The organism is Rathayibacter sp. CAU 1779 (genome assembly GCF_054551755.1).
On record NZ_JBTOLK010000004.1, the window covers coordinates 173,015 to 230,685 of the forward strand.

Consider the following 57,671-nt stretch of genomic DNA (forward strand, 5'->3'; position numbering starts at 1 on the left):
CACGAGCACGAGGAATGTGGTCGGCCGCAGCGACGGCAGGGTGATGGACCAGAACGTGCGCCACTTGCCTGCGCCGTCCACCTCCGCTGCTTCGTAGTACTCGTTGGGGATGGCCTGCAGCCCGGCGAGGAAGAGCACCATGTAGTACCCCATGTCGCGCCACACGCCGGTGATGATCACCGCAGGCAGCGCCCATCCGGTGCTGGAGGTCCATCCGGGCGGGTTCGCGATGCCGATGAAGTGCAGGAACTGGTTGATCGGACCGCTCGTCGGATCGAACAGCATGTTCCACACGATCGCGATCGCCACCAGCGACGTGATGTACGGAAAGAAGATCGCGACCCGGAAGAACGCGATCCCGCGCAGCTTCTGGTTCAGCAGCAGCGCCAGACCGAGCGAGAACGCCAGGGTCAGGGGCACGTGGCCGACCGCGTACAGCAGCGTGTTGGCCAAAGCCACGTGGAAGTTGTCGTCGCCGAAGAGGCGCACGAAGTTGTGGATGCCGGCCCACGTCGGCGGGTTGTACGCATCCCAGTTCATGAACGCCAGCACGAAGGCGGCGATCACGGGCACGAGCGTGAACAGCGCGAAACCCAGGAAGTTCGGCAGGATGAAACTCCAGCCGATCAGGATGCTGCGCCTGCGCATCCTGCGGCCCGCGGCTCTGCGGGCAGGCGGCGCACCGGACGGCGAGGTCTGCACCGTCGCGTTCGTGCGTTCAGTGATGGTCGTCATGATGTGTCGTCCGGCTCAGCGGAACAGCTCCGTTCTCTGGGGGGAACCTCGGGTGCGGCCGGCGCGGACATCTCGCCGCCCCGACCGCACCCTACGGGCACTGACTACTGGTTCAACACCTCGGACTTCACGCGGCTCGCCATCTCGGCCAGGCCGTCGTCGACCGACTTGCTGCCGGTCATGATCAGCTGATGCTCCTGGTTGAGGATGGTGCCGATGGCGGCGGTGTTCGCCGCGACCGGTGCGTCGAGCTTGATCGTGTCGGGGTTGAACGCCTTCTTCGAGGTGGCGTCCTGCGGCATGCCGTCGAGGGCGAAGTACGCCTTCGTGATGTCGGCGCTGTGGTACGCGGGCACGATGCCGATGGATGCCACGGCCTTGGCTCCCTCAGGGCTCACCGCGAACTGGAGGAACTTCTTCGCCGCTGCCTGGTTCTTGGAGTTCTTGTTGATGCCGAACCCGGTCGGACCGCCGTCGGTCGTGATCTTGCCGTTCGCCTTGATCTGCGGGAGCGGCGCGATGCCCCAGTCGACGTTGGTCGTGCCTGCAGCCTTGTCAGCCAGCAGCGGTGCGATCAGCCACGTGCCCATGGGCACCATCGCGGCCTGACCCTTCTCGAACACGTCCTTGTAGGCCACCTGCTGGCTGTTCGCCGTCGCCCAGTTCATGGTCGTGCCCGCGTTCTGCATGCCGAGCGTCAGGTTGTACTGGTCCTTCATCCAGTCGTAGCTCGGCGTGTTCGGGTTGTTGCCCGTCTGCGCGGCCGCGATGCCCTGCACCATGGAGTTCCAGGTGTGGATGTAGGCGCCGTAGACCTTCGAGCTGCCGTCGCCCTTGGTGAGCTTGGCGGCATCGGCCGCGAACTCCTTCCAGGTGAGGTTCGTCGGGTCGGACAGGCCGGCATCCTTGAACATCGTCTTGTTGTAGTAGAGGACGTTGAAGTCCTGCCGGTACGGGATCGCGTAGGTCGTGCCCTTGAAGTCGTAGTTCGCCAGGGCGGGGATCTTGTCCGCCGGAAGCGACTTCGCGATGTCGGAGACGTCGACGAACTGCTGCTTCTGCGCGTATCCGGAGTAGTCGGTGAGGTTCTTCACGGTGATGATGTCTGTGGTGTCGCCACCGGCCAGCATCGTGGTGATCTTGTCCTCGTAGTTCGCGGCGAGGATGTCGACCGGCTGGATCGTGATGTTCGGGTTCGCCTTGTGGAAGGCGTCGAACAGTGCCTTGAACTCCGGCGTCTGGGCATAGTTCCAGACGGAGACGCGCAGCGTGGTCTTGCCGCCCGGAGTCGAGCTGGCAGAGGTGTCGGACGCGGTTCCCGCGCATCCGGACAGCGCGAGCGCGGCGGCTGCGATGACCGCGCCTGCCGCGATCAGTGAGCGTTTCATGAGGACATAACTCCTTTGTTATCGGGTTGCTTCTTGGTGGTGCAGGTCTGTTGTTGTCAGGGTTGCCTTTTTGGTGGTGCTGGTCTGTTCTGTTCTGGCGCAGCGGGGCGTCACGCGCTCAGCTGCAGTTCCTCGCTCGTGATCTCGTCGAGCAGCGGATCGCCGGCGACGTAGCGCTCGAGCTCATCGAGCGCGGCGTCGGTGAGACGGTGCACCTCGGATCCCAGGGATCCGGCAAGGTGCGGCGTGACCATCACGTTGGGCAGGCCGAAGAGCACGGATTCCGCGCCCAACGGCTCCGGATCGGTCACGTCGAGCATCGCGTTGATGCGTCCTGTGGCGCATTCCGCCTCGAGGGCGGCCGTGTCGACGAGACTTCCGCGTGCCGTGTTGATGAGCGTCGCGTGGTCGCGCAGGGCGGCCAGCTGGGATGCGCCGATCATACGTGCCGTCGACGGAAGCGCCGGCGCGTGCAGCGACAGCACGTCGACCAGCGGGAGGAGTTCATCGAGTGCGACGAGTTCGCCGCCCGCCGCGCGCACCTCGAGCGGATCGGCGTACGGATCCGACACCAGCACGGTGACATCGTCGAGCTGTTGCACGAGTTCGACGACCCGCCGTCCGACGCGACTGAATCCGACGACGCCGATCGTGAGTCCGAGGTTGGAGAGCTCGCCGTATCCGGCGATCTTGGCGGCGCTGTCCCGGCGGGCGATCGGATCCGCCGCGATGAACGGAGCCTTCTTGCCCGCCATGATGATGGCCGCGAGCGTGAACTCGGCGACGGGGATGGCGTTGGTGTCTGCAGCGTTCGAAGCCCGGATGCCCCGGCGCCAGAACTCCTCAGACACCTGCGGCCGAATGGTGCCTGCACAGTGCAGCATCGCGCGCAGGCCCGGCATGCGGTTCAGGCGTGTCGCGTCCAGACGGGGAGCTCCCCACCCGGTGAGCAGCACCTCGACGCGCTCGAGCCGATCGGCGAGCCCCGGGGCGTCCAGGTCATCGGTGAACACCGGCTCAGGCACATCGGCGAGGCTGCGGAGTCGCTCGAGACGCTCGTGATCGAACTGCATCTCGAAGGTGTCGCGAGACATCACCACGAGGGCCTGGGGTTTGCCCGCTTCGGGCGTGGTCGGTGCGGTCATGCTGTGGGAGCTCCAGCGGATTCGTTCGGGAGTCGGAGAGCGTCGGAGTCGCCGTTGCGCCGTCGCAGAAGACAGTAGATACTCAAACCCGATCGAGATCAAACAGAACGATCAGATTCGAACACGAAGACACACGAAAGTTCAAATGGCCCGTCCGCATGGGCCACTCACCGGGGAGGTCGGCGACGGTGCCGCAACTGGGAACGCACGATGCACGAGCGGCCACCGCGGCAGCGCCCGAGACGAACGAGAGCGCCGACCGCGGCCGGTCAGCCGATGCCCCCGACTCACGCGTCAACGCCCACGCAACGCCGCCGGAGGGGCTCCGCGTCGAGCGCTCCGAGTTCCGCGGTCCGCTCTACGACGAGTGGGGCGAGCGGATGCGCGAACCCGCCCTGCTCGCTACCCTCGCCGGTGCGCGTGGCCGGGTCGGCATCCCGTCGAGCTCCGATCGTCACGCCTGGTCGCGCGTGGATCCCGCGACGGTCGCGGCGATCACCGACGTCGCCGAGCAGGAGGCGGGCCGTCCCTGGCCGAACGCGCTGGCATCCTCGTTCGCACGCTTCGTGCGCGACGGCGATCGTGACGAATTCCAGAACGCGGTGTTCGCCAGACAGCATCGGATCACCCGCGCCGTCGTGATGGCGGCCGTCACCGACGAGCAGCGCTGGATCGACGAGGCCGCGGACGGCGCCGTGCTGTTCTGCGAGCAGAGCACCTGGAGCTGGCCGGCCCACGACGACGCACACGCCCGCCGCGGATTCGTCATCTCCGACGCGTCCTCGCCATACGTCGACCTGCAGGCGGGCGACATCGTGGCGCAGCTCGCGCTCGCCGACCACGTGCTCGGGGAGCGATGGGACGCCACGTGGCCGGGGCTGCGGGAGCGCATCCGTCACGAGGCGGAGCTGCGGGTGTTCACCCCGTTCGAGTCACGAGACGACTTCTGGTGGCTCGGATACTGGCGCGAAGTGAACAACTGGAACCCGTGGATCCTGGGTAATGTCGTGCTCGCCGCCGTTCTGCTGCTCGACGACGACGAGCGCCTCGCCCGCATCATCGCGCGAGCCATCGAGAGCCTCGATCGCTATGTCGCGGAGCTGCCGGCCGACGGCGCGATCGACGAAGGCGTCTCGTACTGGTGGAACGGCGCCGTGCGCATGCTCGAATGCCTCGACCTCGTCGAGCGCATCACCGGCGGCGGATCCTCCAGGAGCGCCTTGGCCGCATCCGAGGTGCCTGTCGTGGCGCAGACCCTGCACTATCCGCTGCGCATGCAGCTCGCAGACGGCTGGTACGTGAACGTCGCAGACGGGCGACCGGTCACCAGTGGCAACGAGCCGTGGCACGTGCCGTTCCGATGGGGACGCCGGCTCGGCGACGCGCGGATCCTGGCGTGGGCTTCCAGTGCCCGTCGGTCGGGATCCCCTGTGGGGACCGCCGAGGGTGGGCTGCCCCGTCTGCTGCACGCGATCACGGACGCCGAGTGGTGCGCGGCGGAGCCCGAGCGTCCACCGCTGCCGGCAGGAGTCTGGCTGCCGTCCGTGCAGCTTGCCGTGCTCCGTGCACGGAGCGGTTCGGCGAACGGACTGGCACTGGCCGCGAAGGGCGGCACCAACGACGAGAACCACAACCACAAGGACGTCGGATCCTTCATCGTGGCCGCGGGCGGGCATCCGCTCGTCATCGACGCCGGCAAGCCCGTCTACACGGCGCAGACCTTCAGCCCCGAGCGCTACGAGATCCGCGTGATGCAGAGCGGATGGCACAACGCCCCTGCTCCCTTCCGCCTCGAACAGGGCGCCGGCCCGCGGTTCGCCGCTGCCGTCGTCGCGGCACCCTTCGGTCCGGCCGACGAGGTGCGCGAGCTGGACGCCGTCGACCTGCCGGCGGAGTTCGCCCTCGAGCTGGCGGGCGCGTACCCGCTCCCCGAACCGCACGGATGGCGCCGCACGTTCCGTCTCGTCGCGCCGACGCGCGTCGAGATCGTCGACGAGTGGCAGCTCGGCTCCGCTCCGACACCGGATGCGGCCGAGCCGACGATCGACTCCGCAGCCGCGCACGAGGTGCACCTTCTGCTCGCCGGCGACGTGCGCCAGGACGAAGAAGGGATCATCGTCGAGCAGGACGGACACTCCGTCGCGATCACCACGCGGGAGCGGATCGCACCGACGCTTCAGGTGTGGGAGCTGGACGACGGCGAGCTCCGTGCCGTCTGGGGTGATCGATTGACCAGGGCCACCTTCACCGTCGCAGGTCTCCACGGACGCCTGATCACGGTCATCGACGAGCTCGCCGAAGCCGAGACCGAGCAACTCCGATGAGCGGCACGGGCGGCTCCCTGTTCTCGCTGCAGCGGCGGGAACGGATCATGGACGAGGTGCGCGGGCACGGATCCGTCACCGTGAGCGAGATGGCCACCCGGCTGGCCGTCAGTGAGCTGACGATCCGTCGGGACATCAACGCGCTCGCGCAACAGGGCCTGGTCACCCGCGTGCACGGCGGGGCCACGTTGCGCAGCTCGATAGAGCCGGGGCTCACTCCGGGGCTCGCAGGACACGATCCGTCGCTGACGAAGTACACGATCGGCATGGTCGTGCCGTCGCTCGACTATTACTGGCCGGCCATCGTAAACGGGGCGAGGGCGCAGGCGACGCAGCTGCGGGCACGCTTCCTGCTGCGGGCATCCACGTACGACGTGCGCGACAACCGCAAACAGGTGGAGGCGCTGGTCAACACCCCCGGCATGCACGGCCTGATCGTCGCGCCTGCGACCTCCGGTCAGGAGGGCATCGAGATGCTGCGCTGGCTGGACTCGCTGCCGGTGCCGGTGGTGCTGGCCGAGCGGCGCATCCGTTCGGCAGCTGCCGTTCAACGCCTCGAGTCCGTCGCGACGGATCACGCGGCAGGCGCGGCCCAGGCCGTCCGTCACCTGCGAGCCGTCGGTCACGAGCGCATCGGACTGCTCGCTCACTGGCACAATCCGACCTCGCGCTTCGTGCGCCACGGCTGGCGCAAGGCACTGAAGTCGCTCGGTCTGCCGACGGATGTCGCCGACGTCGACACGACGAACTTCGACGACCTCGACCGCGAACGCGCCATGGACGACGTGCTGAAGATCTGCAAGGACACCGGAACGACGGCGCTCATCGTGCTGTCGGATCCGCCTGCACTCGCGCTGGAGCAGCACGCGCGTGACCGCGGCATCCGTGTGCCCGACGATCTCGCGCTCGTCGCGTACGACGACGAGGTCGCCCGGTTCGGTGATCCCGCGATCTCCGCCGTGCGTCCGCCGAAGCAGTTCGTCGGACGCGAGGCCGTCAACCTGCTGATCGCCAGACTGGATGCCGGCCCCACCCGTCCCGCGCACCGGGTCATGCTCACTCCGGAGCTCCACGTGCGGGACTCCTCCCAGCATGCGGATCCCCAGCCCGCCGCCTCCGCCGCCACCCGCCTACTTTCCGAGGAAGAGTCATGACCTCCCCGATTGCCGCACCCACGCTGACCCTGCCCGACGAAGACCGCACGCTGTCGCCCTACACCGGATGGACGCGGGAGCACTGGGCCGCCGTCGCCGACCACCTGCTGCTGTCCCTGCGTCCGTTCTTCTCGTCGACCCGCAGCCGGGTCGTCCTCGAGGGGCGCACGAGCGCGAACGGAGCCGACAGCGACGGATTCGAGGGCTTCGCCCGCTCCCTCCTTCTCTACGCGTTCCGCTCGGCGGGCGAAAGCGGACGAGATCCTCTCGGCTTCACCCCGTGGTACCGCGACGGCCTCCTCGCTGGAACGGACCCCGCGAACCTCCAGCGGTGGCCGCTGCCCGGCGAGAGGGACCAGGCCAAGGTGGAGGCGGCATCCATCGCGCTCGCCCTGCAGCTGACCCGACCGTGGATCTGGGACACCTACACCGCGGACGAGAAGCAGCAGATCATCGACTGGCTCGCCCAGTCCCCCGTCGGCTGGTACCCGGACAACAACTGGCTCTGGTTCCGTCTCACCGTCGAGACGTTCCTCGCTTCCGTCGGCGGACCGTACGACCTCGAGCGCGTGAGAGGCGACCTGGCGACGATCGAGTCCTACTACCGGGCAGACGGATGGTACGCCGACGGTTCCCTGCGCGCCTTCGACTACTACTGCGGCTGGGCCATGCACGTCTACCCCCTGCTCTGGACGGCTGCTGAGGGATCCGCCGAGCTCGGCGCGCGGACACTGGACCCGGTGTTCCGCGGCCGGCTGAGCGAATTCCTCGACGACTACGTCCACCTGATCGGGGCGGACGGCGTGCCCGTGATCCAGGGCCGCAGCCTCATCTACCGGTTCGCGACTGCCGCACCCCTCTGGATGGGCGCCGTCACCGGAGCGACGACGCTGGGGCCGGGTCTCATCCGACGTGCGGCATCCGGCGTGCTCAAGGCGTTCGTCGAACGCGGGTCCATCACGCCCGACGGCCTGCTCTCGCTCGGGTTCTTCGGCGAGTGGCCCGACATGGCGCAGAACTACTCGGGACCGGGATCACCGTACTGGGCATCCAAGGGGATGCTCGGCCTCCTGCTCCCGGCGGACCATCCCGTCTGGCAGGCGGTCGAGGAGCCGCTGCCCGTCGAGGTGGCGGACACCAGGACGGTCATCCGGCCGGCCGGCTGGATCCTCAGCGGAACCCGCGACGACGGCATCGTGCGGCTGTTCAACCACGGCGCAGACCGCGCGGCGAAGGGCGACGGCGCGGGCGACTCGCCGCTGTACGCCCGCTTCGCGTACTCGACCGCGACGATCCCGCCGCTGATCGGCGCGACGATCGACGACCCTGCAGACAACTCGGCCGGAGTCCTGGACAGTGAAGGGCGCTCCAGCCATCGGACGGGCTTCGAGAAGGGGATCATCGGCGACGACGGGATCGCGGCATACGCCACCTCGGTGACGCACGCGCACTGGGTCGACTCCAGCGGCGACACGTCGCCCGACCACGGATCCGGCCGGCAGGGTGTGATCGTCCCGGGTCCGGACCTGCAGACGGTGTCGATCGTGCGAGGACCGTGGGAGGTGCGTGCGGTGCGGGTCGCTCCGCACGATGCGGATGCGGGTGCAGATGCGGATGGCAGCGGAAACGACACCGACACGGCGCACGCGTCCGCTGCCGCACCGGCCACCGCGTCCGCGCCTGTCGCCATCCGGATCAGTGGATGGCCGTTGTCCTCCGCAACTTCGCCCACAGCCCAGCTGCGTGACCTGCACGCGCGCGTCGAGGCGGACGGCCTCGTGGCCGAGCTCGTGGCGCTGACTGCCGGCGGACATCCGTCCGTGCACGAGGAGTCGGGAACATCGCCACTCGGCGAGCACGTCTCGGTGCCCCGCCTCGCGTTCGACGACGTCGCGCCGGGAGAGACCGTCATCGCGGCATCCCGCCTGGGACGCGCCGGATCCGAGCCGCCGTCGGCGCGCGTCGTGTCCGGCGGTGCCGGAGCGGAGCTCGAGGTGACCTGGCCGGACGGAGCCCAGACCACGGTCGCCTTCCCCGCGGCCGCATGAGCGCCCAACCCGACGGCGCCCCACCCGACGGCGCCCCACACGACGCCCCGGCACGACGGTAACCCGCACGACGGCGACCCAGCACGACGACGACCCGGCGCGACGACGACGACCCGGCGCGACGACGACCCAGCGCGACGGCGACGCACCCGGATGTTGCCCAACCACCCTCGAATTCGCGCGAGTAGAGGGGTGGTTCGCCAACAACAGGGTGGTTCGCCAAGAACAGGGTGGTTCGCCAACAACAGGGTGGCTCGGCAACAATGGGGTGGCTCAGCAACAACTGGGGCTCGTCGGCGGCCGGGCGGCCGCGCCGCCGCCGGCGCTCAGACGGTGGGCGTGCTGTCGTGGAGCGTTACCACGCCGCGGATCGGCGCCGCGTCCGCGTCACCCTCGGTGAGCGCGAGCTCCAGGGACTGCTCGCCGAGGTCGCGAAGCGGCAGCGACACCGTCGTCAGCGAGGGCACCACGTCCTGCAGCATCTCGATGTCGTCGTAGCCGGCCACGGCGATCTCCGTACCCGGTGCGATCCCGCGCTCCCGCATCGCCGTCATGGCGCCGACGGCCATCACGTCGGTGACGGCGAAGACGCACTGCGGACGGATGCCGGCATCCAGCAGCGCGAGCATGTCGCTGTATCCGCCCTTCCGGGAGAACCCGCCGTGCACGATCGACGACTCCTGCGGACGGATGCCGTGGCCGGCCAGCCCGCGCAGGAATCCGCTCGCGCGATCCGCGGCTGTCGTGAGGCCCGCCGGACCGGCGAGCACGGCGAAGTCGCGGTATCCGCGGTCCACGAGGGCGTCGGCGAGCTCCGCCGCGCCCTCGGCGTTCAGCACCGGCACCGCCCGGAAGTCGTTCGCCCGCGCACCGATCAGTGCGACGCTGCCGCCTTGGTTCTCCACGGCGCTCAGCTCGGCGGCGATCGCGGCCTCCGTCTCCTCATCGACGTAACGGCTTCCGACGACGATCACGGCTGTCGGACGCTGACCGCGCAGCGCGGCGATCGTCTCGACGACGTGCTTCGGCTCGGTGCCGGCCGAGGACATCGTCACGACGAGCCGGTGCCTGGCAGCGGCATCGACCACGCCCGCCGTGATCGCCGAGAAGTAGGGGTCGGCGATGTCGCCGAGCACCAGGGCGACGGTACGACTCGTGCCGCGCGCCACTGCCTGCGCCTGCACGTTCGTCGAGTAGCGCAGCTCGAGCGCGGATGCCTCCACCTTCGCCTTCAGCTCCGGGTTCACCGTGCGCGTGCTGCCGTTCAGAGCCCTGGATGCTGTCGCGAGCGAGACGCCCGCATGGCGCGCAACGTCGGCGAGCGTGGGAACGGCGGACGTCGCGCCCGGTTCCCCACCCGGTGTGGTGTCGATCCCTGTTGCCACTGCTGCTCCTTCGCACACCGACCTGCCCGGCCGTCTCCACGATTGTCTCGCATGCGGTCGGCAACCTCCCGCCACAGCCGACCGCCAAGACGGCGTTCGGTGATGTGCCCTACGAGCCACTTCCCGCGTCGTTGTTCCGACCTCCGGCCGAGCACGAGGGAGCGTCGCGGCGAAGGCCGGTTGGGATCTGCTGGTAACCGACCGCCGGGACGGCGGTCGGCGCTGACGTCGCGGCGGAGGCCGGAAATGGCCTCCGCTATCAGCTCCAGCGCGCTACTTGATGCCGGTGGTGGCGATGCCTCTGATGAGGAAGCGCTGACCGATGAGGAAGGCGAGGAACACGGGTATCAGCGACACGACCGACATGGCGAACAGGGCTCCCCAGTTTCCGCCGGTCTGGTTGTCGATGAACTGTCCGAGTGCCACCTGCACCGTCCACGTGTGCGGCTGGGTCAGGTAGACGATCGGGCCGAAGAACTCGTTCCACATCCAGATGAACGTGAAGATCGTCGTGGTCGCCAGTGCAGGCGTCATGAGCGGCAGGATGACGCGGAAGAAGATCCGCGGATGCCCGCAGCCGTCGATGCGCGCCGCCTCGTCCAGTTCGCGCGGGATCCCGCGGATGAACTGCACCATCAGGAAGATGAAGAACGAGTCCGTGCCGAGGATCTTCGGCAGGATCAGCGGCCAGAACGTGTTCAGCATGTGCACGTACGAGAACATGATGTACTGCGGCACCAGGGTCACCTGGAACGGCAGCATGATGGTCAGCAGCATGATCGTGAATGCCACCCGCTTGAACCGGAACTCCAGCCGGGCGAACGCGTAGGCGGCGAGCGAGCAGGCCAGCAGGTTGCCCAGGATCGCGCCGATCACGATGATGATCGAGTTGCCGAGGTAGAGGCTGAAGGGATCCGACAGCGCGTTCCAGCCGGCGGTGTAGTTGCTCCACTGGAAGCTGTTCGGGACGATGCTCGGATCGGTGAAGATCGCGTTGTTCGGCCGCAACGAGCTGACCACCATCCACAACAGCGGATAGAGCATCACGAACGCCAGCAGGATCATGATGACGTGCTTGACGATGCTCCAGGCGGAGCGCTTCACGCCACGGGATGCGGATCGGCCGCTCTTGCGCTGCTTCTCCGGCACGACGAGTGCTCGGGTTGCGGTCTCAGTTGTCATAGAACACCCAATACTTCGAGGTGGCGAACGTCACGGCCGTGATGATCGCGATGATGATGAACAGCAGCCAGGCCATCGCCGACGCGTAGCCCATGTTGAATTGGTTGAAGCCCTGCTGGTACAGGTACAGCGTGTAGAACATGGTCGAGTCCGACGGCCCGCCCGTTCCTCCCGACACCACGAACGCCTGCGTGAACGACTGGAACGCCCCGATCAGCTGCAGAATGATGTTGAAGAAGATGATCGGCGACAGCATCGGCAACGTGATCCGGAAGAACCGAGTCCAGAACCCCGCACCGTCGATTGACGCCGCCTCGTAGTACATGTCGGGAATCTGGCGCAGGCCGGCGAGGAAGATGATCATCGGCGCACCGAACGTCCACACGTTCAGGATGATGATCGTGCCGAGCGCGAACTGCGGGTCGGAGATCCATCCGGGCATGTTGTGCAGTCCGAACAGTCCCAGCACCTGGTTCACCAGACCGGTCTGGCTGAAGATCTGACGCCATAGGATCGCGACCGCCACCGAGCTGCCCAGCAGCGACGGCAGGTAGAACACGGAGCGGTAGAACGGCAGCGCGCGCATGCCCTTGTCCAGCACCATCGCCGCCGCCAGTGCGATCACCAGCTGGATCGGCACCGAGATGAACACGTACTCGAAGGTCACCCGCAGAGAGTTCAACAGGCGCGTGTCCTGGAACATGCGCACGTAGTTGTCGAATCCGATGAGGTGCGGCGCCTGAATCAGGTTGTAGTTCGTGAACGACAACCACAGCGACGCGATCATCGGTCCGGCGGTGATGAGGATCAGGCCCAGGAGCCACGGCAGCAAGAAGAAGAAAGCCGCCTTGTTGTCGCGTTTGCCGGTCGTCTTGGACGACCTCACAGAACGCAACTCTTCGAAGACGCTCACGCGAGCCCCCTTGTAATCGACGCTGAATACATGGTGCGGATCCGCCGGCGGCCCGCACTGGCTGACAGTACAAGGCCCCTGGCGACGTCGCCGCGGAAAGCGCTTCCCGCCCAATGTCCGAGCAACGGTACCTGCCGGTACCCGCACTCGTCAAGCGAACTCAGAAAGCGATTTCTGACACAGACTAACATCCGCTGCCACCCCCTCGGACCACGTCGCGGAGCACGATCTCGCAACGGAAGTGCTGTGACGCCGTCATCTCCCCACGGAACCAGAGGAGGAGGCTGCGATCCGGGACTCCTGAAACCGCGATCGGGCGCAGGTTGTCGACGTCCGAGCCCTGCGTGATCGCCTCCCACGTCCAGCTCGCACCCGAGTCCGTGGTGCGTCCCGCATAGATCTCGTGGTGGTCGGTGCGCTCATCCGTTCGCGGGTCGAACGGCGTCGACACGTAGACGACGTCGAGATCGTCGGGATCGATGACGGCGAGTCCCGTGTAGTCCTGCTCGTGCGGCAGCAGCCCGGCACCCGCCTTGGCCAGCGGATGCCGCACCCAGTCCCCGTCCGCATCCAGACGCGCGTAGACGAAGCGGTGATCCGACACCTGGCGCATCCTGGCGAACTCCTCCTCGGGGCCGGGGGCGTCGTCACCGCGTGCCGTGATGGTGGCGGCGATCGTGCCTGCGGCATCCCGGCGGATGTCGGATGTCCAGGCGTGCGTGAGCCTCACGCCGCCGATCCGCTCCCCCGCACCCAGCACCGTTGTCAGCTCGACCTGCGAAGGGGCATCGGTCTGCGGATCGAACGGGTGCTCGTCGACCACGGTTCCGTCGCTCCGGCGCAGTGCGCCCCCGGCGAAGTATCCGTGATAGATCGAGTTGTCGTAGTCGCGCGGATGATGATCCGTCGTGACCAGATCGATCCGTCCCTCGGATGCCGCGTATCGCGTGTACCCGTTGACGTAGCCGACCTTGGGTCGGGTGAAGACTTTGCCGGCATACGTCCACGTGTCGCCGTCGTCGTCGGAGACGAGTGCGCACGGATCGTCGTTCACGGCTCTGCTGAAGCAGTACAGCCGTCCGTCGAGCTCGTGCAGATTGGTGTAGGTGACGCCTCGTCCGCCGGTGAACGGCGCCCAGTCGAACGTGCGCTCAGGCCCCCAGCTGGTCGGATCTCCGGGTTCGCTGACCCGCCAGCGCATCAGGTCGTCGGTCTTGTGCTTCGTGTAGGCGGCGAGCCATCGTCCGTCCGCACGACGCCACAGCGCCGGAACGTCGTGGTCGTCGATCTCGAGCGCCTCGTGCAGCATGACGATCGTCGCCGCGCGCGATGCGAGATCGACCACCGTGAGCTCGACGTTGCCCGCCCTGCGCTTTCCTCCCGGTCCTTCGGCGGCGGCGATCGATCCGACGACCAGGGTTCCGGTCTCCGGATCGACGAGCGCTCGCTCGCCCTGGAACCAGCACCAGGCTCCGTTGTCGTTGATGACGTACTCAGTCATGGATTCCTTTCACGCGTCCGGACGGCGTCAGCGAACGTCCGTCGGGTCGCAGGCGGCGATGCTCGGCCCGAGCGAGGAGTCGCGCTCGGGCCGAGAGTGTACGTGCGTCGACGCGACCGGACTACGAGTTGGCGTCCAGCAGGCTCTGGACCTCGGACTTGAACGCGGCGGCGGCATCGGCGGGAGTGGCACGACCGAAGATCACGTCCTGCGTGTGGCGCTGCGCAACCTGGGCGACCGTGCTGGTCCCCTTCGGCGGAACCGGCGGCACCCAGGAGATCTCGCTCTTGACGTTCTGCATGTAGGCGATGGCGAGCTGGTCGGTCTTCGCGAGCAGCGGCGTGATCGTCTCAAGCACCTTCGCGTTCGTCGGAATGCCTCGATCGATCAACTGCAGCTTCGCAGCCGACGTGTCGTTGAGGAAGACGTTGATCAGGCCCCCGGCCTGCGCCGGATACTTGGTCTGCGCCGACATCGACCAGTACATCGACGGCTTGAGATAGAGACCGTTCTTCTTCGCCGAACCGGACGAGCTCGGCGGACGCAGCAGCACCAGATCACCGCCGTTCGCCTGGGCGAGGGCCGTCAGCTGCGAGTTCCAGTGCCATCCCATGGCGGACTTGTTCGTGCCGAAGAGCTCCTGCTGCACCGACGAGGCGATGTCGTTGGTGTACTGGTCGGCGGTGGGGCCACCGCCGGAAGCGAAGAGCTTCTTGACCATCGTGAACCAGTTCGCGACGCCGTCTGCCGTGAAGGCGAGCTTGCCCTTGTCGGTGTAGAGCTGCTGGCCGTGCTGGTGCAGCCAGATCTGCAGATCCTGATCGGCGCCGTACCAGGACGTGCCCGTGAACTCGCCGCCTGATGCCTTCGCGAGCTTCGTGCTCAGGGCGATGTAGTCATCCCACGTCCAGGTCTTGTCGTCGGGGAGATCGAGACCGGCCTTCTCGAACAGCGTCTTGTTCGCGAACACGCTGTAGACGGTGTTGCCTGCCGGGATGCCGAACAGTTTGCCGCCCTGCGTGCCCGCCGCCAGCGACGACTTCAGCGGTTCCGTGTCGATGCTTCCCACGTTGCTCATGTCGAGCAGGGCGCCGCGACCGCCGTACTCGGAGATGTACGCCTGGTCCATCTGGATGATGTCCGGTGCGGTCTGCGCAGCCACCTGCGTCGACAGCTTGGTCCAGTAGGTCGCCCACTCGCCGGGAGCCTGGTTGACCGTGACCTTCGGATGCGCCTTCGTGAACTTCGTCACGATCGCGTCGGTGTACTGCGTGCGAAGCGGATTGGTCCACCACGCGAGCGTCAAGGTCGCCTTCTTGAAGGCGTCACCTGCCGCCGCCGTCGTCGCACCTCCACCGGTCGGAGCGGACGTCCCGCATCCCGCGAGCAGGAACGTCGTGCCGATACCGGTCAGTGCGAGCGCACCGAACTGGCGTCGGGAAATCTGTTGCTGTGACATGTGGCCTCCTTGCCAGGCTGTGATCGAGCGGATCCGGCTGCGCAGGACACTGTCCAGGCAGTCACGAAAAGTGAACGCTCACTTTCTTGAGTGCAGATTGCACTATATCCGCCTAGAATGCAACTGGGTCGAACAGGCCCGAGCCGATCGCGATTTTCAGCGGCGAGGCGGGGCCCAGGGCGTGTCTGACAGTTCGGGGTCGCCGAGTGCACCGCAGCCAGCCCCGAATTGTCAGACATGCCCTAGTGCGATGGCTTCGGATACCGTGACGAACGCAGGCGATGGCCGGCGGCGAGATGACGAACGCTGCCGAAGAAATCACCGGACGAGGGATGACATGGCCAACAAAGCGACGAGAGCGACGGCTCCCCGACGCAAGCGCGTGACGATCATGGAGGTCGCCGGCCGTGCCGGCGTCTCGCATCAGACGGTCTCCCGCTATCTGCAGTTCAACGGCGGCCTCAAGCCGGCAACCGTCGAGAAGATCGAGGCGGCGATCCGCGAGCTGGACTACAAGCCCGACCTGATCGCACGGTCGATGCGCACGCGTCGAACGAACCGCATCGCGATCGTGCTTCCAGAGCTGACGTACTTCCTGCCAACGCCGTTCCTCGGCGCAACAGCCGTGGCGCACGAGGCCGGATACGAGGTCGATGTCGTGAGCCTTGAGGGCGACGAGACCCGTCGCCGCGATCGGGTGCGCACCCTCCTCGAGAGCGAGCGGGTGGAGGGCGTGCTCTCGCTGACCCCACTCGGAGACACACAGGACCTTCAGTCGGATCAGTCGACCCCGATCCTGGTCGTCGGCCAGTACGACGACAAGATGCGCTCGACGGGCTCGTTCGCGGACGGCGCCTTCGCCGGTGAGGTCGTCAAGCACCTGGCCGACCACGGCCACCGTCGATTCCTGCACGTGGCAGGTGACCAGCGGTGGGCATCCGCTCGCAATCGGCTGCTGGTGTACCAGGCGGCGATCGAACGCCTCGGGCTCGAGTCGTACGGCGTCGTCGGAGGCGCCTGGACCGTCCAGTCGGGCTACGACGCGGCAAGGGATCTGCCTGCGAACTCTGGCGTGACCGCCATCTTCGCCGCGAAGGACACCATCGCGTTCGGGGTGATCAGAGGGCTGCAGGATCGCGGCATCCGCGTTCCGGACGACATCAGCGTCGTGGGATGGGACAACGACGAGTTCGCGCGATTCTCCGCGCCCACGCTGTCGACCGTCGAGGACAACCTCGAGCTCATCGGCCGGCAGAGCATGCAGCAGCTCATCGCCCGGATCGAGGGCACGGAGCCCCCTGAGGCGCGTCAGGAGATCATCGGAAGGCTGATCCCGCGGGGATCCAGTGGACCCGCACCGGCCTCCAACTGACCGACGTCACGACCGAGTCGGCCTGCGCCGCAGTACCCCATCGGATGCGGCACCGGGGAGTTGACAGCAATAGTGAACGTTCACTAGTGTCCTGACCATCCGCTCACGGTCGAGCGGTTCTGCGAACTCGGCTTCGAGTTCGAGCAGCGGCCCATCCCGAGTTCTCCGGGGTGCGCACCTCGGCGAGGCGTCGCTCCGACGCCTGATTCGTCGACCCCAGCGCGCCCGCGAAGCCCGTCGCATCCGCTGCCGAAGACCTGCAGGAGCGAAAGGAACACCGATGTCCCTCTTCTCGACAGCACGACGAACACGAGGCCTCGCCGTCGTCGCACTGACTGCTGCCGTCGTCACGACGGTGACCGGTCTCACGGCGACCCCCGCGGTAGCCGCCTCCACCGCCACGACCGGCTTCACCGGTTACACCGACAAGGCACAGCTGCAGGCGACCGGCCGTGGCGTCGTGCAGAGCGGCGAGCTCCCGGTCTCGGACGCCACGGTGCCCGCGGGCAGCGGAACGACCTACTACGTCGATGCGCAGAGCGGAGACGATTCGCAGGGCGGCACCACTGAAGCGACCGCATGGAAGTCATTCGCAAAGGTGAACGCGACGGTCTTCCAGCCCGGCGACCGCATCCTCCTCAAGGCGGGGAGCACGTGGGCGGCCTCAGGCGACCAGGTGGCGAAGGAGGCATTCGACTACACCACTTGGAGCAACGGCGTGGCCACGGATGTCACGGAATCGGCACCAACGGCGCTGGTCGCCCCGCAGGGATCCGGCACCGCAGCCGCTCCGATCGTCATCTCCAGTTACGGCAGCGGCAACGCGCCCAAGCTCGAGGGCCGCGGCGTCGTCAACGATGTGCTGCAGCTGACGAACCAGCAGCACTGGGACATCTCCAACCTCGACATCAGCAACGTGACAGACGGATTCGACCCGTCCGTCTGGCAGCCTGGCGCGAACCAGGGACTCCTGCCCGGCGAAGAGAACCCGAAGACCGGCGACCTGCGCGGCATCCACGTGCAGGGCGAGAACGCCGGAACGCTCAGCGGATTCGTCATCCACGACGTCTTCGTGCACGACGTCAGCGGCGTCACGTGGTCGATCGGCAACGCGGGCCTCGACAGGTCGAAGCGCACGGGCGGCATCCTCTTCGAGGGGCTCAAGGGCGACGGCACGACGGTCTCCCAGTTCGACGACGTCGTTGTGAGCGACAGCTACGTCGCGAACACATCGTTCGCGAACGTCATCTTCAAGCAGTTCTCCGGCATGGGCACCGACAGATATCAGGACCGCGCTCCGGGCTGGGGAGACCGTGCTGTCGCGAAGGCGAGCAACACCGGCGTGGTCACCGAGGATCCGAACTGGCGCCCGAACACCGACATCCGCATCTCCGACAACTACCTGACCAACCGGGACACCCAATACGGATGGGACTCGCTCTACCTGACGAGTGTGCAGGGCGCCACCGTCGACGGCAACCTCATCGACGGCGCCGGCGTCTCCGGCATCGAGATGTACTACTCGGACAACATCGTCGTGCAGAACAACGAGGTCGCGGCCATCCTCAACCGCGCGAACGCCGCCGACTCCAATGCCCTCGACGGCGACCGTGGAACGTCGAACATCCTGATGCAGGACAACTATCTCCACGACTCCGGAGAGGGCGTGCTGCTGTGCGGCTTCGGATTCGGCACGTCGATCGTGCGCTACAACGTGATCCAGGATGTCGCGCGCAACTACGTGAACCCGCACGGCGACTCCGGTGTGAACGTCATCTACGACAACCTGATGTACAACACGCGTGCGCCGTCCTCGAACAACTCCGTCGGATTCTTCAACTCGTCGGGCACCAACAGCAGCATCCTGACGGACAAGAACCGGCACTACCTCTACGACAACGTGTTCGTGAACACGCTCTCCTCGGTGAGCGGCGCCACGCTGCAGGCTTCCTTCCCCGGCGTTTCATTCGCGAACAACGCCTATTACGGACCCGACGTCAGCGCTCCAGCGCAGGATGCTCATCCGATCACGACCGACCCCGGCGTCGGCGATCCCGCGACGGCCATCGCGAACATCACGCCCGGTTCGGCGTCGTCACCCCTCATCGCAGCCGGCACGCCCGTTGACCTGAGCGAGCTCGCCCCCGGCATCGCGGTGACGGGAGCCTCGGCAACGAGCGCGCTCCCGATCTCATCCGACTTCTTCGGAAACGCGCTGACCTCGCCGCCGACCATCGGACCGTCCTCCTACCAGCCGGCTGCCGGCAAGGGGGTGATCGTCGGGATCGTCCGCGACCAGGACGGCGCGGCTGTGCCGGGCGCGCAGGTGCACTACGGAAGCACGTCGCTCACCACCGGTACGGACGGCCGCTACGCCATCGAGGTTCCGGCGGGCGATTACTCGTTCACTGCGACCGCGGCGGGATACGCCGACGGCTCCCCCGTTGCGGTCACCCTCGGCGCCGGGCAGACCCTCGCTCAGGATCTCGCGCTCGGCCAGACGACCTCCACGGTCGGAACCGTGACCGGCACCGTCACCTCCGGAGGGAAACCACTCGCCGGCGCGGACATGACGCTGGCTCAGGGCACGAAGACGGTCGCAACGACGACCACCGACGCGAACGGCGCCTACACGATGTCTGACGTGCCGATGGGCTCCGGCTACACGCTTCAGGCTGCGAAGTCCGGATACGAGACCGCGTCGCGCTCCGACGTCGAGGTGAAGCCGGCGCGCAGCGTGACGGTCGACCTCGTCGTCTCCGCCGAGGCCGGTGCCACCCACTACGCGATCAACGAGACGTTCGACGACGACCCGACCGGCGACTTCACCCAGACATCCGACGGGGTGCTGGTCGCGAACACCGCCCCGGCAGTCGGATCCGTCAGCGTCGTCGACAACCCCGACCAGCCGGGCGACAGGTATCTGAGCGTCGACAAGACCAGCTCGAGCTCCGGCGTGCTCGCCGTGCACAACACGTCGGCCCTCGGACTCACCGGAACGGTCACCGTCGAGGCGCGGATACAACGCACGAGCACCAACACATCGGCGAACCAGGTGGCGATGTACTCCTACGCCGCGTCGGACTGGAACGCCGCGAATCCGGCATCGTCCACGAACCCGGCGGCGACGTTCGGCTTCTCCAAGGGCCAGATCATGACGCACAACGTCACGGGATCTTCCAGCGTGAAGAACGTCGTGAGCTACACGGTCGGACAGTGGTACACCGTGCGCAACGTTGTCGACCTCGACACCGGGACGTTCGACTTCTACGTCGACGACATGAGCACGCCCGTGCTCACCAACCAGCCGCTGCGCACCACGGTGGGCGCTCTCGACTACTTCGACTTCTTCGTGAACGGATCGAACGTCGGCGACATGCTCGTGGACTACTTCAGGGTCAACACGGGGGCTCCCGTCGACTACGACGACACAGCGCTCGGCACGATCACGGCCCACGCTGCCAGCGGCGACGTGGCCCTGACGCCTGCCCAGGACGGCACGACCTTCACCGGCGGGACCGATCCGTACGACACCTCCGCGACGATCGCCGTGACGCCGGAGAGCCCGTTCGCGAAGGTCACCGTCGACGGCAGGCCGGCATCCGCCGGCGCGCCGGTCGAGGTCGCCCTCGGCGACGGATCGGACAGCGACGCGTTCGTGACGACGAACGTGCCGGTCGTGGTCACCGCCGAGGACGGCACGCAGAAGACCTACGTCGTCTCGCTCTCCCGGACGAATCCGAACCAGCTCGCGCGTCTGCGCGACCTCTCGATAGACGGGCTCACCCTCGATCCGGTGTTCGCCGGCGAGCGTCAGGGATCGGGCAATCCGTACACCGTGACGCAGACGCTCGACGCGACCGTCGCGTCCGTCCACCTCACCTGGCGACTGGGCTGGGCGGGCCAGCAGGTCCAGGTGAACGGCACGACACTTGCCGCAGGAGCGACGGATGCGACAGTCCCGGTGCAGCCAGGGCCGAACACGATCGACGTGGCAGTGGATTCGTATCCCGGCGACTCCGGCACGTATGTGCTCCAACTCACTCGCGAGACGGCGGACTTCGGCACGCTCGACGCGGCCATCGCCGACGTGGACGCCCTGGATTCGAGCCGATACAGCGCCGACAGTTGGACACCCCTCATGGTCGCCAGGAACGCGGGCGCCGAGGTGGCGAAGAACGTCCTCGCCTCGCAGGAGCAGGTGGATGCGGCATCCTCAGCCATCGCCTCGGCGAAGGCAGCGCTCGTGCCTGCGGTGCAGACACTGTCGGTGACGCCGGCGGAGGAGGCGTTCGCGACCGGAACGGCTGTCGCGGGCAGCGCCGTGCTGCACGGCACGCGGGCCGACGGCTCGACGGTCGTGCTGACCGATGACGACGTGACCGTCTCCGGATGGGACTCGTCGACCGCCGGATCCGTCACCGTCACGTTCACCGTGCGTCCCGGCCTCGCACCGACCGGTTCGGCTCCCGTGACGGCGACCGCCGCCTTCGTGTTCGCTCCCGCCTGGTCGTCGGCAAGTGCGTACACGACGGGCACGGCAGTCGAGTACCAGGACACGCTCTGGTCGGCGTCGTGGTGGACTCAGGGGCAGACGCCCGGCGACCCGACCGGGCCGTGGCAGCAGCTCCGAACGGCGCCCGACGGCACCTCCATCTGGACGCCGAGCCGGATCTTCGACACGGGCGACGTCGTGGTGTACCACGGGCAGCGGTACAAGGCCGACTACTGGACGCGCGACCAGACGCCGGGAGACACGAACGGGCCCTGGGAGCAGCTCGCCACGACGAGCGACGGGACGACGCTGTGGACCGCATCCCGGATCTTCCACGCCGGCGACGTCGTGAGCTACGACGGATCCCTGTACACGGCGAAGTGGTGGACGAGGAACGAGGTGCCCACCGCGGCCGACGGGCCGTGGCAGCTCCTCGGCTGATCGCCCGCATAACGTTCGTGCCACGACGCATAACGTTCGCGACACGGAGTTCATGCACCCGCAGCGAGTCCGTCTAGACTGAGCAGCCAGAAAGCGATTTCTGAAAGTGTCGTCGAGCGCTTGACTCCGCCCGAACGGGGTCTGGATAATGAGCGAAACGATGCTGGAAAGCGTTTCCCCGCGTGACCACAGCATGGCAAGGAGGCCACATGTCACAGCAGCAGATTTCCCGACGCCAGTTCGGTGCCCTCGCACTGACCGGGATCGGTACCACGCTCCTGCTCGCCGGATGCGGTACGTCCGCGACTCCGGCGGGAGCCGGAGCATCCTCGACGGCCAAGGCCGGCGACGCGTTCAAGAAGGCCACGCTCAACTTCGAGTGGTGGTCCAACCCCGTCCGCACGGAGTACACGAACAAGCTCCTCACGAACTACACGAGCGCCCACTCGAAGATCACCATCAACCCGGCCCCTGGTGAGTGGGCGACGTACTGGACCAAGCTCTCCACGCAGGTCGCGGGTCAGACCGAGCCCGACGTCATCCAGATGGACCAGGCGTACATCGCCGAGTACGGCGGACGCGGCGCCCTGCTCGACATGTCGACCGTCTCGAGCATCGACACGGCGCCGCTCAAGGCCTCGCTGCCGGCCGGAACGCTCGACGGCAAGCTGTACGGCATCCCCACCGGCAACAACGCCTATGGTGTCGCCGCCAACAAGACCCTCTTCGAGAAGGCGGGCGTCAAGGTCCCCGACGACAAGACCTGGACCTGGGACGACTTCCTCGACATCTGCGACAAGCTCAAGAAGGGCTCCGGCGGCGACTTCACCGGAAGCAACTGGAACAGCGGCGACCAGGATCTGCAGCTCTGGCTGCACCAGCACGGCCAGCAGCTCTACACCGACAAGGGCAAGCTCGGCTTCACGGCCGCCAACGTGGCCAGCTGGTTCACGCTGATCAAGAAGCTGTTCGACGCAGGCGACGGCCCCACGCCCGACCAGTTCACGAACGACGTCGCCGCTTCGCTGAACCAGACCCTGTTCGGCACGAGCAAGGTTGCGATGGGCTGGATGTGGAGCAACCAGGTCACGGCCTACCAGCAGTCCAACGGCGGCGACCTCGTACTGCTGCGTCCGCCGAGCATCGCAGGATCAGCGGCGAAGAACGGCCTGTACTTCAAGCCGTCGATGTTCTGGTCGATCGGATCGCAGACGAAGTACCCGGCGCAGGCCGGCGGCGTGATCAACTACTTCCTGAACAGCACGGAGGCCGGCAAGCTGCAGCTCGCAGAGCGCGGCATCCCCGCCAACGAAAAGGTGCTCGCCGTCGTCAAGCCACTGCTGTCTGACACCGATCAGCTCGCCGTGACCTACCTCGAGAACATCAAGTCCGAGATCAAGTGGGTGCCGCCGGTGCCGCCGAAGGGCACCAGCACCGCGGCATCCGTCGCGCAGCGGCACACGCAGGACGTCATCTTCGGACGCGCCACGCCCGCCGATGCGGCAACCGCGTTCCGGTCGGAACTGCAGAGCCTGATCGACGCCGCGTCGTGACCTCAGCGGACGGACCCGCGGACTCAGGCGGCCAGGCATCGCCGCACCGCAGCCTCGGGTCCGTCCCCTCGATGTCCGCCATTCCCGGCTACGAGGAGTGGCCGATCCACGCATCCGCCGCGGCGCCCTTCGCCGCGGCGGATCCGCGTTCCCAGGAGCTCGCTGACGTGCTCGGGCTGCGCGAAACGCCGGCCGTCGCCGGGGTCCACCGGGGCGCATCCGTCGAGGTGTCCGGTCTGAGCATCACCCCGCTCCGCTGGCGGATGCCGTACGGACCGGCGACCCAGGCATGGGAGCTGCGACCGAAAGGGGCGCGGGGGCCGCTGCCCGGCATCCTCGCGCTGCATCCGCACGGCGGGCGACGCTCAACGGGTGCCGCGCAGCTCGTCGACCTCATCGGTGACAGGCCGGAAGCGCTGGCGAACCGGCTGGCGCGGGCGGACGCGATCGTGCTCGCGCACGACACGTTCTCGTGGGCCAGCAGGCGCTTCGATCTCACGCGGCTGCCGCCGAAGCTCGCGCGCACCCGTGACGCCCTCCTCGCACTCTGGGCTGCAGAGGATCACGTTCCGACTCCGGACGAGGAGTTCGACGCGGTCTCCAGCGCCCATGAGGAGCTGATCGCGAAGGCTGCAGGCGTGCTCGGACAGACGTTCGCGGGCATGGTCGTCGCCGACGACCTCGTCGCGCTCGACGTGCTCGCCGGCCTCGACGGCGTGGATTCCGCGCGACTCGCGACCGTCGGCTTCTCCGGCGGCGGAGGACGCGCCCAGCTCGTCGGCGCGCTGGATCCACGAGTGGGTGCGACGGTGATCGCCGGCATGATGGCGACATTCGGATCGCTGATGCCCGACTACATCGAGACGCACTCCTGGCTGCTGCACAGCCCCGGCCTGCCGCAGGTCGCGGACTGGCCGGACATCGCCAGGATCGGACGCCCGCGCGAGCTCTTCGTGCTCTACGGCGAGCGCGATCCCCTCTTTCCGCCCGCCGGCATGCGTGCGGCGCACGAGGCGCTGCGGAACCTGCCCGGCTACCGCGGGCGCTTCTTCGACGCGGGCCACGAGCTGACCCCGGCGATGGTGCATGCCATCGTCGATTTCCTGAGGTCGTGGCGCGGGCATCCGGCGCCGAAGCGCTCTGGCGTCGATCGACGCGACGCAGAGGGACACGGCGCTCACTGATGCGGCGCCGATAGACCAGCCGGCCACCGTCCACGACCCTCGATAGCACCACAGTCGACACCGCAGCCCGCCGTCATCCGGAGGACCCATCGCATGACCCCTCAGCCATCCGCACACGCGGGCGAGCCTTCCGCCCGTTCCGTGATCGAGTCCTTCCGCACTCCGCCTGCGGACAGCCGTCCGATGATGCGGTGGTGGTGGTTCGGTCCGGATGTCGACCGCGGCGAGCTGGCGCGCGAGCTGCGCGCCATGCGGGATGCGGGCATCGGCGGGGTCGAGGTGGCGTTCGTGTACCCGCTGTCGCGCGCGGAGCATCCGTTCCTCTCCCCCGGATTCCTGGATGATGTCGCCTTCGCGGCACGTACCGCGCGGGAGCTCGGTCTGCGCTTCGACCTCACGCTCGGCAGCGGCTGGTCGTACGGCGGTGGGCACATCGGATCCGACACCGCGGCTCGCACACTGCGCTGGGACGTGCGGGACATCGGGATCGACGCGCTCGACCTCTCGGCGGAATCCGCGCATCCCGACGACCTCCTGGTCGCCGTGTTCATCGCCGAGGGCACGGTGCACGACCGTCCTGTGACCTTCGAGCAGGTTCCGGTGCTCGACGGGCGGGTGCATATCGGATCCGGACGGGGACCGCGACAGCTCGCGATCGCCTGGTCGTCTCCGACCGGGCAGCAGGTGAAGCGTGCGGCATCCGGTGCGGAGGGTCCCGTGCTCGACCACTACAGCGCGGAGGCCACGGCCGCGCACCTGGCCGCCGTGGCGGATCCGCTCCTGGATGCCGTGCCCGCCGACCTGCTGGGATCCGTGTTCTGCGACAGCCTGGAGGTCTACCACGCGAACTGGACGCCGCGACTGCCAGCCGAGTTCGTCGCGCGGCGCGGCCGCGACCTGATCCCGGACCTGTGGCGACTGCGCTTCGATGCCCCCGGTTCCGCCGAGTTCCGCGCCGAGTACTACACGACGCTCGGCGAACTGTACGAGGAGAACTTCCTCGACGTGGTGCGCGGATGGGCGAAGCAGCGTGGCGTTCCGTTCCGTGTGCAGAGCTACGGAACCCCGCCCGCACGGCTGGGAAGCTACGGCCATGCCGACCTGGTCGAGGGCGAAGGCTGGGGATGGCGCGGCATTCCGCAGACCCGATGGGCGTCATCCGCCGCCCATCATCTCGGTCGATCTGTGGTCTCGTCCGAGACGTGGACGTGGGTGCATTCGCCGTCGTTCCGCGGGACGCCTCTCGACCTCAAGGGTGAGGCGCACGAGCACTTCCTGCTCGGCATCAATCAGCTGATCGGGCACGGCTGGCCGTACAGCGCTCCGGATGCGCCAGGCCTCGGCTGGTTCTTCTATGCCTCCGGCGCCCTCGACGATCGCAACGCGTGGTGGCCCGCGATGCCGCGGCTCACCGAGTACCTCGCCCGATTGAGCGCGTTGCTCCGTCAGGGGTCACCGGTGCGCGACGTTCTGCTGTACCTGCCGACATCCGACGTGTATCCGCGCCTGGGCCCGGAGAAGGGCGGCAACCTCGACCTGTGGCGCACGCTCCGCGCGCACATCGGCGACGAGATCCCTGCCGCGATCCGCGACGCCGGGCTCGACTTCGACCTCGTCGACGACGACGCGCTCGACGTCCTGTCGAGCGGCAGCGCGTCCACCGGCGCTGCGTCGATCGACGAGAACACCGCCATCGTGCTGCCGTTCGCCGAGGCGATCCCCGAGCGCACGCGCCGCGCGCTCCGTGCCGCGGAGAGGGCCGGCGCACTCGTCGTCTCCGTCGGGGCGCCTCGCTCCGAGGCACGTCCCCATCAGGCAGCCACCGGGCGGGGATCCGACACTGCGGATGTCGTTTCGCCGGACGAGCTCACCACCGTGCTCCGCCTCGGTCGCTCTCCAGATCTCGTGCTCGATCCGCCCACGCCGCAGGTCGGTTTCGTGCACAGGGAGATCGGGGACGGACACGCGTACCTGCTCGTGAACACCGGCCCGGAATCCGTGTCGTTCGTCGCCCATCCGCGCGAGCTGAGGGACGGATGGCAACTGTGGCGTGCGGAAGACGGGCGCGTGACGGATGCCGGCGTGCCGAGTGCCCCGCCGCACGTGCGTCTCGAGGCGTACCAGGCCGTGGTGATCGCGACCGACGGCATCCGCGACGAGGGCCCGCGTCACAGCCATGAGGATGTCCTGAGAGATGCTCGCGAGGCCGCGCACGACCCCGCGCACGATACGGCGTCGCCCAGTGCTGAATCGACCCTCTCGACGGGATGGCGCGTGAGCTACCACGACCGCGCCGACGCAAGCCCGGTCGAGCTTCCCCACGACTGGCGGGCGGAGCGTCCTGGCTACGCAGGCTCGGCGACGTACGAACTCGAGTTCGACGCGGACAGCCTGTGGCCCGACGGAGTGCCGTCCGGGGTGGATCTCCACCTCGGCGATGCCGTGCCCGAGGCGCCCGGTGACGGACGTGCGCTCCCCGGCGCGTCGTATCACACGCGCGTGAAGCCGCCGGTCTGCGACGTGGCGCAGGTGGAGCTCAACGGCACGGCCTGCGGGACCGTCTTCGCTCCGCCGTACGCGGTGGACGTGACGGATGCGCTCGTGCCCGGCCGGAACATCCTCCGCGTCACCGTGTCGAACAGCACAGCAGCCGCGCTGACGGATCCCGACGTGCGGGCGAGCGTCGACGACCTGGTCGCGCGGTCGCGTGAGCTCTACGGCATGCGGTTCGTGATGCAGGATCTGGATGCCGCGGGTGAGGGCCTGCGGTCGGGCCTGGTGTCGGTGCCGCGGCTGCGGTGGACGACCGAGCGCTGACATCGGCCGGCGAACTCGCACGAGCTGCGGCCCGGTCCGGGGCGTCAGGCGTCAGCCGCGCACCCGCCGCGCAAGACCCTTCACGTACTCCGCCTGCCCGAGGTGCTTCACGTCGTCGTCGATGATGCTGACGAGCCTCACGCCGAGCGTGACGGGCGGGTTCCAGCGGTTGTCGACGATGCGCTCCAGGTCGGCGTCGCTCGTCGCCGCGATCTGCGCGAGCGTGACCCGCTCGGTCGCGTCGTAATAGCCCGTCAGCAGCTCGGTCGAGACATCGACGGCGGCCACTTCGGTCGAGGACTGACCGTAGCCCGTCGCTCGACGAGAGAACGGCAGACCGAACCGGTCGGCCCAGCCTTCGGACGTCCACACCTGCTCGAGCGAATACGCGTCGGCGATCTGCGCATCCTGGACGCGGGCGAGGTGCCAGACGAGCCACGCGATCGAGTTCGCTTCGCCGTCGGGCCGGAACGTCAGGGCGGCGTGATCCGTGTCGGCGAGGAGGCGGTGTACGCCCTCTCCGATACGTCCGACGGCGTCCGACAAAAGTTCTCTGGTGTCCATGTGTTGTCCGTGCCCGCTTCCCGCTCGTGCTTGCCGTTCGCTTCCCGCGCCCACGTTACGCGGGCGGGTCCGCGGACGAAGCGGATGCCAGGTGCACGTTTCCCCTTTCGGCTCGCGTTGCGGGCCAGGGCGCGTCCGCTGGTGTCAGCTATCCGTGCTGACAGCGGTCAGACGACGGCGTACGCGCGCACCGGGAACGTCCCGAATCCTTCGACCGCAGGCGGCGCAGCGGTGAACAGCGCCCCGCGCGCCGGCAGAGCACCGAGGTTCGTCAGGTGCTCCACGACATGGATCCCGGCGGCGAGCAATCCGGAGTGCGCCGGCCGTTCTCCACCTGATTCCGTGTCGTCGATGTTGAGGGAGTCGATGCCGACGAGAGCCGCACCCTGCTCGACGAGGTAGGCAACGGCATCCGTCGTCAGGAACGGTGCGCCCTTCGCATACTCCGGCGTGCCGAAGTGGCGGTCCCAGCCGGTGTGCACCAGCACGGCGGCGCCGCGCACGTCGCGGTCGAAGAACACGGAGGCCGGCACGCCGCGCTCGCGTGCATCCTCGAGGTGCACCACCTCGGCGCGAAGGTCGACGAGCGTCGCGAGGTCGAGCGAGGCGAGGTCTCCCCCGTCTGCGTAGCGGTGGAACGGGCTGTCGAGATACGTGCCGGTGTTGCCGATCATGGTGATCACGTCCATGGCGAACTCGGTGCCGGGGGCGTAGACGCTGCGTGAGTCCTCCCGGGTGAGGTGCGGCGTGATCGTCGGTGCCGGCAGCCCGGGGTAGGTGATGAGCCCCTCGCGGATGCGATGGCTCAGATCGACAACGCGACGTGCGTGGTTCGCGGACTGCGTGGCATCCGCCGTCTCCGTCTCGGACATGCCGCGGCTCCCCCGATGCTGCTCCTCCACGATGACGAGGTCGCGCAGCTCGACGCGGCCCACGAGGGCCAGACCGAGATGCTGCACGAAGAGGCGGCCGACGGCATCCGCGCCGAGGTCCGTGGTATGCGGATCGGCTCCGGGCAGATCGAGCCTGAAGCCTTCGGCGGACAGCGAGCCGCCGTTGACGAACTCGACGGTGGCGTCGAAGTGAGCGCGATATTCGGGCATGGCTGATTCTCTCAGCGGCAGACGCCCGCGGCACGAACGTGCCGAGGACCCGTCACGCGCAGCAATCGCGCCATGTGCGCACTGTTGCGCCGGCGAGAGTGGCGCAACAGTGCGCACACGGCGCTGCGTTCCGAACCTCAGCCGACCCGATCGAGCGCCTGCTCGACGTCGTCCAGAAGGTCGTCGACGTCCTCGATGCCGACTGACAGGCGCACGATGTTCGCCGGCACCTCGAGCGCGGTCCCGCGCACGGAGGCGTGGGTCATCTCGCTCGGGTATCCGATGAGGGATTCGACGCCGCCGAGCGACTCGGCCAGCTGGAAGACGCGGGTGGACTCGACGAAGGCGCGCGCGGCATCCGCTCCGGCTCGCAACGCGACAGACAGCATGCCGCCGAACCGCGACATCTGCCGGGCCGCGAGCTCGTGACCCGGGTGCGACGGCAGACCGGGGTAGTAGACGGTCTCGATCGCCGGATGCTCTGCCATCCGCTCCGCGATCGCCTGCGCGTTCTCGGAGTGGCGCTGCACCCGCACGTCGAGCGTCTTGATGCCGCGAACGGTGAGCCACGCCTCCATGGGCGCGGCGATGGCGCCCGCCGCGAACTGCTGGAAAGCGACCTTCTCCCCCAGGTCGTGCAGCTCGGCAGTGGCCTCGCGCAGCACGACGGCCCCGCCGATCACGTCGGAGTGGCCGCCCAGGTACTTCGTCGTGGAGTGCACGACGACGTCGGCGCCGAGCGACAACGGCTGCTGCAACGCAGGCGACGCGAACGTGTTGTCCACGACGACGACGGCACCGACGGCGTGGCCGAGCTCGGCGAGCGCCGCGATGTCGCTGATCTTCATCAGCGGGTTGCTCGGAGTCTCGATCCACAGCATCTTCGTGCCGTCGATGCCGAGTGACTCGCGCACGGCATCGAGGTCGGTGAGGTCGACGGCGGTGTGCCGGATTCCCCACTCGCCGTGGATCCTATTGATCAGGCGGTGTGTGCCGCCGTAGACGTCGTTGCCGAGCACGACGTGATCGCCCGGCCGCAGCGCGGAACGCAGCAGGGCATCCTCCGCCGCAAGACCGGACGCGAAGGCGAGCCCGCGGTCGCCGCCCTCGAGCGCGGCCAGAACCGTCTCGAGCGACGAGCGGGTCGGGTTGCCGCTTCTCCCGTATTCGTAGCCGCCGCGGAGTCCGCCGACGCCGTCCTGCACGAACGTGGACGACTGGTAGATCGGTGGGACGACCGCACCGGTCGTGGGGTCGAACTCCTGGCCCGCGTGGATGGCCCGGGTGGCGAATCCTGCTGGGGTGTCGTGGTTGTCTGTCATGGGGTCTCGTTTCGTCGTCTTGGGTGGCTGCCGCGTTCACAATTCAGGAACAACGGGAACGACATCGCCGGCCTGCCGCGGGGATCCGCACCACGGGTGACGTCGAGCTGCCGACCGTGCCTGTCGTTCCTGAATTGTGAACGGCGAACGGATGTGACATCGTCCGTTCGCCTCAGCGGCTGAGGAAGGCGAGCAGGTCGGCGCGCGTGATCACGGAGAGCGGTTTGCCGCCATCCGTCACCAACAGGGCGTCCGAGTCGCCGAGGGCGGAGCGAGCGGCGAACACCGTCTCGTTCACGCCGATGAGCGGCAGCGGGGACGCCACGACGGATCCGACGCTGTCGGCCATCTTCGCGGTCCCTGCGAACACCTGATCGAGCAGCGTGCGCTCGTCGAGCGAGCCGACGACCTCCCCGATCACGACGGGCGGTTCTGCGCTGAGGATCGGCAGCTGGCTCACGCCGAACTCGTTCATGATCGCGATGGCGTCGTGCACCGTGTCGGACGGATGCGCGTGCACCAGATCCGGGAGATCCCCCGATTTCGTGGCGATCACGTCGCGCACCGTCGCCTCACCGGAGACGTCGCTGAAGCCGTACGAGCGCATCCACGCGTCGTTGAAGATCTTGCCGAGGTAGCCGCGGCCGCCATCCGGAAGGAGTACGACGACCACGTCATCCGGTCCGAGATCACGCGCCGCATGAAGCGCCGCGACGACGGCCATGCCGCTCGAGCCACCGACGAGGAGGCCCTCCTCGCGAGCCAGTCGGCGGGTCATGGCGAAAGAATCGGCATCCGACACGGCGATGATCTCGTCGGGCACGTTCGGGTCGTACGCAGCGGGCCAGAAGTCCTCGCCGACGCCCTCGACCAGGTACGGGCGCCCGGTGCCACCTGAGTAGACGGAACCCTCGGGGTCGGCCCCCACGATCCGCACCCGTCCGTCTGACACCTCCTTGAGGAAGCGTCCGGTTCCGGTGATCGTTCCGCCCGTGCCGACGCCGGCCACGAAGTGTGTGACCTTGCCGTCGGTGTCGCGCCAGATCTCGGGGCCGGTGGTCTCGTAGTGGCTGAGCGGGCCGTTCGGATTCGCGTACTGGTTCGGCTTGTAGGCGCCCGGTATCTCGCGCACCAGCCGATCGGAGACGCTGTAGTACGAGTCGGGGTCGTCGGGAGCGACAGCGGTCGGCGTCACGTGGATCTCAGCGCCGTACGCGGTGAGCACGTTGCGTTTGTCCTCGCCCACCTTGTCGGGCAGCACGAAGATGCAGCGGTATCCGCGCTGCTGGGCGACGAGCGCCAGTCCGACGCCGGTGTTGCCACTGGTGGGTTCCACGATCGTGCCGCCCGGCTTCAGCAGGCCGTCGCGCTCCGCGGCGTCGACGATCCGCTCCGCGATGCGGTCCTTGCTGGATCCGCCCGGGTTCAGGTACTCCACCTTCACCAGCACCGTGGCGGCGATGCCGTCGGTGACATGGTTCAGGCGAACGAGGGGCGTGTTGCCGATGAGGTCGGTGATGGATGCCGCGAACTTCATGGTCGTCCTGCTGTCTCTGTGTTGTCTTCGCTGGGGTCGGTCGTCGGTCGGATGCCGCGCGCACGTCCTCAGGCCGGCGCGGCCTCAGCGACAACAACAGTTCAGGAACACGGCCTCCACCCTACGGCACGCGGAGCGGATCTCCGCACCCGTACGTTGCGCACACCCGACGGTACGCTCGCGCGGCATTCCGCGACCGGCCCCGGCGTGTCGGCCCTCCGACGCGGCGTGTCGGCGCGGATATCCGCAGGAACGCACATGAGAGGGACGAGAGGAGCGTCGCGGCGGGAGGCCAGCAATGGCCTCCGCCCCAAGCTCCAGCGCAGCGCGCCCATAAACTGATCCGCATGTCGGTGTCCTCCCTCACGAACGCCGCCCAGGACTACCTCAAGGTGATCTGGACGGCGAACGAATGGGAGTCGACGCCCGTCACGGTGACGGCGCTCGCCGCGCGGTTCGGGGTGAGGGCCGCGACCGTTTCGGACGGCATCCGTCGCCTCACGGAGCAAGGGCTCGTCGTGCACGAGCCGTACGGCGCGGTCGAACTCACCGACACCGGGCGTGCGCACGCGCTGGCGATGGTGCGACGCCATCGGCTCATCGAGACGTTCCTCGTCGAGACGCTCGGGTATCCCTGGGACGAGGTGCACGACGAGGCGGAAGTGCTGGAGCACGCGGTCTCCGACACGCTCATCGACCGGATCGACGCGGCGCTCGGACATCCGGTGCGCGATCCACACGGGGATCCGATCCCGACGGCCGACGGCGACCCGCGAAAGCCGCACGCCGTGCGGCTCACCGACGCGGCAGCCGGCGAGAGCCTCACTGTCGTGCGCATCTCGGACGCGGATCCGGCTGTACTGCGGTATCTCGCCGAACTCGGCATCCGTCTGGATGCCGGCGCCTCCGTGCTCGAGACGCGCCCGTTTGCCGGCGACCTGGTCGTCTCGATCGACGACGGAGACCCGATCACCGTGGGTTCCGTGGCCGCGAACGCGATCTGGGTGGCGCAGCGAGTGAGCTGAGACCGACCGACCGGCCAGCGCCACGCGTCGGGGCCCCACGCGGAGCACTGACCGAGTGTGCAGAGAACGCGCTCGGTCTTGCAAACGAAGCGCGTTCTCTGCACGCTCGGTTGGGGTACCGACTCGGCGGATGTCAACTCGGCGGGCTACCGACTCGTGGGGATGTTCCGCTCGGGCAGCTCCTCATCGCCCGACGGACGCGAGGTCCGAGCCGTCGTGCTCAGCGAGCCGAGGCGACCTGTGCCTGTTCCGGCTCGTCCTCGGCGTCCTTCGCCTCGCGCGGCACCAGCGGTATCGCCGCCACGGGCGCCACCGCGACCAGAGCGAACGCCAGCGGATATCCGACCAGCGTGATCAGTCCGCCCACAGCCGGCCCCACGATCGAGGCAGCCAGGAACTGGCCCGTGTTCTGCGCGCCGAGTGCCCGTCCCGACCAGAACGGTCCGGCGATCTCGGCGACGGCTGTGTAGGCCAGTCCGTTGTCCGCGACGGTGACGGTCGCCGCGACGATCAGGGCGGCTGCGGCGGTCCACGCCGGCGCCAGCTCGCTCAGCCCGAGCAGGATCATCACGCCGGCCGCCGCCCACGCCACCTGCCGCAGGGGGCGAAGCCTGCTGCCGACGCGATCCGACCACACGCCGACGGCGACTCGTCCCAGGGCGCCCACGAACTGCGAGACGCCGACCACGATCCCGGCCGCCGTCGCCGACATCCCCCGATCCGAGGTGAGCCAGATGAGCCCGAAGATCGACACCGTGAACTGCGGAACGACCAGCAGAGCGGATGCCGCATGGATGCGCACCAGCGCCCCTGTGGACCGGTACGGGTTCGTGACGACTGCAGCAGCGTCCGCTCCCTTTCGCGCCGGACGCGGCGGGTCGATGATGACCACGGCGCTCAGCACGGCCAACGCTGCGGTCAGCACGAGCGGCAGCGCCATCGCCGCTGACACTCCGCCGGATGCCGCCAGCGGCGGAACCGCGATGGCCGCGACCGCGACGCCCAGGGGCTGGCACATCTGCCTGATGCCCATCGCCAGCCCGCGCTGTTCCTTGCGGAACCAGCCGACGACGACGCGTCCGCTCGCCGCATTCGTGCTGGCGGATGCCGCACCGCCGAGCAGCAGGAATCCGCCCAGTCCCACGTATCCCGACGCCGTCATCGCGCCCACTGCTGCGAGCGCTGTCAGAGCCATGCCGCCTGCGATGACCCAGCGTTCGCCGACGCGATCCGTCAACGCTCCCCACGCCACCAGCGTGAAGACCAGTCCGAGAGTCGGTGCGGATGCCAGCAGGCCCGCCTGCGCCAGCGGGATCCCGCGCTCGGTGTGCAGCAGCGGGATGAGGAACGCGGGAGCGGATTGGAACACGGTGCCGGCGGCCTGCGCCAGCACCGCCGTCGCGAGCATGAGCCACGGCCGGACGGACCCCGTTCGGGGCGTCGATGCGGGGTGTGCTGGTCGCCTCGTCGCCATGAGGCCTTCTCCTTGCCGTTCGGGGCCGGATCGGCCGTGGCTCATGCTCGTGTACGGGATACCATATTGGTATACCACTACGGAGTGCAACACGACTCCCTCTCAGACCGCCGCAGCGACCGCCGGTGAACGGCGCGAACGAAGACCAGCGGACAGCAGGAACATTTCGGGCAGCCCATCCGGCGGACCGGGCGGGGCAGAGATGCCCGCCGCGCACCCGGCGACGCTCATACTTGTTCGGACGGATCCATCTCCACGTCCACTGTCGGCCCACGAAAGCAGAACGAATCCCCCATGCCCACCGCATCCCAGACCGAGCAGGTGTACGAGCAGGTACGCCAGGCCATCCTGTCGCTGGACATCGTGCCCGGCGCACGGCTCAGCGAGCGCGGCCTCGAGGGCGAGTTCGGCGCATCGCGAACTCCCGTCCGTGCGGCCCTCATGCGGCTGCAGGCCGAGGGCCTCGTCGCCAGGGACGGCCGCAACTGGCACGCGACGCCGATCGACCTCGACGAGGTGTCGGCGCTGGCCGAATACCGCGAGGCCGTCGAGTCCGCGGCGGCACGGCTGGCGTGCGCACGGGCATCGGACGATGACTTCGTCGCGTTCGCCGAGGATGTCACGGCGCGCGGCGAGGACCCGGATGACGAGCACAACGGCATGCGACGCGGATCGGACTTCCACGAGGGGCTCGCCGCACTCAGCGGCAATCCGTTCATCGTGCAGGCCGTGTCCGACGCCGTGACAAGGATGGCGCGCGCCCGCTGGCTCGAGATGCGCACCGAGGAGGGCAGGTCGGCTGCGTGGGCCGAGCACGCCGCCATCGTCGAGGCGATCAGGGCGCGGGATGCGGATGCCGCGGCATCCGCCATCGCCCGTCACAGCAAGGCCAACCTCGAGCGACTCCTCGTGTCGATCCGTTCCGACCGGCGCGCGTTCGGTGCGCGCGGTCTTCGCATCGTCGGCGAGTAGGTCCGGAGAGCGCTGCCGCCCGGGCGACAAACCGGACAGATCTCACGGCGCGCGTCGACCGTTCCAACGACGGGCGCGCGAATACACCCTGTAAGCGTTTGACGCAAACGCTTACATTTCGCACCCGATCGTGCTTATCGTGCCTTCTGATGGGTGTCTTCTCCGCCCGGTATGCGGTGGCGGTGAAACATCCCAGTACCGCCGCGACGGCTCACGAACGCTCGCCGCGACGCACGCACAGCACACGAAGCATCACGCTCGAAGAGGAGTGCACATGAGAAGAGCGCGCATCACGCCACTGCGACTTTCCGGCATCGCCGGGATCGCGGTGCTCGGCCTGGTCCTTGCCGGTTGTTCCGGTGGCGGCGGCAATTCCAGCCCGCAGTCCCAGAACCTCGACGGCAAGGGCCCCATCACGTACGTGCAGGGCAAGGACAACAGCAATGTCGTGCGTCCCCTGATCGCCAAGTGGAACAAGGCTCACCCCGACGAGAAGGTGACCTTCAAGGAGCAGTCGGACAACGCCGACCAACAGCACGACGACCTGGTTCAGCACTTCCAGGCGAAAGACTCCGGCTACGACGTGGTCGATGTCGACGTGATCTGGACGGCCGAGTTCGCCGCCAAGGGATGGCTGCAGCCGCTCACCGGATCGCTCGCCGTGAAGAACTCCGACCTGCTGAAGCCGACCGTCGCAACCGGTAACTACAACGGAACCCAGTACGCGGCGCCGCAGACCAGCGACGGCGGCCTGCTCTACTACCGCACCGACCTGGTGAAGACGCCGCCGACATCGTGGGACGACATGATGAAGGACTGCACCATCGCCAAGCAGGCCGGCATCGGATGCTACGCGGGCCAGTTCGCGCAGTACGAGGGCCTGACCGTGAACACGGCAGAGGCCATCAACACCGCGGGCGGCACGATCGTGGCGAAGGACGGCAAGACGCCGACAGTCAATTCGGCCGACTCGAAGAAGGGCCTGCAAAGGCTGGTCGACGCGTTCAAGGACGGCAACATCCCGGCCGACGCGATCACGTACCAGGAGGAGCAGGGCAGGCAGGCGTTCGAGGCCGGCAAGCTGATGTTCCTGCGCAACTGGTCGTACGTGTACAACCTGGCCAAGACCGACGGATCCAGCGTGGTCAAGGACAAGGTCGGCGTCGCGCCACTGCCTGGCGACGGTGACGGCCAGCCGGGAGCATCCAGCCTCGGCGGTCACAACGCGGCCATCAGCGTGTTCTCGAAGCACAAGCAGACGGCACACGACTTCATCGAGTTCCTGCAGAGCAAGGAGACCCAGAAGTTCTTCATGACGCAGGGTTCGCTGGCACCGGTGATCGGTTCGCTGTACACCGATCCCGACCTGGTGAAGAAGTTCGGATTCCTGCCGACGCTGAAGAAGTCGATCGAGAGCGCGGTTCCGCGCCCCGTGACGCCCTTCTACCCCGCGGTCACGAAGGCCATCCAGGACAATGCGTACGCAGCGCTCAAGGGCGACAAGACCGTCGACCAGGCGTTGAGTGACATGTCCGATGCCATCAAGGCGGCGAGCTCAGGCAGCTGACGCTCGCGATCGGCCGACGCCGGACAGCCTCCGGCGTCGGCCGACACCTCTCTTCCTCCGGCCGGTTCCGACGCCGATCGTCGAACCGGCGCCGGAGTTCGACACAGAAGGAGGCCATCATGTCAACGGAGACGGCGACCCCCACATCCCGAAGAGCTCCCGCCCCGCGGGCGGGCCAGACGAAGAACGAACATCGTCAGACCCGCGTCGCGATCTACCTCATCGTGCCGACCATGGTCGTGCTCGCCGTCGTGATCGGATACCCGATCGTCAGCGCCGTCGTGATGTCGTTCCAGAAGGACGCCGGCCTCGACCCGGCGACCGGGATGTTCGTGCAAGGCGGTTTCGCCGGCTTCCAGAACTACACGCACTGGCTCCTGCAGCAGTGCACCTCCGGCACCGGCACCGTCTCCTGCCCGCCGGGCAGCCTCGGCGCACAGTTCTGGAACGCCGTCGGCGTCACCTTCCTGTTCACCGCCGTCACCCTCGTGCTGGAGACGCTGTTCGGCTTCTGGATGGCGATCATCATGAACCGCGGATTCCACGGGCGCGGGATCGTCCGCGCGGCCATCCTCATCCCGTGGGCCATCCCCACCGCGGTGACCGCGAAGCTGTGGTACTTCATGTTCGCCTCGAACGGCATCATCAACAGCATCTTCGGCACGAACATCCTGTGGGTCAGCGGCGAGTGGTCGTCACGGTGGGCCGTCATCATCGCGGACACCTGGAAGACCACGCCGTTCATGGCACTCCTCATCCTCGCCGGTCTGCAGCTCATCCCCGACGAGCTGAACGAGGCGGCGAAGGTGGACGGCGCAACCACCCTGCAGAGGTTCTGGCGCATCACCATGCCGCTGGTGAAACCCGCGTTGATGGTGGCCGTGCTGTTCCGAACGCTGGATGCGCTGCGCATCTACGACCTGCCGGCCATCCTCACCAACGGCGGCGGCGGCAGCGGCAACGCCACCACGACACTGTCCATCCTGGTCGTCGACCAGATCAGACAGGGCCCGAACAGCGCGTCGGCGCTGTCCACGATCACGTTCATCATCATCTTCCTGGTCGCGTTCATCTTCGTGCGGTTCCTCGGAGCCAACGTCGTGCGCACGCAGGAGTCGCAGCAGAGGGGCACGCTATGAGCGCCATCGCAGGGCCCGCCTCGACCGTGACAGAGCGCACGACGAGTCATCACGAAAGCGCCTCCGTCAACAAGGTGGGCAGGCGTCGGCGACGCAATCAGAGCATCCGCACCGGCATCAGCGCGATCATCATCGTCGTCTGGTGCGTCGCACCGTTCTACTGGATGATCGTCACCTCGTTCCGCGACGTCGGCTACACGTTCGACAACACGCCGTTCTTCACCCACGTCACCTTCGACAACTACGTGACGGCGCTCTCGACGAACCTCGGCAACCACCTCGGACGTGCGCTGCTGAACAGCTTCATCATCGGCGCCGCGACAACCGTCATCTGCCTGCTGTTCGGCATCTTCGCCGCCTACGCGCTGGCCAGGGTCGACTTCAGGTTCAAGGGAGTCGTCACCGGCATCATCCTCGCCGCCTCGATGTTCCCCGGCGTCGCGCTCCTGACGCCGCTGTTCCAGCTGTTCACCGGATGGGGCTGGATCGGCACCTACCAGGCGCTGATCATCCCGGACATCGCCTTCGCGTTGCCGCTGACCGTGTACACGCTCGTCTCGTTCTTCCGCGAGATGCCGTGGGACCTCGAAGAGGCAGCCCGCATCGACGGATGCACACCGGCGCAGGCGTTCCGCAAGGTGATCCTGCCGCTGGCCGCGCCCGCGGTGTTCACCACGGCGATCCTGGCCTTCATCCTGAGCTGGAACGAGTACCTCATCGCGAGCCAGCTCACCACCGATGCCACGCAGACGGTCACGGTGGCGATCGCCGGCTTCACCGGCAGCCAGCCGCACCAGGTGCCCTATACGGCCATCATGGCGGCCGGCGTCGTGGTGACGGTTCCACTGGTCATCCTGGTGCTCATCTTCCAGCGGCGCATCGTCGCCGGTCTCACGGCCGGCGGGGTGAAGGGGTAGGCAATGAGCGGCATCCGCCTCTTCAGCGGCAGGCAAGGGCACGACCCCCGCGAGCGCCTCGACATCGGCATCGGTGCCGTCGGCTTCTTCGCCGTCGTGTTCTTCGTGGTGACGCTCGTCAGTGAACTGACCGGAGCGGATGCGCTCGGCTGGGCGCTCACGCTCCTCGCTTTCGTCATCGTGCTGGCCCTGCTTCTGGCCGGCCGTCGGCGCATGACGACACGGATGCTCGCCGGGCCCGATTCCACGGCCGCTCCCGAACGACCGGCCCCGGTCGCGCGCGACGCGCAGACGGATGCCCTGCGCCGGTAATCCGCATGACAGGCATCGACGACGTCGCGCGCGCCAGCGGCGTGTCGACGGCGACCGTCTCGCGGGCGCTCCGCGGGCTCCCGAACGTATCGGCCGCGACGCGCGAGACGGTGCGGCGAGCGGCCGACGACCTCGGATACGTTGCGTCGTCGAGCGCGTCGGGGCTGGCATCCGGCCGGACGCTGGCGATGGGTGCCGTTGTCCCGTCGGTGAGCCGCTGGTTCTACACGGCGGTCCTGGAGGGGCTCGACAGTGAGCTGCGCGCGGCCAGCTACGACCTCATCCTGTTCAACCTCGGCGGACGCGGCACGGATCGCTCGCGGGTGTTCCACCGCTCGATCCTGCGCAAGCGCACGGATGCCCTCGTCGCGCTGTGCCTCGACTTCAGTGCAGAGGAGCGGCGGCAGCTTGCCTCGACTGGGCATCCGACGGTGGTCATCGGCGGTCCGGTGCGAGGCCTCAGGCACATCGGGATCGACGACCTCGGAGTGGCTTCCGCCGCCACCCAGCACCTCATCGACCTCGGACACACCGACATCGCGCACCTCGGCGGCGACGATGAGGCGGGGCTGAACCACTTCGTGCCCGCCGCGAGACGCTCCGGCTGGGAACGGACTCTGGATGCCGCAGGGCTCCCCGTTCGCGCCGACCGGTTCCTGCTGGGCTGCTTCGACGCCGAGACGAGCAGGCGCGCAGTCGACGAGCTGCTGGATGCCGGCGGCGAGCGGCCGACTGCCATCTTCGCCGGCAGCGACGAGATGGCCATGGGCGCGATGCTCTCCCTCTGGTCGCACGGGCTGCGGGTTCCGCAGGACATGTCCGTGCTCGGCATCGACGGACACCGGCTCGGCGAGGCGTTCGGGCTGACCACGTTCGAGCAGGATCCGTTCGAGCAGGGCGCTGCCGCCGCCCGGATGCTGCTGGCAGAGCTGGCGGGGCGACGTGCGCGCGTTCGCTCGCTGCGGCATCCGGTGCGCTTCCTCGACAGGGGCAGCACGGCTCCGCCGCATCCGTGAGCAACGGTCACGCCCGGCAGCGTCCGCTGTCGGTGGCAGCTGGCACGCTGAGTCCATGTCTGCCACGCTGCTGCAACCGGAAGGGCTCGTGAAGAGCCCTGCATTCAGTCACGTCGCGATCGTCCCGCCGGGGACCACCACCGTCTATCTGGGCGGCCAGAACGGGGTGGACGAGACCGGCGCCCTCGTCTCGGCCGATATCGGCGATCAGGCAGCGAGAGCCCTCGCCAATGCCGAGGTCGCGCTGGCCGCAGCAGGGGCGACGTTGGACGACGTCATCCAGTGGCTCATCCTGTTCCATGAAGGCGCGGACCTGAACGCAGCGTACGGCGCCATCGCCCCGAAGCTCGCCCGCGACGGCGCTCCCCCGCTCGTCACGGGCGCGCGCGTGGCGGGACTCGGCGTACCCGGCGCGCTCATCGAGATCAGCGCGATCGCAGCCATCCAGCCGCCGGCATCCGCCTGACACCGCACACAGCACGCACGTGCGGAACGTGTGCAGAGACTTTCGATCGAGCACTGTCGCGGGCCCGCTTCCGGTTCTAGAGTGAGCGGACTCCGACCGTCAGACGGCCGGCCAGACAGCAGGAGGACGTATGCCGGAGACGTCGTCGGCGAACGAGAGGGTCGGGGCACCGACGTCGACGTTGGAAGGGTGGGTCCGGCATCCGTTCACCGGCGGCGGCAGCACGTACGACTGCTTCGAGAAGGGATCCGGCCCTGGAGTCGTGTTGATCCCGGAGGCTCCCGGCATCACTCCTGAGGTGCTCGGCCTTGCCGATCATCTCGTTGACGAAGGCTTCACCGTCGTGGTTCCCTCGCCGTTCGGCAAGCCAGGACGGCCGCCGACCGTGGGATATGCGCTCGGCACCGTCATCCGACTCTGCGTCTCGGCCGAGATGCGGGCCTTCGCGCGCGGTGCGCATCGCCCGATCACCGACTACCTCCGCGCGGTCGCCGTCGATCTTGCCGCTCGCACACCCGGTCGCGGGGTCGGAGTCATCGGCATGTGCTTCACTGGCGGCTTCGCCCTCGCAACGGCCGTCGACGACGCCGTGCTCGCCCCTGTCCTCGCCGAGCCCGCCGTCCCGTTCCCGGTCAGCGCGAAGCGGCGAGCGGATGCCGGCGTCAGTCCCGAGGAGCTCGACCGCGTCGTCGCCCGAACGCGCGACGACGGTCTGTGCGTGCTCGGACTGCGCTTCAGCCAGGACTTCTCGGCGCCCGCTTCACGATTCGCAACCCTTCGCGAGCGCCTCGGCGAGGCGTTCGAGGTGATCGAGCTGGACTCCTCGCCCGGCAACCCGGATGGATACTCGACCCGCGCCCACTCCGTGCTCACTACCGAGGTACGCGAAACGCCGCCGAACAGCGCGTTCGCTGCTCGACGGCGTGTCGTCGACTTTTTGCGGGATCGGATCGTCTGAACGCCGCGTTCCCGCGGCACTCGGGCGCCGTCACCGACGCTCGCAGATCAGGCCGCGTCGCCCAGTCCGATGGCTTCCGCCTCTTCCTGAGCGTCTTCGATCATCCCGTCTGCGCGGCGCAACGCGCGGCGACCGAACACGATGATGAGCGCGGCGACCACGAGAACGAGGGCTCCGAAGAAGAACGGCACGGCCGCGCCGAATGCACCGCCAAGCGCCGCGGCGACCGGCGGGGCGATGGCGCCGCCGATGAAGCGCACGCCGGAGTAGGCGGAGGATGCGACGGGACGCGGCAGATTCGTGGCCTCCATCGAGCACTCCGTGAGCACGGTGTTCAGGATGCCGAGGAAGATGCCGCCGAGGATCACGAACACGATGATCGCGACGATCGACTTCACGAACAGCGCGACCATCAGCAGGTCGATGGCGAGCAGCGGGATCACCGTGATCAGCACGGTCGTGCGGCGCATCCTGTTGGTCAGAGCCGGGGCGATCCAGACCGAGGAGATCGCCAGGGCGATGCCCCATCCGGTGAAGATGAGGCCGAGCGGAATGGCCGCGTCGAGTCCCAGATCAGCGAGCGCGAAGGGCGTGTAGGCCAGCAGCACGAAGAAACCCATGTTGTAGAACAGGGCAGCGGATGCCATCACGCCGAGTCCGGGCTTGGCCAGTCCCCGGAACGGTGCCGTGAGCTTCGTCGGCGTGGGCTTCGCCTCGCCCTTGCTGCGCAGCATGGTCACGATCGCGATGAATCCGATCGCCATCAGGGTCGCCGTCCCGAAGAACGGACCGCGCCACGACACATTGCCGAGCAGGCCACCGAGGAGCGGGCCGAGCGCCATCCCGAGCCCCAGTGCGGCCTCGTACAGGATGATCGCCTGCGACGCTCCGCCCGATGCGGCGCCGACGATGGCGGCGAGCGCGGTGGAGATGAAGAGGGCATTGCCGAGACCCCAACCTGCGCGGAATCCGATGATCTCCCACACGGATCCGCTGGCGCCGGCGAGCGCCGCGAAGACGACGATCACGGCCAGGCCGATGAGCAGGGTCTTCTTCGTGCCGATGCGGGTCGACAGCCAGCTCGTGAAGAACATGGCCACGCCCGTGATGAGCAGGTAGGTCGTGAAGAGGAGTTCGGTCTGCGCGGATGTGGCCTTCAGGCTGTTCGCGATCGCGGGAAGGATCGGGTCCACCAGTCCGATGCCCATGAACGAGACGACGCAGGCGAAGGCGACGGCCCAGACGGCGAGCGGCTGCTTGAGGATGCCCTTGCCACCGGAGTGCTCGGCCGTCGCGTGGTGCGATGCACCGTGGTTCGGGAGGGAGATGGAATTCGTATCAGATGCGGTGTCTGTCTGCGTCATCGAGATCAGTCGTTCGTCTTTCGCGTCGGGGTTTCCGGAGAGGCATAGGCCTTGGTGATGCGGGGCTGCACGAGCTCGACCGCGCGCTGGATGGTGCGGCGATCGTCGTCGTCGAGGTCCTCGAAGAGCGGGAGCAGTGCGGTGGCCATGGTGTTGCGCCACTCGGCGAGCTGGATGATGCCCTTGGCTGAGATGGCGATCTGCCATGCCCTGGCGTCTTCGGCATCCGCGATGCGCTTCACCCACTCGCGCTCGACGAGGCCCGCGACGATCTTGGTCATGGTCGGCTGGGCGACCTGGCTCACGGTGGCGAGTTCACCGAGGCGCATCGGCCCCGACGTCTGCAGCGCAGCGAGCGTGCGCCAGGTTGCGGGGCCCTCCGGGCCCCCGGACAGGCGGTGGGCAAGACGCGTGATCCGGCCGGAGAGCTGCGCCAGGTCACTGATCAGGAACCGCAGCTCGGCCTCGGATCCCGTCTCGTCCCGCAGGGGAAGAGAGATCGGTTCGGTAAGCATGAAACGATTATATATAGCTAGGCTATATATCTGCAACCCGGTGAACCAGCCCGCTCCCACATCTGCTCCCCCAGCCCGCTCCCCCAGCCCGCTCCCCCAGCCGGCTCCCCCAGCCCGCTCATCCGCTTCCCCAGCCGCCCGCCACCGTTCGCTCCTGCGGCATTCCGGCCGACACGCCGCGCCCGAGGCCCGACACGCCGAGACTGACACCGAAGTGCCGCGCGACGGCACACACACACACGACGCCGGGCCCACACCGCCCGCCTCCGGCATCCGCGTGCCACAGGCTGCGCGTTCCCGCGGCGCGTCCGACAGGCTGCGCGTTCCCGCGGCACAATCGGTCGACACGCCGTGACCCGAGACCCGACACACCGACAGTGACGCCGAAGTGCCGCGCGACGGCACGGGGCCGCTAGAGACGGCATCCCCCTACGACGAAGGGCGCCACCCCTGACGGGATGACGCCCTTGCGACATGGTTCCACGTGACGCGGAACGGCTCCGGGAGCGGAAGCTCCAGCGGAACGAAGCCCCTACCGGGGCCGGAACTACTTGAGCGTGACGGTCGCGCCGGCCTCTTCGAGGGAAGCCTTCGCCTTGTCAGCGGTCTCCTTGTTCGCGCCCTCGAGCACGGCCTTCGGAGCACCGTCGACGACGGCCTTCGCCTCGCCGAGGCCGAGGGAGGTCAGCTCGCGCACAACCTTGATGACCTGGATCTTCTTGTCACCGGCAGCCTCGAGGATGACGTCGAAGGAGTCCTTCTCCTCAACCTCTTCGGCAGCGGCACCGGCGCCACCGGCGGCCGGGGCGGCAACGGCGACGGGCGCAGCAGCGGTGACCTCGAAGGTCTCCTCGAACGCCTTGACGAACTCCGACAGCTCGATGAGCGTCAGACCCTTGAACTGCTCGAGCAGCTCCTCGGTGGACAGCTTTGCAGCCATTTTCTTCTCCTTGGTTTCTTGTCGTTACTCACCGCGGCGAGCATCCTGAACCCCGAAACGGGGGTCGGATGCCTACGCTGCGGACTCCTGCTTCTCACGCAGCGCGTCGACCGTGCGAACGGCCTTCGACAGCGGTGCGTTGAACAGATATGCGGCTCCGAACAGCGAGGCCTTGAAGGCACCGGCCAGCTTGGCCAGCAGCACCTCACGGGACTCGAGGTCGGCGAGCTTGCCTACCTCTTCGGCGGAAAGGGCGGCACCGTCGAAGTACCCTCCCTTGACCACGAGAAGAGGGTTCGCCTTGGCGAAGTCACGAAGACCCTTGGCGACGTTCACGGGGTCACCGTGCACGAAGGCGATCGCGGACGGTCCGGCGAGCTCGCCGTCGAACGCCGTGATGCCGGCGTTGTTCGCCGCGATCTTGGTCAGCGTGTTCTTCACCACGGCGTAGGTCGCGTCTGCACTGATAGACCTGCGAAGCTCCTTGAGCTGCGCAACAGACAGACCGCGGTACTCGGTCAGCAGAACGGCAGTCGAGCTCTTGAACTTCTCTTCGAGCTCGGCAACCGTGGCTTCCTTGTTCGCCATGGCCACTCCTCTTACGTATGAGACGCGTGGCGGATGCCTCGCGTCGCCCATGACCAGACCGAAGCGAAAATGAAAAAACGCTCCATGCGCAGGCACGGAGCGTGTCGGATGCTCGCACACGGCTTGCATCGTCTCGTTCGTCACCTGCGCGGGCCGTCCCGATCGGCGTCGCACCGAAGTGCTTCACTCTCGAGACCCTTCGTTCGTCATGCACGCACGACGAAGACCGGCGGTCTTGGGCTCCGTCAATCGTACGCGACGGCTAGCGGATGCTCAAATCGAGCACCCGGGCACCCCACGCCTGCCCTATATCGCCGTTTCGTCCGCGCACGACCAGCACCGCACATCGGAGATCGGGACCGCCACGCCCGCAGCCCGTCCGACACACCGCGGCCGTTCGTCCGTTTCCGATTTCCGGCACGCACGAACGCCCCCGGCGTGCGTCTGGGTACGTGGGTGAGATGCGTCATGGGCGGAGTGGGTAGTGGGTGAGGTGGTGGGGGTCCGTCGAATGGCGACCGGAATAGTTGACCATCCGCATTAGTTGACGGATGTGAAGCAATTACCTATAGTTGACAACTATCAACGGATCTCGGGCGCAGCGTCGAGCCGCAAGCATCCGCTTCGCCACCCGTTTCACACATCCACCGTTTGGAGTTCTCCTCTATGTCGCACGCCGCAACGAAGGCTGAATCGGAGGCATCCGCTTCCGGGGCACCCAAGATGTCGCAGAGGCAGGTGCTCGAGGCGCTCTCCGGCCTGTTGCTCGGCATGTTCGTGTCGATCCTCGCCGGTACCGTCGTCTCCACCTCGCTGCCGAAGATCGTCTCCGACCTCAAGGGCGATCAGACCGCCTACACCTGGGTCGTCGTCGCCACCCTTCTGGCCACAACGGTCACCACGCCCATCTGGGGCAAGCTGTCCGACCTGTTCAACCGCAAGCTGCTGATCCAGCTCTCGCTCGCCATCTTCGTGATCGGCTCCGCGTTGGCCGGGTTCTCACAGGATCCGTCGATGCTCATCGGCTTCCGCGTGGTGCAGGGAATCGGAGCGGGTGGTCTCACCGCGCTCAGCCAGGTGATCATGGCCGACATCATCAGCCCGCGTGAGCGCGGCAAGTACATGGGCATCTTCGGAGCCATCATGGCCATCGGAACCGTCGGAGGCCCGCTGCTCGGCGGACTGCTCACCGACTCCATCGGATGGCGCTGGAACTTCTTCGTCGGCGTGCCGTTCGCAGTGCTCGCCATCATCCTGCTGCAGGTCACGCTCCGTCTGCCGAAGCGTGCGAAGCGGAAGGTGTCGATCGACTACCTGGGTGCGGTCCTCATCGCGGCCGGTGTCTCGATCCTGCTCATCTGGGTGTCGCTTGCCGGCCAGCAGGGTCAGTTCGAGTGGGCGTCCGCCACGAGCTTCTGGATGGTCGCGGGCGCTGCGCTCGCTCTCATCCTCGCCGTGCTCGTCGAGTTCAAGGCCAAAGAGCCGGTCCTTCCGCTCCGACTGTTCAAGAACCGCACGTTCACGTTCGCGGTGATCGCGAGCATCTCCGTCGGCGTCGCCATGTTCGGCACCTCGGTGTTCCTCGGCCAGTACATGCAGCTGGCACGCGGCGCCACACCGACCCAGTCCGGCTTGCTGACGCTGCCGATGATGGCCGGCATCCTGATCTCCTCGATCGTCATCGGTCAGATCATCAGCCGCACCGGCAAGTGGAAGGCCTTCATGGTGGTGGGCAGCGTGCTCCTCATCGCCGGTCTGTTCCTGATGGGAACCATCACCTACGACACGAACTACGTGCTCCTGTCGGTCTACATGTTCGTGCTCGGCGCCGGCGTCGGCATGGTCATGCAGAACCTGGTGCTGGTCGTGCAGAACGTCGTCGCGCCGAGCGAGATGGGTGCGGCGAGCGCAGGCGTGACGTTCTTCCGCAGCCTCGGCGGCACGGCGGGCGTGTCGGTGCTCGGCTCGATCCTCGGCACGCAGGTCGCCGGCCACATCACCGACAGCGGTCCGGAGCTCACCAAGGCGATCATGGACCTCGGTCCGGCGGGCGCACCCATCGCCAAGGCACTTCAGGCGGGCACAATTCCTGCCGTGTCATCGCTGCCGGAGAGCGTGCGCGTCATCGTCGAGTCGGCATACGGCCAGTCCGTGGCGTTCGTCTTCCTGATCGCGGCACCACTCGCGATCATCACCCTCATCGCGGTGTGCCTTCTGCCCAACAAACGGCTCGGCACCAAGACGGCCATCGAGCGCCAGCACGATGAGGATGCCGCGCTCGACCAGGAGGGCGCCATCGCCCGCGCGGCCGCCGAGGTCATCGACGACGCGGAGGCCCTGATCGCCGGCGAGCCGCTGGAGGTGGCGGAATCGCTCGCGGATCCCCGTCCCCGTGACTCCCTACCCGCAGCAGATGGCACGTCCGCCTCTGCGACGGATGCCGACCATGCGGATGACGCTGGTCGACGTGCTGCACAGTGCACGGGCATCCGCGGCGCAGGGTCGGAGGAGAGCGCGTCGCTATGATGCCGACCATGACCGAGAGCGACCGCGCCGCAGGCGGCAACGCCCGCGCGCGCGGCGCATCGGACCTCGACGACGCGATCGCCTCTGTCGAGCGCGAGTTCGGTGCGCTGTTCGTCAGGCTCCGCACCCGGATGCGCGCCCAGGCGATCGAAGTGGACCCCCAGCTGCCGCCCTTCGGCTACATCATGCTCGGTGCTCTCGCCCGCTCGGGTCCGATGCACGCAGGCGCCTTGGCCGAGGAGCTCTACGCGGACAAGAGCCTGGTGAGCAGGCAGGCGAGCCAGCTCGAGCAGCTCGGTCTGCTGCGCAGGGAGCAGGATCCGGTCGATCGCCGCGCCACCTATTTCGCCGCCACGGATGAGGCGCGGCGCCGTCTGGAGACGATCGCGAACCGCAACCGGGCCGAGATGCGCAACGGGCTCGCCGGCTGGGACGTGGACGACCTGCACCTGTTCGCCCGACTGCTCCACCGGCTCAACGAGTTGTGAGCCGGCGTCACTCCTCCTCCGAGACTGCAACATCGGGCGAGGCGTGACACCGGCCGATGGCATGCCGCGGTTCGAGAACCGACGATGCGCCGTGAGAAGCGACACCTTCTCACGGCGCATCGTTCATTTCGAGGTCCGGATCAGATGTGGTTCCGCCACGAGTGCTGCGGGTCGTATCCGAGCAGGCGACGGGCCTTGTCGATCGACAGCATCGTGTCGTGCTCGCCGAGGTCGCGAGCGACCGGGACGTTCGGGAACTCTGCGGAGGCGAGCTCGCCGTTCGTGCGGTTCGAGACGGTGTCGGCGGCCGCGATGATGAACACCTCGAAGCCGGTGAGGTCCGCATCCAGCGCCTTCAGAATGGCCTGGGCACCGTCGCGCGCGTCGATGTACCCGAACGCGTTCCACCGCCGGTTCGAGGTGTCGGCGTCGTATCCGGGGAAGGCGGCGTAGTCCTCAGGGTCCATCACGTTGGAGAACCGGAATCCGATGATCTTCAGCTGCGGATCCCACCGGGTGAACTGCTTCGCCATGGTCTCTTCGAGGTGCTTGACGAGCGAATACGTCGACTCCGGTCGGCCCGGGTACTCCTCGTCGATCGGCAGGTACGGCGGATCGATGTCGAAGGGCAGCCCGAGCACCGTCTCGCTCGACGCGTAGACGATGTTGCGGATGCCGAGCGTCCTCGCCGCCTGGAACACGTGGTACGTGCTGAGGATGTTGTTCTCGAACGTGGCGACATCGCTGCGGATGCCCGGCGCCGGGATGGCGCCGAGGTGCACGATCGCGTCGTATCCGGGCTGCCGGGCACCGTCGCGAACTCCGGCGAGGGCATCCACCACGTGTCCGTAATCGGTGAGGTCCACCTGCAGGAAGCCGGGACCGCGAGTGCCCGTCACATCGAAGTTGGTGACCTCGTGCCCCGCTTCACGGAGCACGCGGACGGCCGTTCGGCCGAGCTTTCCTGAACCACCGGTGAGTGCAATGCGCATGCGGTCCAGTCTTCCACCGCTATGCGGATGCACCGCGCTCGGCATCGGATTCCGTTGCGCTCTCGTCGACGGCCGCGACCTCGGGCGCGTCGACCTCGGGCTCGGGCTCGTCGACCTCGGGGACCTCATCGGGCACCTGCGCCGACTCGTCCAGCGGCAGCCGCACCGTGAAGCACGTACGTCCTGGCTCGCTGTCCACCTCGACGGATCCGCCCTGCGCGACCGCGACGGCCCGCACGATGGCCAGCCCCAGCCCGGTCGACCCCGTGTGCCGCGACCGCGAGGCGTCACCGCGCGCGAATCGCTCGAAGAGCGTCGGCTGCAGGTCGTCCGGGATGCCCGGGCCGTCATCCGTCACCGTCACGACCGCCTGAGGGATGCCGCTGCCGTCCGCCGGCGCCCTGTCCACGCTGAGCTCGGTGACCACGCTCGTGCCCTCCGGCGTGTGCACGCGGGCGTTGGTCAGCAGGTTGGCGATCACCTCGTAGAGACGCGGCCCGTCGCCGAGCACGCTGACGGGCTCGGACGGAAGGTCCATGCTCCACTTGTGGTCGCGTCCGGCAGCGTGGGCATCCGAGACGGCGTCGATCACCAGGCGCGACAGGTCGACGGGATCGTGATCCAGCTCGCGGCCCTCGTCCAGGCGGGCGAGCAGCAGCAGGTCCTCGACGAGAGCCGTCATCCGCTCGGCCTCCGACTCGATGCGTCCGAGGGAGCGCACCGCGCTCTCCGGCAGCGGCTCGGGTGCCCTGCGCGTGAGCTCGGCGTAACCACGGATCGACGCGAGCGGCGTGCGCAGCTCGTGCGAGGCATCCGCCACGAACTGCCGCACCTTGTTCTCGCTGGCCTGTCTGGCCGTCAGAGCGGATGCCACGTGCCCGAGCATCTGATTGAACGCGGCTCCCAGCCGCCCCACCTCGGTGTGCTCGTCGGTGTCCTGCTCAGGAACGCGCACCGCCAGCGCGACCTCCCCCTTGTCCAGTTCAAGGCGGGACACCGCCGTCGCGGTTGCCGCGACTCGGCCAAGCGGCCGCAACGCGGCGAAGACGATCAAGAGGCCGATGCCGCCGGCTATCGCTATTCCGACCACCGTGACGAGCAGGATGATCGTCAGCAGCTGCGTCGTCGCTGCGTTCACGTCCGCCAGCGGAAGTCCGACCACCAGTGCCCCGGAGTTCGGCAGCTGCACGGACACCATGCGATAGTCGCCGAGCGTGCCGCCGAGGTCGACGTCGGTGTACGTGCCATCCGCGGGAAGCGCAGCGATCCTCGCGTTCGCGTCCGGCGACGCCGACTGCTGCGTGGCCCGCGGATCCCTGCTGAGGTAGACGGAGTACGTCGTGCCCTCGTTCGTCACCACGGCCACGACCGTGCCAGCGCTGAGGCCCGGAGCGGTCGCGGCGCTGCCTGCGAGCTGCTTGCCCGTCACCCCGCCGGGCTGATTGGCCACCTGGAGCGCTACGAAATAGCCGCGTCGCGCAGCCTGGTCGAGCTGCTCGTCGAGCTTGTTCACCTGATAATCGCGGAAGAAGAGCGCTCCGACGAGGCTGATCACCACACCGAGAACGGCGACCAGGGCCACGACCGCGATGACGAGCTTGGTCCGCAGGGTCACGCGACGCCACGGCGTCACGAACCACCTGCGCCACCACGCGTCGCGGGGCACGCCATCCCCACCACCGCTCTGCGGCACCCGGGCACTCGTCGTGCTCACTGTCAACTCATTTCCGTGCCGAGGGTCCGGCGTCGAATTCATCCGGGCCGCGTCTCACGACGCGGCGCGTGCACACTCGGCGTCGGCCTACTCAGCGGCCTTGATCATGTAGCCGGCACCGCGAACCGTGTGGATCATCGCCGTGCGACCGGCGTCGATCTTCTTGCGCAGATACGAGATGTACAGCTCGACCACGCTGGAGGTGCCGCCGAAGTCGTAGCTCCACACGCGATCGAGGATCTGCGCCTTCGAGAGCACGCGGCGCGGATTGCGCATGAGGTAGCGCAGCAGTTCGAATTCCGTCGCCGTGAGCGAAATGGGTTCGCCGGCGCGCGTCACCTCGTAGGAGTCCTCGTCGAGCACGAGGTCGCCGACGACGATGCGCGGATCCTGCGTGTCGGCGATGAGCGCGCGGGAGCGGCGCAAAAGCGAGCGCAGCCTGGCGACGAGCTCCTCGAGACTGAACGGCTTCGTGACGTAGTCGTCGCCGCCCGCGGTCAGGCCTGCGATGCGGTCGTCGAGCGAGTCCTTCGCGGTGAGGAACAGCACGGGGGTCTCGCCGCCCGCGTCGCGCATCCTTCCCATCACCTGCAACCCGTCGATGTCGGGCAGCATGATGTCGAGCACGACGGCGTCCGGGTTGAACTCTCGCGCGGCGGTCAAGGCCTGCTGCCCGGTCGCCGCCGTGCGCACATCCCATCCTTCGTAGCGGAGCGCCATCTGAAGGAGGTCGGTGAGGGTGCGCTCGTCGTCGACGACGAGGATGCGGATGGGCGAGCCGTCCGCGTGGTGGAGGGGCGCCGGCGCTGGCCGGAGTTGGCCGCGCTCGGCGGCGGTTGCAGGGCTGGACATGCTTCCATTATCGAAAGCTCGGTCCAAGACCGCTGTGGCCCGCTTATGCGAATTCTGAGAGCCTCCCATCCGGCTCTCATGTGTGTCACTTCGCTAGCCAACCCACAACTTCGACATAGCTTCACCACAACGCGAACGCCTACGGTTCCTCCTGACCATCCCACGGAGGACCCCTATGTTCGGAACGTACCTGCGCCGAGAGCTGCTCGGCAGACGCAGGCAGACCATCATCATCGCCATCGGCATGGCCCTCGCGATCGCGCTGGTGATCATCGTCAACTCGGTTGCGGCCGGTGTCAAGGATGCACAGGCGCAGGTGCTGCAGTCCGTGTACGGAGTCGGAACGGACATCACGGTCACCAAGCCGGTCAGCGCACCGACGTCCGGATCGACGCAGCAGGCGCAGGGCCCCCGCTTCGACTTCGGAGCCAACGCCGGCACGGAGGGCAGTGACGGCAGCCGCAAGGTCGACTCCTCGCGGCTGAGCGTCGGGTTCGGCACGAACACCATGAGCGACTCGTCCCTGGCCAAGGTGCAGAAGACGTCGGGCGTTGCAGGAGCCTCCGCCGTGCTCTCGCTGCAGAACACGAGTTTCAACGGAACGCTTCCGGACTTCAGCCAGCTGCGACAGCAGCGCGAGCAGGGCGGAACCGGGTCGTCCGGCCAGACGTCCGCGCCGACCGGCGGAGCCGACGGACAGGGCGGCAGCTCGTTCCAGGTCAACTCGTTCTCCGTGATGGGCATCACGCCAGGCGGCACCGCGGTGGGCCCGATCGCCTCCACGGCCCTGGCGAAGGGCCGCACACTGGCCGCCTCCGACAAGGGCAAGGACGTCGCGGTGCTCGACTCGAGCTACGCGAAGTCGAAGAGTCTTGCGGTCGGTGACACCCTCAGCGTCGGCGGCAAGGACTTCAAGGTGGTCGGCACGGTCAAGCCGACCGGATCCGACTCGGCCACCGCGTCGAACGTGTACATCCCGCTCGATGTCGCCCAGTCGCTGTCCAGCGAGAGCGGCAAGATCTCGACGATCTACGTGTCAGCGCAGTCCGCCGCGGATGTCGACTCGTTGAAGTCCTCCCTGCAGAAGGCCCTCCCCAACACGACGGTCTCGACTCAGGCCGACCTGGCCTCCAGCGTCTCCGGGTCACTCGGCAGCGCCAGCCAGCTCGTCTCCAACCTCGGCACGTGGCTGTCGGTCATCGTGCTCGCCGCCGCGTTCCTCATCGCGATCCTCTTCACGATCTCGGGCGTCACGCGCCGCACCCGTGAGTTCGGCACGCTGAAGGCGATCGGCTGGTCCAACCGGCGCATCGTCGGCCAGGTCGCGGGCGAGTCAGTGGTGCAAGGCGTCATCGGCGGAATCGTGGGCATCGCCGTCGGCCTCGTGGGCGTGCTCGTCGTCAACATCATCTCCCCCACCCTCACCGGCGGCGTCTCGAGCGGGGGGTTCGGCGGCGCCATCGCCGACGGCGCACGCCGCGCCTTCAACGGCGGCGGAGCGGGATCGACGTCCGGCACGGGCGGCACCGGAGGGACCGGCGGCGGCTTCGGCGGAGCCGGTGGGGGCTTCGGCGGAGCATCCGGTGGCGGCGGTTTCGGCGGTGCCGCCCGTTCGGCGGCCAGCTCGGCGTCCACACAGGTGGACCTCAGCGCCCCGATCACCGTGTGGATCATCGTGATCGCCGTTGGCCTGGCCATCCTGGGCGGGCTGCTCGCCGGTGCGATCGGCGGATGGCGCGCCTCGCGTCTGCGCCCGGCCGAAGCCCTGCGGTCGGTGCAGTAGCACTCACGGTGCGGCAGGCACAGGCATCCGTCATCCAAGGACTCGGCACCACAGGACTAAGGACCACATCATGTACAAGCTGAAGAACGTCACGAAGCAGTACCCGGGCAAGGGACGCAAGGTGGTGGCGCTGAACGATGTCACGCTCGACATCCCCGACGGCCAGCTGGTCGCGATCCAGGGGCCGACGGGCGGCGGCAAGTCGACGCTGCTGCAGATGCTCGGCGCACTGGACCGTCCGACGTCCGGCACTGTCGAACTCGAGCAGTCGAGCCTCGGCAAGCTCGGCGACGGCAAGCTGACGGGCATCCGCGGCAAGGAGATCGGGTTCGTCTTCCAGGGATTCAACCTCATCCCGACCCTCACGGCGCTGGAGAACGTGGAGACGGCGCTCGTGCCGCTCGGTGTCTCGGCGAGCGAGCGCAAGGAGCGCGCGACGCGCGCCCTCGAGTCCGTTGGGCTCGGCGACCGCGGCGACCACCGTCCAGCCGAGCTCTCCGGCGGTCAACAGCAGCGTGTCGCGATCGCTCGTGCGCTCGTGAAGGAGCCGGACGTGCTCCTCGCCGACGAGCCGACCGGAAACCTCGACGAGGAGACCCGCGACGAGATCATGGACCTGCTCGAGGGCCTGTGGCGCGATCGCGGCCTCACGCTCGTCATCGTGACCCACGACTCGGCCGTTGCCCGTCGCGCCCAGCGCCGGCTGCACATCAAGCAGGGCAAGGTCAAAGAGGTCGCCTGACCGATCGCCTCCGTGCGGCGCTCGTCAGCAACGGTCCGTGAGACCGATCACACGCCTCGCTCCGCCAGGAGCACGTCGACGCCCGCGATGACGCGCCCGATCCCGAATCGGAGCGCGTCGTCGCGGGCGCCTTCGTCGTGCGCGAACGCTGCGGCGGTCAGCGGGAAGTCGTCGACGCGGGCTGCGAGCAGCGGCGCCAGCGCTCGAACGAGCTGGTCCTCAGGGGCGCCCGCGCCCGATTGCTGACGCACGACGGCCATCACGTGTCCCACCAGGAGGGCGAGAACGTCCAGCTTCTCCGCTCCGGTCACGTGCTGCCCGGCCATGATCCGCAGGCCGGACTCGAACCATTCGAGCTCGACCGGCCCTGGAACGTGCGGGCGCTGCACGAGCTCCACGGCCCACGGGCGAGCGACCGCCCGGCCGTGCAGGTCGACCGCCCAGCCTGCCAATGCCGTTCGCCAGTCGGATGTCCGCGGCGGTGCGGGTGCACCGAGAGCTCGCTCCAGCATCACGGCCTCCAACTCCAGGCGGCCCGGAACATAGCGGTAGAGCGCCATCTTCGTCGCTCCAAGACGCTCGGCCACGCGCTGCATGGTGACGGCCTCGAGGCCTTCCTCGTCCGCGATGCCCACCGCTGCGTCGGCTACCTGGGCGACGGTGAACTTCGGTTTCGGGCCGCGGCGCACTGCAGCGGATTCGGTCCAGAGCAGTGCAGTGACGCCGTCGACAGCAGTCTCGTCGTGCTCTTCGGATGCCGCCACCGCTTCGTCCTTCCGAGAAAGTAATTGCGTCCAGCGTACGCTATTGATTACTGTGTCCACGAGACGCAATTAATCGAAGGGCAGACATCATGAACGGAACCAAGGTCCTCATCTCCGGTGCGAGCATCGCCGGGCCCGCGTTGGCCGGCTGGCTCGGACGCAACGGCTATGACGTCACGGTGGTCGAGAAGGCGCCGGCGGTGCGGCCGGGAGGGCAGGCGGTCGACTTCAAGGGACGGACCCACCGACGCATCCTCGACCGCATGGGCGTCTTCGACGACGTCTCCGCGGAGCAGACCGCGAAGACCGACTGGCGCCTGGTGGACGAACACGATCGCGTCAAGGCCGTGGTGCCCGGTGAGTTCCTCGGCGGGGACATCGAGATCCTGCGCGGGGACCTGGCCCGCATCCTGCACCGGCACAGTGCCGAGGGCGCCGAGTACGTGTTCGACGACGAGATCGTCGGAATGCACGAGAGCACACACGGAGTGGACGTGCAGTTCGCGCGCAGGCCGGCCGAGCGCTTCGACCTCGTGATCGGCGCCGACGGCGTGCACTCTGCGGTACGGCGGATGACCTTTGGCGAGGAGCCCGCACTCGTCGAGCCCCTCGGCTGGTACTACGCCGTGGCGAACACGTCCGTGCCGTCGACCGGACTGGAGACGCGCCTGCCGGACGGCCGGGCCGTCGCATACGGATACAACGTGCCAGGACGGCTGGCCGTGCTCGGCGGGCAGAAGGCACCGAGTCTCTTCGTGTTCCGCGCGAAGAGCCCGGACTACGACCGGCGCGACACGGAGTCCCAGCGCCGCTTCCTCGAGTCGCAGTACGTCGGGGTCGGATGGCGCGTGCCCGACATGCTGCAGGCGAGCACGAACGCGTCCGACTTCTACCTCGATGCCCTGGCCCGCACCCGGATGACGTCGTTCACGAAGGGTCGGGTCGCACTGGTCGGCGACGCCGGGTACGCGAACACGTTGGGCGGCTTCGGCACGGGACTCGCGCTCGTCGGCGCGTACGTGCTGGCCGGGGAGCTGGTTGCCGCGCGCGGCGACCACGCATCCGCGTTCACCGCCTACGACGAACGGATGACACGCTTCACGAAGGTCGCCCGCTCCGGCAACGCAGGACCGTTCCTGGCACCGCCGACGCGGGCACGCATCCGGATGCGCGACTGGACGTTCGCGAACCGCTTCCTGCTTCGCACCATGATGTGGATGACCGACAGGTTCGCCACCGACGACGCGATCCCCGAGTATCGCCTCGACTGAACCGGGCCGGTCGCTCGGCTCAGGCCGCGACGTCCGCCCAGGCGCCGGTCTCGGCGGAGTCGATGACGGCGTCCGTGACGATGGCGGCCCGCAGTCCGTCCGCGAAGCGGGGCAACCCGTCGGGTTCCGCCCCTGCGATCGCGGCGTAGGTGTCGGCGACGAACGCGTTGAACGCGTCCTGATAGCCCTGCGGATGTCCCGCCGGAGTCATCACCAGGCGCGCGGCATCCGGTGCCAGCTGGTCGGCGTCCCGAGGGATCAGCAGCGAACCCTTGCGGCGGCCGATCCAGAGCGTCTCCGGCTGCTCCTGGTCGAAGACGACGGACTCGACGGATCCGGCGAGTTCCACGTGCAGCCGGTTCTTGCGTCCGGGAGCAGCCTGCGACACGAGGAGGGTGCCGATGGCGCCTCCGGCGGTTTGCACTGCGACGGCCACCGCGTCTTCCGTCGTGATCGCGGAGTGCTCGGCGCGGGCGTCGAAGAAGGTGCGCTTCGTCGCTGCGACGCGGGAGACGCGATCGCCCGTCACGAACTCGATGAGGTCGACGAGGTGCGAGCCGATGTCGGCGAACGCCCGGGAGTGGCCGCCCGCGGCGCTGTCGACGCGCCAGTTGTCGTCATCCGTCCGAAGCAGCCAGTCCTGGAGATAGGTGCCCGAGACAGTCAGCAGACGACCCGTCTCTCCCGCGGCGAAACGGGCGCGAGCCTCGCGGACGAGCGGGTGGAAGCGGTAGACGAACGGAACGGCGGCGGTGAGGCCCGCGGATGCCGCGGCATCCGTCAGTCTCCGCGCGTCCCCCACGGTTGTGGCCAGCGGCTTCTCGCAGACGACGTGTTTGCCTGCGGCGAGCGCCGCGATGGACTGCTCCGCGTGCAGGGCATTCGGCGTGGTGATGTGCACGACGTGGATGGCGTCATCCGCGAGCAGGTCCTCGAACGTGTCGTATGCCTGCGCGACGCCCAGCTCGGCGGCCGCCGCCGCGGCCCTTTCGGGCCGCGACGACGCGATGCCGGTCAGCCGGGCGCGGGCGGCACGCGCCGCCCTGGAGTGCACCGTCGCCATGAATCCGCCGCCGACGATGCCGACGCCGAGCCCGGTCGGCGTGGTGCTCCCGGCCATCAGGCGAGGGTGGACTCGGCCGGGTCCCACTCTTCGGGCAGCGCCGGGGTCGGCACGAAGGTGCTGACCACCTCGACCCATTCGCCGCTCTCGGCCGCCTCGATGGTCGACACCATGATGTCGAGCGCGTGGTAGGCCTGCTCGCCGCTGGCACGCTCGGGCACGCCGGCGCGGATGGCGCGGGCCAGCTCGACGACACCGGTGCCGCGAGCCGACTTCTCACCCTCGATCGTGATGGTCTCGGGCTCGCCGTCGCCGTGCAGCACGAGATCGCCGACGAACATGTTGGGATCGTTCACCTCGAGGGCACCGTCGACGCCGGTCACCTCGAACAGGGTGCGGCCCAGCTTCGAATCGAAGCTGAAGATGCTCTGCGACGTCTGGCCGTTCTCGAACTCGAACACGGCGCTGACGTGCGTCGGCACGGTGACCTCGAACGTCTGCCCAGCCAGCGGGCCGGATCCGATGGTGCGGATCGGCTTCGACTTCGAGGCGACGGCTGCGACGCGCTTCACCGGTCCGAACAGCTGGATGAGCGTCGTGA

45 protein-coding genes (2 of these 45 running past the window's edge) are annotated in these 57,671 nt (G+C 67.9%); 22 read left to right on the plus strand and 23 right to left on the minus strand.

Annotation, left to right across the window (positions count from 1 at the left end; all coding sequences use genetic code 11):
* The 3 genes from ACX9R5_RS17020 to ACX9R5_RS17030 all read right to left on the minus strand — a co-directional run.
* Positions 1-735: the 5' portion of a carbohydrate ABC transporter permease gene (locus ACX9R5_RS17020; protein WP_459410245.1), read on the minus strand. The gene continues 219 nt to the left of window position 1, outside the view; 735 of the gene's 954 nt are visible here — the first part of the coding sequence; it begins with the start codon at positions 733-735; the stop codon falls past the left edge of the window.
* A gap of 104 nt (positions 736-839) precedes the next feature.
* Positions 840-2,123 carry an ABC transporter substrate-binding protein gene (locus ACX9R5_RS17025; protein ID WP_459410246.1) on the minus strand — a complete coding sequence of 428 codons (1,284 nt, stop codon included), beginning with the start codon at positions 2,121-2,123 and terminating at the stop codon, positions 840-842.
* A 110-nt stretch (positions 2,124-2,233) separates the two neighbouring features.
* Entirely contained in the window at positions 2,234-3,268 is a 1,035-nt protein-coding gene (locus ACX9R5_RS17030) for a hydroxyacid dehydrogenase (protein WP_459410247.1), read from the minus strand.
* Positions 3,269-3,456: 188 nt separating this feature from the next.
* On the opposite strand from ACX9R5_RS17030, the gene ACX9R5_RS17035 reads away from it, so the two are divergent.
* From ACX9R5_RS17035 to ACX9R5_RS17045, 3 genes are read left to right on the plus strand one after another with little or no spacing between them, the layout of a single operon-like run.
* Positions 3,457-5,592 (plus strand): heparinase II/III family protein, encoded by a 2,136-nt coding sequence (locus ACX9R5_RS17035; protein WP_459410248.1) that lies wholly within the window; start codon positions 3,457-3,459, stop codon positions 5,590-5,592.
* On the plus strand, positions 5,589-6,746 hold the full coding sequence (locus tag ACX9R5_RS17040; RefSeq protein ID WP_459410249.1) for a LacI family DNA-binding transcriptional regulator: 1,158 nt from the start codon (positions 5,589-5,591) through the stop codon (positions 6,744-6,746). Before ACX9R5_RS17035 ends, ACX9R5_RS17040 begins: the two co-directional genes overlap by 4 nt.
* A complete protein-coding gene (locus tag ACX9R5_RS17045; RefSeq protein WP_459410250.1) occupies positions 6,743-8,794 on the plus strand; it encodes a DUF2264 domain-containing protein in 2,052 nt (683 codons plus the stop codon). Before ACX9R5_RS17040 ends, ACX9R5_RS17045 begins: the two co-directional genes overlap by 4 nt.
* 326 nt (positions 8,795-9,120) lie before the next feature.
* Here the strand turns inward: ACX9R5_RS17045 and ACX9R5_RS17050 are convergent, their stop codons facing one another.
* From ACX9R5_RS17050 to ACX9R5_RS17070, 5 genes are all read right to left on the minus strand, one after another.
* A complete protein-coding gene (locus tag ACX9R5_RS17050; protein ID WP_459410251.1) occupies positions 9,121-10,179 on the minus strand; it encodes a LacI family DNA-binding transcriptional regulator in 1,059 nt (352 codons plus the stop codon).
* Positions 10,180-10,452: 273 nt separating this feature from the next.
* The gene (locus ACX9R5_RS17055) at positions 10,453-11,361 is read right to left on the minus strand and encodes a carbohydrate ABC transporter permease (RefSeq protein ID WP_459410252.1); all 909 of its coding nucleotides are present in this window, start codon (positions 11,359-11,361) and stop codon (positions 10,453-10,455) included.
* Positions 11,351-12,274 carry a carbohydrate ABC transporter permease gene (locus ACX9R5_RS17060; protein WP_459410253.1) on the minus strand — a complete coding sequence of 308 codons (924 nt, stop codon included), beginning with the start codon at positions 12,272-12,274 and terminating at the stop codon, positions 11,351-11,353. Before ACX9R5_RS17060 ends, ACX9R5_RS17055 begins: the two co-directional genes overlap by 11 nt.
* A gap of 184 nt (positions 12,275-12,458) precedes the next feature.
* On the minus strand, positions 12,459-13,775 hold the full coding sequence (locus ACX9R5_RS17065; protein ID WP_459410254.1) for a BNR-4 repeat-containing protein: 1,317 nt from the start codon (positions 13,773-13,775) through the stop codon (positions 12,459-12,461).
* A gap of 121 nt (positions 13,776-13,896) precedes the next feature.
* Positions 13,897-15,234, minus strand: coding sequence for an ABC transporter substrate-binding protein (locus tag ACX9R5_RS17070; protein ID WP_459410255.1), 1,338 nt, complete (start codon positions 15,232-15,234; stop codon positions 13,897-13,899).
* Positions 15,235-15,571: 337 nt separating this feature from the next.
* Between ACX9R5_RS17070 and ACX9R5_RS17075 the strand changes: the two genes are divergently transcribed.
* From ACX9R5_RS17075 to ACX9R5_RS17095, 5 genes are all read left to right on the plus strand, one after another.
* The gene (locus tag ACX9R5_RS17075; protein WP_459410256.1) at positions 15,572-16,606 is read left to right on the plus strand and encodes a LacI family DNA-binding transcriptional regulator; all 1,035 of its coding nucleotides are present in this window, start codon (positions 15,572-15,574) and stop codon (positions 16,604-16,606) included.
* Between the two features lie 280 nt (positions 16,607-16,886).
* Positions 16,887-21,542 carry a carboxypeptidase regulatory-like domain-containing protein gene (locus ACX9R5_RS17080; protein WP_459410257.1) on the plus strand — a complete coding sequence of 1,552 codons (4,656 nt, stop codon included), beginning with the start codon at positions 16,887-16,889 and terminating at the stop codon, positions 21,540-21,542.
* 209 nt (positions 21,543-21,751) lie between these two features.
* A complete protein-coding gene (locus ACX9R5_RS17085; protein ID WP_459410258.1) occupies positions 21,752-23,095 on the plus strand; it encodes an ABC transporter substrate-binding protein in 1,344 nt (447 codons plus the stop codon).
* Complete coding sequence (locus tag ACX9R5_RS17090) at positions 23,092-24,279, plus strand: dienelactone hydrolase family protein (protein ID WP_459410259.1); 1,188 nt, start codon at positions 23,092-23,094, stop codon at positions 24,277-24,279. Before ACX9R5_RS17085 ends, ACX9R5_RS17090 begins: the two co-directional genes overlap by 4 nt.
* Positions 24,280-24,372: 93 nt before the next feature.
* A complete protein-coding gene (locus ACX9R5_RS17095; protein ID WP_459410260.1) occupies positions 24,373-27,096 on the plus strand; it encodes a glycosyl hydrolase in 2,724 nt (907 codons plus the stop codon).
* Positions 27,097-27,147: 51 nt separating this feature from the next.
* Here ACX9R5_RS17095 and ACX9R5_RS17100 read toward each other — a convergent pair whose 3' ends face one another.
* The 4 genes from ACX9R5_RS17100 to ACX9R5_RS17115 all read right to left on the minus strand — a co-directional run bounded on the left by ACX9R5_RS17100 (position 27,148) and on the right by ACX9R5_RS17115 (position 31,622).
* A complete protein-coding gene (locus ACX9R5_RS17100; RefSeq protein ID WP_459410261.1) occupies positions 27,148-27,660 on the minus strand; it encodes a mycothiol transferase in 513 nt (170 codons plus the stop codon).
* 167 nt (positions 27,661-27,827) lie between these two features.
* Positions 27,828-28,763, minus strand: coding sequence for a cyclase family protein (locus tag ACX9R5_RS17105; protein WP_459410262.1), 936 nt, complete (start codon positions 28,761-28,763; stop codon positions 27,828-27,830).
* A gap of 137 nt (positions 28,764-28,900) precedes the next feature.
* Positions 28,901-30,085 carry a cystathionine gamma-synthase gene (locus tag ACX9R5_RS17110; protein ID WP_459410263.1) on the minus strand — a complete coding sequence of 395 codons (1,185 nt, stop codon included), beginning with the start codon at positions 30,083-30,085 and terminating at the stop codon, positions 28,901-28,903.
* A 172-nt stretch (positions 30,086-30,257) separates the two neighbouring features.
* Positions 30,258-31,622: a cystathionine beta-synthase gene (locus ACX9R5_RS17115; protein WP_459410264.1), complete on the minus strand. Its 1,365-nt coding sequence runs from the start codon at positions 31,620-31,622 to the stop codon at positions 30,258-30,260.
* 347 nt (positions 31,623-31,969) lie between these two features.
* On the opposite strand from ACX9R5_RS17115, the gene ACX9R5_RS17120 reads away from it, so the two are divergent.
* A complete protein-coding gene (locus tag ACX9R5_RS17120; RefSeq protein WP_459410265.1) occupies positions 31,970-32,647 on the plus strand; it encodes a metal-dependent transcriptional regulator in 678 nt (225 codons plus the stop codon).
* A gap of 220 nt (positions 32,648-32,867) precedes the next feature.
* On the opposite strand, the gene ACX9R5_RS17125 is transcribed toward ACX9R5_RS17120, so the two are convergent.
* The gene (locus ACX9R5_RS17125) at positions 32,868-34,121 is read right to left on the minus strand and encodes an MFS transporter (protein WP_459410266.1); all 1,254 of its coding nucleotides are present in this window, start codon (positions 34,119-34,121) and stop codon (positions 32,868-32,870) included.
* 294 nt (positions 34,122-34,415) lie between these two features.
* On the opposite strand from ACX9R5_RS17125, the gene ACX9R5_RS17130 reads away from it, so the two are divergent.
* From ACX9R5_RS17130 to ACX9R5_RS17165, 8 genes are all read left to right on the plus strand, one after another.
* Entirely contained in the window at positions 34,416-35,093 is a 678-nt protein-coding gene (locus tag ACX9R5_RS17130; RefSeq protein WP_459410267.1) for a GntR family transcriptional regulator, read from the plus strand.
* A gap of 274 nt (positions 35,094-35,367) precedes the next feature.
* Positions 35,368-36,660: an ABC transporter substrate-binding protein gene (locus ACX9R5_RS17135; RefSeq protein ID WP_459410268.1), complete on the plus strand. Its 1,293-nt coding sequence runs from the start codon at positions 35,368-35,370 to the stop codon at positions 36,658-36,660.
* Between the two features lie 119 nt (positions 36,661-36,779).
* A complete protein-coding gene (locus ACX9R5_RS17140) occupies positions 36,780-37,799 on the plus strand; it encodes a carbohydrate ABC transporter permease (RefSeq protein ID WP_459410269.1) in 1,020 nt (339 codons plus the stop codon).
* Entirely contained in the window at positions 37,796-38,716 is a 921-nt protein-coding gene (locus ACX9R5_RS17145) for a carbohydrate ABC transporter permease (RefSeq protein ID WP_459410270.1), read from the plus strand. The genes ACX9R5_RS17140 and ACX9R5_RS17145 overlap by 4 nt, the downstream gene beginning before the upstream one ends.
* A 3-nt stretch (positions 38,717-38,719) precedes the next feature.
* Complete coding sequence (locus ACX9R5_RS17150) at positions 38,720-39,028, plus strand: hypothetical protein (protein ID WP_459410271.1); 309 nt, start codon at positions 38,720-38,722, stop codon at positions 39,026-39,028.
* Between the two features lie 5 nt (positions 39,029-39,033).
* Entirely contained in the window at positions 39,034-40,044 is a 1,011-nt protein-coding gene (locus ACX9R5_RS17155) for a LacI family DNA-binding transcriptional regulator (protein ID WP_459410272.1), read from the plus strand.
* 55 nt (positions 40,045-40,099) lie between these two features.
* On the plus strand, positions 40,100-40,510 hold the full coding sequence (locus ACX9R5_RS17160; RefSeq protein WP_459410273.1) for a RidA family protein: 411 nt from the start codon (positions 40,100-40,102) through the stop codon (positions 40,508-40,510).
* A 130-nt stretch (positions 40,511-40,640) separates the two neighbouring features.
* Positions 40,641-41,468, plus strand: coding sequence for a dienelactone hydrolase family protein (locus ACX9R5_RS17165; RefSeq protein ID WP_459410274.1), 828 nt, complete (start codon positions 40,641-40,643; stop codon positions 41,466-41,468).
* A gap of 47 nt (positions 41,469-41,515) precedes the next feature.
* On the opposite strand, the gene ACX9R5_RS17170 is transcribed toward ACX9R5_RS17165, so the two are convergent.
* From ACX9R5_RS17170 to rplJ, 4 genes are all read right to left on the minus strand, one after another.
* On the minus strand, positions 41,516-42,832 hold the full coding sequence (locus ACX9R5_RS17170; protein ID WP_459410275.1) for an MFS transporter: 1,317 nt from the start codon (positions 42,830-42,832) through the stop codon (positions 41,516-41,518).
* Positions 42,833-42,837: 5 nt separating this feature from the next.
* Entirely contained in the window at positions 42,838-43,347 is a 510-nt protein-coding gene (locus ACX9R5_RS17175) for a MarR family winged helix-turn-helix transcriptional regulator (protein ID WP_459410276.1), read from the minus strand.
* Between the two features lie 547 nt (positions 43,348-43,894).
* A complete protein-coding gene (gene rplL, locus ACX9R5_RS17180) occupies positions 43,895-44,287 on the minus strand; it encodes a 50S ribosomal protein L7/L12 (RefSeq protein WP_459410277.1) in 393 nt (130 codons plus the stop codon).
* Positions 44,288-44,359: 72 nt separating this feature from the next.
* Positions 44,360-44,875, minus strand: coding sequence for a 50S ribosomal protein L10 (gene rplJ / locus ACX9R5_RS17185; protein ID WP_459410278.1), 516 nt, complete (start codon positions 44,873-44,875; stop codon positions 44,360-44,362).
* Positions 44,876-45,541: 666 nt separating this feature from the next.
* On the opposite strand from rplJ, the gene ACX9R5_RS17190 reads away from it, so the two are divergent.
* Positions 45,542-47,401 carry an MDR family MFS transporter gene (locus ACX9R5_RS17190; protein ID WP_459410279.1) on the plus strand — a complete coding sequence of 620 codons (1,860 nt, stop codon included), beginning with the start codon at positions 45,542-45,544 and terminating at the stop codon, positions 47,399-47,401.
* Positions 47,402-47,409: 8 nt separating this feature from the next.
* Positions 47,410-47,889, plus strand: coding sequence for a MarR family winged helix-turn-helix transcriptional regulator (locus tag ACX9R5_RS17195; RefSeq protein ID WP_459410280.1), 480 nt, complete (start codon positions 47,410-47,412; stop codon positions 47,887-47,889).
* A gap of 140 nt (positions 47,890-48,029) precedes the next feature.
* On the opposite strand, the gene ACX9R5_RS17200 is transcribed toward ACX9R5_RS17195, so the two are convergent.
* From ACX9R5_RS17200 to ACX9R5_RS17210, 3 genes are all read right to left on the minus strand, one after another.
* Positions 48,030-48,881: an NAD-dependent epimerase/dehydratase family protein gene (locus ACX9R5_RS17200; protein WP_459410281.1), complete on the minus strand. Its 852-nt coding sequence runs from the start codon at positions 48,879-48,881 to the stop codon at positions 48,030-48,032.
* Between the two features lie 19 nt (positions 48,882-48,900).
* Positions 48,901-50,595, minus strand: coding sequence for a sensor histidine kinase (locus ACX9R5_RS17205; RefSeq protein ID WP_459410282.1), 1,695 nt, complete (start codon positions 50,593-50,595; stop codon positions 48,901-48,903).
* 87 nt (positions 50,596-50,682) lie between these two features.
* Positions 50,683-51,447, minus strand: coding sequence for a response regulator transcription factor (locus ACX9R5_RS17210; protein WP_459410283.1), 765 nt, complete (start codon positions 51,445-51,447; stop codon positions 50,683-50,685).
* A 175-nt stretch (positions 51,448-51,622) separates the two neighbouring features.
* On the opposite strand from ACX9R5_RS17210, the gene ACX9R5_RS17215 reads away from it, so the two are divergent.
* Positions 51,623-53,230, plus strand: a complete 1,608-nt coding sequence (locus ACX9R5_RS17215; protein WP_459410284.1) for an ABC transporter permease — start codon at positions 51,623-51,625, stop codon at positions 53,228-53,230.
* 70 nt (positions 53,231-53,300) lie between these two features.
* On the plus strand, positions 53,301-53,972 hold the full coding sequence (locus tag ACX9R5_RS17220; protein WP_459410285.1) for an ABC transporter ATP-binding protein: 672 nt from the start codon (positions 53,301-53,303) through the stop codon (positions 53,970-53,972).
* A 47-nt stretch (positions 53,973-54,019) separates the two neighbouring features.
* Here ACX9R5_RS17220 and ACX9R5_RS17225 read toward each other — a convergent pair whose 3' ends face one another.
* A complete protein-coding gene (locus tag ACX9R5_RS17225; protein WP_459410286.1) occupies positions 54,020-54,736 on the minus strand; it encodes a TetR/AcrR family transcriptional regulator in 717 nt (238 codons plus the stop codon).
* A gap of 89 nt (positions 54,737-54,825) precedes the next feature.
* Between ACX9R5_RS17225 and ACX9R5_RS17230 the strand changes: the two genes are divergently transcribed.
* Complete coding sequence (locus ACX9R5_RS17230) at positions 54,826-56,007, plus strand: FAD-dependent monooxygenase (RefSeq protein ID WP_459410287.1); 1,182 nt, start codon at positions 54,826-54,828, stop codon at positions 56,005-56,007.
* Between the two features lie 19 nt (positions 56,008-56,026).
* Here the strand turns inward: ACX9R5_RS17230 and ACX9R5_RS17235 are convergent, their stop codons facing one another.
* Both ACX9R5_RS17235 and ACX9R5_RS17240 read right to left on the minus strand, forming a co-directional pair.
* Positions 56,027-57,127 carry a Gfo/Idh/MocA family protein gene (locus tag ACX9R5_RS17235; RefSeq protein WP_459410288.1) on the minus strand — a complete coding sequence of 367 codons (1,101 nt, stop codon included), beginning with the start codon at positions 57,125-57,127 and terminating at the stop codon, positions 56,027-56,029.
* On the minus strand, positions 57,127-57,671 hold the final stretch of the coding sequence (locus ACX9R5_RS17240; RefSeq protein WP_459410289.1) for a Gfo/Idh/MocA family protein. 565 nt of this gene lie beyond the right edge of the window; only the last 545 of its 1,110 coding nucleotides appear in the window; its start codon lies off the right edge, out of view; it ends in the stop codon at positions 57,127-57,129. The genes ACX9R5_RS17235 and ACX9R5_RS17240 overlap by 1 nt, the downstream gene beginning before the upstream one ends.

Excerpts from the sequence above, each read along its gene's own strand:
- ACX9R5_RS17100 (WP_459410261.1), bottom strand. The coding sequence starts at position 27,660 with ATGGACACCAGAGAACTTTTGTCGGACGCCGTCGGACGTATCGGAGAG.
- ACX9R5_RS17040 (WP_459410249.1), top strand. The coding sequence starts at position 5,589 with ATGAGCGGCACGGGCGGCTCCCTGTTCTCGCTGCAGCGGCGGGAACGG.
- ACX9R5_RS17210 (WP_459410283.1), bottom strand. The coding sequence starts at position 51,447 with ATGTCCAGCCCTGCAACCGCCGCCGAGCGCGGCCAACTCCGGCCAGCG.
- ACX9R5_RS17110 (WP_459410263.1), bottom strand. The coding sequence starts at position 30,085 with ATGACAGACAACCACGACACCCCAGCAGGATTCGCCACCCGGGCCATC.
- rplL (WP_459410277.1), bottom strand. The coding sequence starts at position 44,287 with ATGGCTGCAAAGCTGTCCACCGAGGAGCTGCTCGAGCAGTTCAAGGGT.
- ACX9R5_RS17160 (WP_459410273.1), top strand. The coding sequence starts at position 40,100 with ATGTCTGCCACGCTGCTGCAACCGGAAGGGCTCGTGAAGAGCCCTGCA.
- rplJ (WP_459410278.1), bottom strand. The coding sequence starts at position 44,875 with ATGGCGAACAAGGAAGCCACGGTTGCCGAGCTCGAAGAGAAGTTCAAG.
- ACX9R5_RS17220 (WP_459410285.1), top strand. The coding sequence starts at position 53,301 with ATGTACAAGCTGAAGAACGTCACGAAGCAGTACCCGGGCAAGGGACGC.
- ACX9R5_RS17120 (WP_459410265.1), top strand. The coding sequence starts at position 31,970 with ATGTCGGTGTCCTCCCTCACGAACGCCGCCCAGGACTACCTCAAGGTG.
- ACX9R5_RS17165 (WP_459410274.1), top strand. The coding sequence starts at position 40,641 with ATGCCGGAGACGTCGTCGGCGAACGAGAGGGTCGGGGCACCGACGTCG.
- ACX9R5_RS17065 (WP_459410254.1), bottom strand. The coding sequence starts at position 13,775 with ATGACTGAGTACGTCATCAACGACAACGGAGCCTGGTGCTGGTTCCAG.
- ACX9R5_RS17175 (WP_459410276.1), bottom strand. The coding sequence starts at position 43,347 with ATGCTTACCGAACCGATCTCTCTTCCCCTGCGGGACGAGACGGGATCC.
- ACX9R5_RS17130 (WP_459410267.1), top strand. The coding sequence starts at position 34,416 with ATGCCCACCGCATCCCAGACCGAGCAGGTGTACGAGCAGGTACGCCAG.
- ACX9R5_RS17135 (WP_459410268.1), top strand. The coding sequence starts at position 35,368 with ATGAGAAGAGCGCGCATCACGCCACTGCGACTTTCCGGCATCGCCGGG.
- ACX9R5_RS17215 (WP_459410284.1), top strand. The coding sequence starts at position 51,623 with ATGTTCGGAACGTACCTGCGCCGAGAGCTGCTCGGCAGACGCAGGCAG.
- ACX9R5_RS17235 (WP_459410288.1), bottom strand. The coding sequence starts at position 57,127 with ATGGCCGGGAGCACCACGCCGACCGGGCTCGGCGTCGGCATCGTCGGC.
- ACX9R5_RS17190 (WP_459410279.1), top strand. The coding sequence starts at position 45,542 with ATGTCGCACGCCGCAACGAAGGCTGAATCGGAGGCATCCGCTTCCGGG.
- ACX9R5_RS17150 (WP_459410271.1), top strand. The coding sequence starts at position 38,720 with ATGAGCGGCATCCGCCTCTTCAGCGGCAGGCAAGGGCACGACCCCCGC.
- ACX9R5_RS17070 (WP_459410255.1), bottom strand. The coding sequence starts at position 15,234 with ATGTCACAGCAACAGATTTCCCGACGCCAGTTCGGTGCGCTCGCACTG.
- ACX9R5_RS17195 (WP_459410280.1), top strand. The coding sequence starts at position 47,410 with ATGACCGAGAGCGACCGCGCCGCAGGCGGCAACGCCCGCGCGCGCGGC.
- ACX9R5_RS17145 (WP_459410270.1), top strand. The coding sequence starts at position 37,796 with ATGAGCGCCATCGCAGGGCCCGCCTCGACCGTGACAGAGCGCACGACG.
- ACX9R5_RS17105 (WP_459410262.1), bottom strand. The coding sequence starts at position 28,763 with ATGCCCGAATATCGCGCTCACTTCGACGCCACCGTCGAGTTCGTCAAC.
- ACX9R5_RS17030 (WP_459410247.1), bottom strand. The coding sequence starts at position 3,268 with ATGACCGCACCGACCACGCCCGAAGCGGGCAAACCCCAGGCCCTCGTG.
- ACX9R5_RS17095 (WP_459410260.1), top strand. The coding sequence starts at position 24,373 with ATGACCCCTCAGCCATCCGCACACGCGGGCGAGCCTTCCGCCCGTTCC.
- ACX9R5_RS17025 (WP_459410246.1), bottom strand. The coding sequence starts at position 2,123 with ATGAAACGCTCACTGATCGCGGCAGGCGCGGTCATCGCAGCCGCCGCG.
- ACX9R5_RS17075 (WP_459410256.1), top strand. The coding sequence starts at position 15,572 with ATGGCCAACAAAGCGACGAGAGCGACGGCTCCCCGACGCAAGCGCGTG.
- ACX9R5_RS17200 (WP_459410281.1), bottom strand. The coding sequence starts at position 48,881 with ATGCGCATTGCACTCACCGGTGGTTCAGGAAAGCTCGGCCGAACGGCC.
- ACX9R5_RS17080 (WP_459410257.1), top strand. The coding sequence starts at position 16,887 with ATGTCCCTCTTCTCGACAGCACGACGAACACGAGGCCTCGCCGTCGTC.
- ACX9R5_RS17140 (WP_459410269.1), top strand. The coding sequence starts at position 36,780 with ATGTCAACGGAGACGGCGACCCCCACATCCCGAAGAGCTCCCGCCCCG.
- ACX9R5_RS17170 (WP_459410275.1), bottom strand. The coding sequence starts at position 42,832 with ATGACGCAGACAGACACCGCATCTGATACGAATTCCATCTCCCTCCCG.
- ACX9R5_RS17085 (WP_459410258.1), top strand. The coding sequence starts at position 21,752 with ATGTCACAGCAGCAGATTTCCCGACGCCAGTTCGGTGCCCTCGCACTG.
- ACX9R5_RS17115 (WP_459410264.1), bottom strand. The coding sequence starts at position 31,622 with ATGAAGTTCGCGGCATCCATCACCGACCTCATCGGCAACACGCCCCTC.
- ACX9R5_RS17155 (WP_459410272.1), top strand. The coding sequence starts at position 39,034 with ATGACAGGCATCGACGACGTCGCGCGCGCCAGCGGCGTGTCGACGGCG.
- ACX9R5_RS17045 (WP_459410250.1), top strand. The coding sequence starts at position 6,743 with ATGACCTCCCCGATTGCCGCACCCACGCTGACCCTGCCCGACGAAGAC.
- ACX9R5_RS17055 (WP_459410252.1), bottom strand. The coding sequence starts at position 11,361 with ATGACAACTGAGACCGCAACCCGAGCACTCGTCGTGCCGGAGAAGCAG.
- ACX9R5_RS17125 (WP_459410266.1), bottom strand. The coding sequence starts at position 34,121 with ATGGCGACGAGGCGACCAGCACACCCCGCATCGACGCCCCGAACGGGG.
- ACX9R5_RS17230 (WP_459410287.1), top strand. The coding sequence starts at position 54,826 with ATGAACGGAACCAAGGTCCTCATCTCCGGTGCGAGCATCGCCGGGCCC.